Origin of the sequence: Microbulbifer harenosus, from assembly GCF_005771435.1 — a bacterium.
In the GTDB taxonomy this organism is placed as follows: Bacteria; Pseudomonadota; Gammaproteobacteria; order Pseudomonadales; family Cellvibrionaceae; genus Microbulbifer; species Microbulbifer harenosus.
This window is the reverse complement of the sequence record NZ_VANI01000019.1, coordinates 1-57671: the sequence shown is the minus strand read 5'-3', so window position 1 is coordinate 57671 and position 57671 is coordinate 1. Positions and strand designations below refer to the sequence as shown.

The 57671-nt window shown below is 59.0% G+C and carries 46 protein-coding genes (1 of these 46 running past the window's edge); 32 read left to right on the top strand and 14 right to left on the bottom strand.

Annotated elements, in window-relative coordinates:
- On the bottom strand, positions 1-1958 hold the 5' portion of the coding sequence (gene uvrA, locus FDY93_RS16765; RefSeq protein ID WP_138236920.1) for an excinuclease ABC subunit UvrA. It extends 871 nt beyond the left edge of the window; the window shows 1958 of its 2829 coding nt (coding positions 1-1958); the start codon lies at positions 1956-1958; its stop codon lies off the left edge, out of view.
- Positions 1959-2109: 151 nt separating this feature from the next.
- Between uvrA and FDY93_RS16760 the strand changes: the two genes are divergently transcribed.
- From FDY93_RS16760 to FDY93_RS16745, 4 genes are all read left to right on the top strand, one after another.
- Positions 2110-3513, top strand: coding sequence for a mannose-1-phosphate guanylyltransferase/mannose-6-phosphate isomerase (locus FDY93_RS16760; RefSeq protein WP_171019024.1), 1404 nt, complete (start codon positions 2110-2112; stop codon positions 3511-3513).
- A 126-nt stretch (positions 3514-3639) separates the two neighbouring features.
- Entirely contained in the window at positions 3640-4812 is a 1173-nt protein-coding gene (locus FDY93_RS16755; protein ID WP_138236919.1) for an MFS transporter, read from the top strand.
- 215 nt (positions 4813-5027) lie between these two features.
- Entirely contained in the window at positions 5028-5600 is a 573-nt protein-coding gene (ssb, locus tag FDY93_RS16750; protein ID WP_138236918.1) for a single-stranded DNA-binding protein, read from the top strand.
- 17 nt (positions 5601-5617) lie between these two features.
- Positions 5618-6478 carry a sugar nucleotide-binding protein gene (locus FDY93_RS16745; RefSeq protein ID WP_138236917.1) on the top strand — a complete coding sequence of 287 codons (861 nt, stop codon included), beginning with the start codon at positions 5618-5620 and terminating at the stop codon, positions 6476-6478.
- A gap of 88 nt (positions 6479-6566) precedes the next feature.
- Here FDY93_RS16745 and fabB read toward each other — a convergent pair whose 3' ends face one another.
- Both fabB and fabA read right to left on the bottom strand, forming a co-directional pair.
- Positions 6567-7790 carry a beta-ketoacyl-ACP synthase I gene (gene fabB, locus FDY93_RS16740; protein ID WP_138236916.1) on the bottom strand — a complete coding sequence of 408 codons (1224 nt, stop codon included), beginning with the start codon at positions 7788-7790 and terminating at the stop codon, positions 6567-6569.
- Between the two features lie 61 nt (positions 7791-7851).
- Positions 7852-8376: a 3-hydroxyacyl-[acyl-carrier-protein] dehydratase FabA gene (fabA, locus tag FDY93_RS16735; protein WP_138236915.1), complete on the bottom strand. Its 525-nt coding sequence runs from the start codon at positions 8374-8376 to the stop codon at positions 7852-7854.
- A 269-nt stretch (positions 8377-8645) separates the two neighbouring features.
- On the opposite strand from fabA, the gene galU reads away from it, so the two are divergent.
- Both galU and FDY93_RS16725 read left to right on the top strand, forming a co-directional pair.
- Positions 8646-9482 (top strand): UTP--glucose-1-phosphate uridylyltransferase GalU, encoded by an 837-nt coding sequence (galU, locus tag FDY93_RS16730; protein ID WP_138236914.1) that lies wholly within the window; start codon positions 8646-8648, stop codon positions 9480-9482.
- Between the two features lies 1 nt (position 9483).
- Complete coding sequence (locus tag FDY93_RS16725; RefSeq protein WP_138236913.1) at positions 9484-10833, top strand: phosphohexomutase domain-containing protein; 1350 nt, start codon at positions 9484-9486, stop codon at positions 10831-10833.
- Between the two features lie 445 nt (positions 10834-11278).
- Here FDY93_RS16725 and ispB read toward each other — a convergent pair whose 3' ends face one another.
- On the bottom strand, positions 11279-12241 hold the full coding sequence (gene ispB / locus FDY93_RS16720; protein WP_138236912.1) for an octaprenyl diphosphate synthase: 963 nt from the start codon (positions 12239-12241) through the stop codon (positions 11279-11281).
- A 312-nt stretch (positions 12242-12553) separates the two neighbouring features.
- On the opposite strand from ispB, the gene rplU reads away from it, so the two are divergent.
- From rplU to proB, 4 genes are all read left to right on the top strand, one after another.
- A complete protein-coding gene (gene rplU, locus FDY93_RS16715) occupies positions 12554-12865 on the top strand; it encodes a 50S ribosomal protein L21 (RefSeq protein ID WP_138236911.1) in 312 nt (103 codons plus the stop codon).
- Positions 12866-12883: 18 nt separating this feature from the next.
- The gene (gene rpmA, locus FDY93_RS16710) at positions 12884-13141 is read left to right on the top strand and encodes a 50S ribosomal protein L27 (protein WP_010132157.1); all 258 of its coding nucleotides are present in this window, start codon (positions 12884-12886) and stop codon (positions 13139-13141) included.
- 119 nt (positions 13142-13260) lie between these two features.
- Positions 13261-14466 carry an Obg family GTPase CgtA gene (gene cgtA, locus FDY93_RS16705; RefSeq protein WP_138236910.1) on the top strand — a complete coding sequence of 402 codons (1206 nt, stop codon included), beginning with the start codon at positions 13261-13263 and terminating at the stop codon, positions 14464-14466.
- A gap of 73 nt (positions 14467-14539) precedes the next feature.
- Entirely contained in the window at positions 14540-15673 is a 1134-nt protein-coding gene (proB, locus tag FDY93_RS16700; protein ID WP_138236909.1) for a glutamate 5-kinase, read from the top strand.
- 117 nt (positions 15674-15790) lie between these two features.
- On the opposite strand, the gene rpsT is transcribed toward proB, so the two are convergent.
- The 5 genes from rpsT to FDY93_RS19515 all read right to left on the bottom strand — a co-directional run bounded on the left by rpsT (position 15791) and on the right by FDY93_RS19515 (position 20360).
- The gene (gene rpsT / locus FDY93_RS16695; RefSeq protein WP_138236908.1) at positions 15791-16057 is read right to left on the bottom strand and encodes a 30S ribosomal protein S20; all 267 of its coding nucleotides are present in this window, start codon (positions 16055-16057) and stop codon (positions 15791-15793) included.
- Between the two features lie 245 nt (positions 16058-16302).
- The gene (locus tag FDY93_RS16690; protein WP_138236907.1) at positions 16303-18369 is read right to left on the bottom strand and encodes an ATP-binding protein; all 2067 of its coding nucleotides are present in this window, start codon (positions 18367-18369) and stop codon (positions 16303-16305) included.
- Between the two features lie 32 nt (positions 18370-18401).
- Positions 18402-19124 (bottom strand): proteobacterial dedicated sortase system response regulator, encoded by a 723-nt coding sequence (gene pdsR / locus FDY93_RS16685; protein ID WP_246068624.1) that lies wholly within the window; start codon positions 19122-19124, stop codon positions 18402-18404.
- Positions 19125-19306: 182 nt separating this feature from the next.
- A complete protein-coding gene (locus tag FDY93_RS16680; RefSeq protein WP_138236906.1) occupies positions 19307-20017 on the bottom strand; it encodes an OmpA family protein in 711 nt (236 codons plus the stop codon).
- A 202-nt stretch (positions 20018-20219) separates the two neighbouring features.
- Positions 20220-20360, bottom strand: a complete 141-nt coding sequence (locus FDY93_RS19515; protein ID WP_166219951.1) for a hypothetical protein — start codon at positions 20358-20360, stop codon at positions 20220-20222.
- 307 nt (positions 20361-20667) lie between these two features.
- On the opposite strand from FDY93_RS19515, the gene murJ reads away from it, so the two are divergent.
- The 6 genes from murJ to ispH all read left to right on the top strand — a co-directional run bounded on the left by murJ (position 20668) and on the right by ispH (position 28501).
- A complete protein-coding gene (gene murJ, locus FDY93_RS16675) occupies positions 20668-22254 on the top strand; it encodes a murein biosynthesis integral membrane protein MurJ (RefSeq protein ID WP_138236951.1) in 1587 nt (528 codons plus the stop codon).
- A gap of 97 nt (positions 22255-22351) precedes the next feature.
- A complete protein-coding gene (ribF, locus tag FDY93_RS16670; RefSeq protein WP_138236905.1) occupies positions 22352-23329 on the top strand; it encodes a bifunctional riboflavin kinase/FAD synthetase in 978 nt (325 codons plus the stop codon).
- 431 nt (positions 23330-23760) lie between these two features.
- Positions 23761-26565, top strand: coding sequence for an isoleucine--tRNA ligase (ileS, locus tag FDY93_RS16665; protein ID WP_138236904.1), 2805 nt, complete (start codon positions 23761-23763; stop codon positions 26563-26565).
- The gene (gene lspA, locus FDY93_RS16660) at positions 26558-27076 is read left to right on the top strand and encodes a signal peptidase II (protein ID WP_138236903.1); all 519 of its coding nucleotides are present in this window, start codon (positions 26558-26560) and stop codon (positions 27074-27076) included. Before ileS ends, lspA begins: the two co-directional genes overlap by 8 nt.
- Positions 27077-27107: 31 nt before the next feature.
- Positions 27108-27548, top strand: coding sequence for an FKBP-type peptidyl-prolyl cis-trans isomerase (locus FDY93_RS16655; RefSeq protein ID WP_138236902.1), 441 nt, complete (start codon positions 27108-27110; stop codon positions 27546-27548).
- A 17-nt stretch (positions 27549-27565) separates the two neighbouring features.
- Positions 27566-28501, top strand: coding sequence for a 4-hydroxy-3-methylbut-2-enyl diphosphate reductase (ispH, locus tag FDY93_RS16650; RefSeq protein WP_138236901.1), 936 nt, complete (start codon positions 27566-27568; stop codon positions 28499-28501).
- Here the strand turns inward: ispH and FDY93_RS16645 are convergent, their stop codons facing one another.
- Entirely contained in the window at positions 28502-29020 is a 519-nt protein-coding gene (locus tag FDY93_RS16645; protein ID WP_171019023.1) for a GspH/FimT family pseudopilin, read from the bottom strand.
- Between the two features lie 331 nt (positions 29021-29351).
- Here FDY93_RS16645 and FDY93_RS16640 point away from each other — a divergent pair, with 331 nt between their 5' ends.
- The 6 genes from FDY93_RS16640 to FDY93_RS16615 all read left to right on the top strand — a co-directional run bounded on the left by FDY93_RS16640 (position 29352) and on the right by FDY93_RS16615 (position 36600).
- Positions 29352-29903: a GspH/FimT family pseudopilin gene (locus FDY93_RS16640; protein WP_138236899.1), complete on the top strand. Its 552-nt coding sequence runs from the start codon at positions 29352-29354 to the stop codon at positions 29901-29903.
- Between the two features lie 16 nt (positions 29904-29919).
- Positions 29920-30345: a type IV pilus modification protein PilV gene (gene pilV, locus FDY93_RS16635; protein WP_138236898.1), complete on the top strand. Its 426-nt coding sequence runs from the start codon at positions 29920-29922 to the stop codon at positions 30343-30345.
- Between the two features lie 10 nt (positions 30346-30355).
- Positions 30356-31426, top strand: coding sequence for a PilW family protein (locus FDY93_RS16630; RefSeq protein WP_138236897.1), 1071 nt, complete (start codon positions 30356-30358; stop codon positions 31424-31426).
- Between the two features lie 69 nt (positions 31427-31495).
- On the top strand, positions 31496-31990 hold the full coding sequence (locus tag FDY93_RS16625) for a pilus assembly PilX family protein (protein WP_171019022.1): 495 nt from the start codon (positions 31496-31498) through the stop codon (positions 31988-31990).
- Positions 31990-36159 carry a pilus assembly protein gene (locus tag FDY93_RS16620; RefSeq protein WP_138236895.1) on the top strand — a complete coding sequence of 1390 codons (4170 nt, stop codon included), beginning with the start codon at positions 31990-31992 and terminating at the stop codon, positions 36157-36159. Before FDY93_RS16625 ends, FDY93_RS16620 begins: the two co-directional genes overlap by 1 nt.
- 24 nt (positions 36160-36183) lie before the next feature.
- Positions 36184-36600 carry a type IV pilin protein gene (locus tag FDY93_RS16615; RefSeq protein WP_138236894.1) on the top strand — a complete coding sequence of 139 codons (417 nt, stop codon included), beginning with the start codon at positions 36184-36186 and terminating at the stop codon, positions 36598-36600.
- A gap of 49 nt (positions 36601-36649) precedes the next feature.
- Here FDY93_RS16615 and FDY93_RS16610 read toward each other — a convergent pair whose 3' ends face one another.
- Together FDY93_RS16610 and FDY93_RS16605 are read right to left on the bottom strand one after the other, a co-directional pair.
- Positions 36650-38074, bottom strand: coding sequence for a sigma-54-dependent transcriptional regulator (locus FDY93_RS16610; protein WP_138236893.1), 1425 nt, complete (start codon positions 38072-38074; stop codon positions 36650-36652).
- A gap of 29 nt (positions 38075-38103) precedes the next feature.
- A complete protein-coding gene (locus FDY93_RS16605) occupies positions 38104-39762 on the bottom strand; it encodes a sensor histidine kinase (protein WP_246068623.1) in 1659 nt (552 codons plus the stop codon).
- A 102-nt stretch (positions 39763-39864) separates the two neighbouring features.
- Between FDY93_RS16605 and FDY93_RS16600 the strand changes: the two genes are divergently transcribed.
- A complete protein-coding gene (locus FDY93_RS16600) occupies positions 39865-41493 on the top strand; it encodes an NAD+ synthase (protein ID WP_138236892.1) in 1629 nt (542 codons plus the stop codon).
- Between the two features lie 154 nt (positions 41494-41647).
- Here the strand turns inward: FDY93_RS16600 and FDY93_RS16595 are convergent, their stop codons facing one another.
- The gene (locus tag FDY93_RS16595) at positions 41648-42592 is read right to left on the bottom strand and encodes an outer membrane protein assembly factor BamD (RefSeq protein WP_138236891.1); all 945 of its coding nucleotides are present in this window, start codon (positions 42590-42592) and stop codon (positions 41648-41650) included.
- Between the two features lie 125 nt (positions 42593-42717).
- Here FDY93_RS16595 and rluD point away from each other — a divergent pair, with 125 nt between their 5' ends.
- From rluD to FDY93_RS16570, 5 genes are all read left to right on the top strand, one after another.
- Positions 42718-43671: a 23S rRNA pseudouridine(1911/1915/1917) synthase RluD gene (gene rluD, locus FDY93_RS16590; protein WP_138236890.1), complete on the top strand. Its 954-nt coding sequence runs from the start codon at positions 42718-42720 to the stop codon at positions 43669-43671.
- A gap of 49 nt (positions 43672-43720) precedes the next feature.
- Entirely contained in the window at positions 43721-44482 is a 762-nt protein-coding gene (gene pgeF / locus FDY93_RS16585; RefSeq protein ID WP_138236889.1) for a peptidoglycan editing factor PgeF, read from the top strand.
- 502 nt (positions 44483-44984) lie between these two features.
- A complete protein-coding gene (gene clpB / locus FDY93_RS16580; protein ID WP_138236888.1) occupies positions 44985-47591 on the top strand; it encodes an ATP-dependent chaperone ClpB in 2607 nt (868 codons plus the stop codon).
- A 65-nt stretch (positions 47592-47656) separates the two neighbouring features.
- Positions 47657-48841, top strand: coding sequence for an efflux RND transporter periplasmic adaptor subunit (locus FDY93_RS16575; RefSeq protein WP_138236887.1), 1185 nt, complete (start codon positions 47657-47659; stop codon positions 48839-48841).
- Positions 48842-48870: 29 nt separating this feature from the next.
- Entirely contained in the window at positions 48871-51960 is a 3090-nt protein-coding gene (locus FDY93_RS16570; protein ID WP_138236886.1) for an efflux RND transporter permease subunit, read from the top strand.
- A gap of 8 nt (positions 51961-51968) precedes the next feature.
- Here FDY93_RS16570 and FDY93_RS16565 read toward each other — a convergent pair whose 3' ends face one another.
- Entirely contained in the window at positions 51969-52454 is a 486-nt protein-coding gene (locus FDY93_RS16565) for a DUF4124 domain-containing protein (RefSeq protein WP_138236885.1), read from the bottom strand.
- A gap of 562 nt (positions 52455-53016) precedes the next feature.
- Here FDY93_RS16565 and FDY93_RS16560 point away from each other — a divergent pair.
- The 4 genes from FDY93_RS16560 (at position 53017) to pssA (ending at position 57372) form a co-directional block, all read left to right on the top strand.
- Complete coding sequence (locus tag FDY93_RS16560; protein ID WP_138236884.1) at positions 53017-54753, top strand: acetolactate synthase 3 large subunit; 1737 nt, start codon at positions 53017-53019, stop codon at positions 54751-54753.
- Between the two features lie 15 nt (positions 54754-54768).
- On the top strand, positions 54769-55260 hold the full coding sequence (gene ilvN / locus FDY93_RS16555) for an acetolactate synthase small subunit (protein WP_138236883.1): 492 nt from the start codon (positions 54769-54771) through the stop codon (positions 55258-55260).
- An 84-nt stretch (positions 55261-55344) separates the two neighbouring features.
- Complete coding sequence (gene ilvC / locus FDY93_RS16550; protein WP_138236882.1) at positions 55345-56370, top strand: ketol-acid reductoisomerase; 1026 nt, start codon at positions 55345-55347, stop codon at positions 56368-56370.
- A 120-nt stretch (positions 56371-56490) separates the two neighbouring features.
- Complete coding sequence (gene pssA, locus FDY93_RS16545; RefSeq protein WP_138236881.1) at positions 56491-57372, top strand: CDP-diacylglycerol--serine O-phosphatidyltransferase; 882 nt, start codon at positions 56491-56493, stop codon at positions 57370-57372.
- Positions 57373-57671: the final 299 nt, after the last annotated feature.

Sequence of the window (57671 nt, the reverse complement as noted above, 5' to 3'; positions counted from 1 at the left end):
AGGGTGGTGTTGATCAGGGTGGACTTACCGGAGCCGGATACACCGGTGACACAGGTGAATAGACCAACGGGAATTTCCAGGTCGACACTTTTCAGGTTGTTGCCGCTGGCACCCTCGATACGCAGGAGCTTGTCGCTGGCTTTGACGCGCTTCGCAGGTATGGCGATCTGTTTCTTGCCTGACAGGTATTGCCCGGTAAGTGAGCGCTCGCAACTGGCTACCTGTTCGTGGGTGCCCGCAGCAACCACTTCACCGCCGTGCACACCGGCGCCGGGCCCGATGTCGATCAGGAAGTCCGCCGCGCGGATCGCGTCCTCATCGTGTTCCACCACAATGACCGTGTTGCCGATATCCCGCAGGTGGGTGAGGGTATTCAGCAATCGCTCATTGTCGCGCTGGTGCAGGCCGATGGAGGGTTCGTCGAGAATGTACATAACACCGACGAGACCGGCGCCTATCTGGCTCGCCAGGCGGATGCGCTGGGCCTCGCCGCCGGACAGGGTTTCGGCGCTACGGTTCAGGGTGAGGTAGTTGAGGCCCACATCCACCAGAAAGCGGAAGCGGTCGCGCAGCTCCTTTAAGATCTTGTCGGCGATCTCTTTCTGGGCGCCTTTGAACTTCAGCTGGTTGGCGAAGTAGTCGAAGGCATCGCCCACCGGCAGTTCCGTGATCTGCGCCAGAGTGCGGTTGTCTACGAACACGTTGCGCGCTTCGCGCCGCAAACGTGTGCCCTCACACTCCGGGCACTTTTGAGTGCTCAGGTATTTTGCCAACTCCTCGCGCACGCTCTGGGATTCGGTGTCGCGGTAGCGGCGCTGGAAATTGGGGATGATGCCCTCGAAGGTGTGGCGGCGGATGGTGACGTCGCCGCGCTCGTTGACGTAGCTGAAGTCGATGGGCGTATCGCCGCTGCCGTGCAGGACCGCTTCCCGGTCTTTCTTGCGCAGCTTCAGCCACGGCTTGTCGACATCGAAACCGTAGTGCTCCGCCAGCGAGGTGAGCATGTGATAGTAGTAAATGTTGCGCCGGTCCCAGCCGCGGATGGCGCCCTCGGAGATGCTGCTCTCCGGATCCAGGATCACCTTGTCCTCGTCGAAGAACTGTTTTACACCGAGGCCGTCGCAACCGGGGCAGGCGCCTGCCGGGTTGTTGAAGGAGAACAGGCGCGGCTCCAGCTCGTCCAGTGAGTAATCACACACCGGGCAGGCGTGACGGGCAGAGAACAGGTGGTCGTCGCGGTCGCCGTCCATGAAACTGATAGAGGCGATACCGTCGGTCAGGTTGAGTGCGGTCTCGAAGGACTCCGCCAAGCGCAACTGCAGGTCGTCGCGCACCTTGAAGCGGTCCACGACCACTTCCACCGAGTGTTTCTTGCGCTTGTCCAGTTTCGGCGTGTCGTCGAGGTCGCACACGGTGCCGTTGATGCGTGCGCGCACAAAGCCGTCCCTGCGCAATTGCTCGAACACATGCAGGTGTTCTCCCTTGCGGTCGCGCACCACCGGCGCCAGCAGCATGATTCTGGAGCCCTCGGGCAGCGCCAGCACCTGGTCCACCATCTGGCTGACGGTCTGTGCCTGCAGCGGTATGTGGTGCTCCGGGCAGCGCGGTTCGCCCACGCGGGCGAAGAGCAGGCGCAGGTAATCGTAGATCTCGGTAATGGTGCCCACGGTGGAGCGCGGGTTGTGGGAGGTGGATTTCTGCTCGATGGAGATGGCCGGCGACAGCCCCTCCACCGTATCCACATCCGGCTTTTCCATCATCGACAGAAACTGGCGCGCATAGGTGGAGAGAGACTCTACGTAGCGACGCTGGCCTTCAGCATAGAGGGTGTCGAACGCGAGTGAGGACTTACCAGAGCCAGAGAGGCCGGTAATCACGATCAGCTTGTCGCGGGGAATATCCAGGTCGATATTCTTCAGGTTGTGGGTGCGCGCACCTCTGACGTAAATCGTGTCCACTCGGCGTCCTGTATTTGCTTTGCTGCTATGAGGGCGCCCGGGGGTAAGAACCGGGCGGAAGGAAACGGTCAAGTATAATCCGGCGGGCGATTGTGCCAAAATGCCTGCCGCGCTCTTTTCCATTGAATAACCCTGTGTGGATACGGAAATCATGATCCCCGTCATTCTCTGCGGCGGTACCGGTTCGCGTCTGTGGCCGCTTTCCCGGGATGCCTACCCCAAGCAATTTCTCGCTCTCGCCGGCAGTCAGACCATGCTCCAGGCCACGGCCTTGCGACTCGACGGACTGCCAGAAGTGGAAGCGCCGATCCTGGTGTGCAACGAATCCCACCGCTTTGCCGCGGCCGAGCAATTGCAGGAAGTGGGGCGCGCGGCCCAGTCGATTTTGCTGGAGCCCTGTGCCCGCAATACCGCCCCGGCCATCGCGCTGGCGGCACTTCGCGCGGTGGAGCAGGGGCAGGACCCGCTGTTGCTGGTGCTGCCGGCAGATCACGTGGTGGCGGATACCGCGGCTTTTCAGCAGTCGGTAAGTGCGGCGAAGAAGCTGGCGGAAGATGGCCTGCTGGTCACCTTCGGCATCGTGCCCACCTGCGCCGAGACCGGCTACGGCTACATCCGCAGCGGCGACGCGCTGGCCGGCGGCTGGAAGGTGGCGGAGTTTGTGGAGAAGCCCGATCTCGCCACCGCCGAAAAATACCTCGCCAACGGCGACTACAACTGGAACAGCGGTATGTTCCTGTTTCGCGCCTCGCGCTATATCGAGGAGCTGGCCCAGCAAAATCCCGCAATACTTGACGCCTGCCGCGCCGCACTGGCCGGCGCCGCGCGCGACCTGGATTTTACCCGCGTTGATGCAGATGCCTTCCGCCGCTGTCCGTCCGATTCCGTGGACTACGCGGTAATGGAGAAAACCGAATCCGCCGCCGTAGTACCGATGCAGGCGGGCTGGAGCGATGTGGGTTCCTGGTCCGCGCTGTGGGAGCTGGCTGAGCGGGATGCGAACGACAACCTGCTGCGCGGCGACGTACTGGCAGAGGATTCCCGTGGTTGCCTGGTGCACGGTGCCGATCGCCTTGTGGGCATCCTCGGCGTGCAGGACCTGGTGGTGGTAGACACCGATGACGCCCTGATGGTGGCGCACAAGAGCCGCGTGCAGGACGTGAAAAAACTGGTGCAGCGGCTCAAGCAGAACGAGCGCAGTGAAGCGGAAAATCACCGCAAGGTGTTCCGCCCCTGGGGTTACTACGATTCCATCGACGCCGGTCCGCGCTTTCAGGTGAAGCGCATCGTGGTCAAACCCGGTTGCCAGTTGTCCCTGCAGATGCACCATCACCGCGCCGAGCACTGGATTGTGGTGCGCGGCACGGCCAGGGTGACCCGCGGGGACGATCAACTGCTGCTGACCGAGAACGAATCCACCTTCATTCCCCTCGGCGTGGTCCACCGCCTGGAAAATCCCGGCAGTATCCCCCTGGAGTTGATTGAGGTGCAGTCCGGCAGCTACCTCGGCGAGGACGATATCGTCCGTCTCGAAGACAAATACGGGAGAGAGTGAGGGCGCAAACGGCGGGATTGCGTCGATAAATCTGCGCTATCCGCTCGTTAGGCAGCGGGGAGTCCTATCTCCGCTGCTGTGGCTGCTACAATGCGCCCCGTTTTTTGCCGTGTCCGGAACCTCTGCATGAATTCCACTGAACGCCGCGCACTCGCCGGCCTCGCCTCCCTCTATGTCTTCCGCATGCTGGGCCTGTTTATGGTGCTGCCGGTGCTGTCTCTGTACGGCGCCGACTACCGCGGCAGTACTCCCGCGCTGCTGGGGCTGGCGCTGGGCGCCTACGGCCTGAGCCAGGCGCTGCTGCAGATCCCCCTGGGAATGCTGAGCGACCGCTGGGGGCGCAAGCCGGTGATTTTTCTCGGGCTGGCGGTATTTGCCATGGGGAGTGTGGTGGCGGCACTGACGGACTCGGTATACGGGCTGATTGCCGGACGCATACTGCAGGGCGCTGGCGCTATCGCCGCGGCCACTATGGCACTGGCGGCGGACCTGACCCGGGACGAAAACCGCGGCAAGGCGATGGCGGTGATTGGCGCCTCCATCGGCGTGGCGTTTGTGCTTGCAGTGGTGCTGGGGCCGCTGGTGGCGGGCCTCGGTGGTCTTTCGGCCATATTCTGGCTCACCGCGCTACTGGCGCTGGTGGGCATGCTGCTGGTGTGGCGGCTGGTGCCTAATCCGCAACAACTGGCCCCGCGCGGCCCGCGCCAGGGGGATTTCTCCCGGCTGTTGCGACAGGGGGATGTGTGGCGGCTGGTGAGTGGAGTGTTTTTCCTGCACCTGCTGCTGACCATGATGTTCGTGCCGCTTCCGCACCTGCTGGTGGATCAGTTGCACCTGGCCAGCGACCAGCACTGGAAACTTTATGGCCCGCTGATGCTGGGCGCCTTTGTACTGATGCTGCCGCTGATGCGCGCGGCAGAAAAACGCCAACAGGTTCCCGGTGCCATGCGCCTGGCCCTGCTTGGGTTGGTGTTCGGCGGGGTGGCGCTGATGCCGGAGGTGCGGGGTAACTGGATAGTGTTGTGCCTTGGGGTATTCTTCCTCGCTTTTAATCTACTGGAGGCATTGCTGCCTGCGCAGCTGACCCGGGTGGCGCCGGCGGAGTGCCGCGGTGCCGCCACCGGTCTCTATGCGACCCTGCAGTTTCTCGGTGCCTTTGCCGGTGGCAGCCTCGGCGGGGTAGTGTACGGCCAGGGCGGTGCCGGGGCTGTGGCCACCCTCGCGCTGGGAGTTCTGCTGCTGTGGTCCATCGCCTGGTGGCAGATGCGCGGCACCCGCGTACCCCTTGCAGGCCGCTGAGAAGGATCTTTTTCCGCTGGCGCCGGCTCGCCCGGGTAGCGGTGACGGCCCCCGCCCGAGTGTTGTATGCTGCTGGATAAAAATACACTGTTGGCGAGGCCGGCAGCTGGCGGATCATGGACCGCGGCGCCGGTTTCCCGAATCTGAATTTTTGAACTCTGAACCTTTGAACAATGAAATGGGCCCGCCAGAGGGCACACTGAGAGGAGAGGCTTATGGCCAGGGGCGTTAATAAAGTGATTCTGATTGGCAATCTGGGCGGCGACCCGGAAACCCGCTATCTGCCCAGCGGCGGCGCCGTTACCAATGTCACCCTGGCGACGTCTGAAACCTGGAAAGACAAGCAGACCGGCCAGCAGCAGGAGCGCACCGAGTGGCACCGTGTGGTGTTCTTCAATCGTCTGGCAGAGATTGCCGGCGAGTACCTGCGCAAAGGCAGCAAGGTCTACCTTGAGGGTTCTCTGCGCACGCGCAAGTGGCAGGACAAGCAGACCGGTCAGGACCGCTACACCACCGAAATCGTCGCCAGCGAAATGCAGATGCTCGACGGCCGCGGTGAGCAGAGCGGCGGCTATCAGCAGCAGGGCGGCCAGGGCGGTGGCTACCAGCAGCAGGGCGGCGATTATAACCAGGGCGGTTACCAGGACGAATACGCTCAGGGCCGCTCCGCACCTTCTCCCATGGCGCCGTCCAATCCTTCTTCAAACCAGCCGCAAAATCGCCCCGCCGGCAACCAGGCACCCATGGGTGGCTTTGATAACAGCTTCGACGACGACATTCCCTTCTAACGCGGGCCGTCTCCTCCATGCATCACACGGGTTATCAGCCTGACACCGCCGTGCTTATCGGTGCCGGCAATGCCATCGACGGACCCCTGCAGAAGGGGTTGCAGAGGGTAGGTTTCCGGGTGCAGTTGTTGGGGCTTGAGCAGATCGCGGCGGCACCTCTCGGTATTCGCGAGGGTAGCCTTGTGATCAACGCCGCCAGCTGTGCTGGCAGCGCGCGCATGCACGAGGCCCGCGCGGTGTGTGAGGCCCTGCGGAACCAGCCCTGTGCGGCGTTGCTGCACCTGTCCTCCTACGGGGTATTCGGGCGCGCCCGCAGCCGGAAAATCGACGAGGAAACCGCGCCAGAGCCCAGCTCGGAAATCGGGCGGCACTGGCTGGACTGTGAGCGGATTCTTACCGGAAGCAGCCCGGCCGAATACGGTGTCAGCATCCTGCGTCTCGGCTGGCAGGTGGACCGCAGCGAGCGTGCGTTGCTGGCGCGGGTCATCCGCGGCCTGCTGAATCACAAGCCGGTTACGCTTGACGACGTGAGCCGCGGCAATCCAGTCACGGTGGCGGACCTGGTGCGGGTGGCTGTTGCCATGGCCCAGCAGTTGGCGAGCGGCGCGCCGAAGTCCGGCATTTACCACTACGGCGCGGCGGACAACTGCAGTGCCATGGAATTTGGCCGTGAAGTGGTCGACCGGGTGCGCTCCCTGTATGGCGAGGATTACGCCGCGGATTTGCGGCCGGTTGAGCCCGCGCCGGAGGACCGTTCCTCGGTGCTGAGCTGTGAGCGGCTGCGCGACGTGTTTGGTATCCAGCAGCGCAGCTGGCGTCAGGGGCTGACCCGTCAGGTGGAGCTGTGGCTGGAGCGGCTGCAGAAAGCGGAAAGCTGACTGCGACGTTGATCAGGGTGCTGGATCAACAACAAAAAGGGCGAGCCGCTGCGCGGCTCGCCCTTTTTGTTTGGCGGAAAGCCCGAGGTCAGATCTTGTCGAAGATCAGACTGGCGTTGGTGCCGCCGAAGCCGAAGCTGTTGGACAGCGCCCGGCGGATCTGGGTCTCGCGCAGCTCGGTAACCAGGTCGAGGCCCGCCGCCGCTTCGTCCAGCGTCTCCACATTGGCGGAGGCGGCGATAAAGCCGTTCTGCATCATCAGCAGGGAGTAAATGGCTTCCTGCACACCGGCGGCACCCAGGGAGTGACCGGTGAGGGACTTGGTGGAGGCGAATGCCGGCACCTTATCGCCAAACACTTCTTTCATCGCGCGCAGCTCGGCTACGTCGCCCACCGGGGTGGAGGTGCCGTGGGTGTTGATGTAATCCACGCCGCCTTCCAGGCCCTTGCCGTCCATGCCGGCCAGCGCCTGCTGCATGCAGCGCGCCGCACCCTCGCCGCTAGGGGCGACCATGTCGTAGCCGTCGGAGGTGGCGCCATAGCCCACCAGCTCGGCGATGATGTTGGCGCCGCGGGCTTTTGCGTGTTCATATTCTTCCAACACCACACAACCGCCACCGCCGGCGATCACGAAGCCGTCGCGGTTGGCGTCGTAGGGGCGGGAGGCCTTGGTGGGGGTGTCGTTGTATTTGGACGACAGCGCGCCCATGGCGTCGAACAGATGGGTCAGGCTCCAGGCCAGTTCCTCACCGCCGCCGGCAAACACGATGTCCTGCTTGCCCATCTGGATCAACTCTGCGCCGTTGCCAATACAGTGCGCGGAGGTGGCACAGGCAGAGGAGATGGAGTAGTTCACGCCTTTGATCTTGAAGGGAGTGGCGAGACACGCGGATACCGTGCTGCCCATGACCTGTGGCACACGGAAGGCGCCGACTTTACGTACACCTCGGGTCTTGGTGATCTCGGCGGACTCGATGATGGCCGCGGTGGACGTACCACCGGAACCCATCACCAGGCCGGTGCGGGGATTCGAAATGTCGGACTCTTCCAGGCCCGCCATGCCAATGGCCTCGGCCATGGCGATGTACGCATAGGCGGCGGAGTCGCCCATGAAACGCAGGTGCTTGCGGTCGATGTATTCCTTGAAATCGATGTCGACCACACCGGCGACCTGGCTGCGCAGACCCAGCTCGGCGTATTCGTCCATAAAGCGGATGCCGCTGCGGCCGGCCTTCAGGGAGGCCAGCACTTCCTGCGTATTGTTACCGATGCAGGAAGTGATGCCCATTCCGGTAATGACTACCCGGCGCATAGTGATCTCCAATAAAACTTGTTGTGTGAATTGTTATTGTTTTGTGTGACAGACCGACAGATCAAAAGTTGTCTGTGCGGGTAAACAGGCCGACACGCAGATCCGTGGCAGTGTAGATTTCGCGCCCGTCGACAGACACGGAGCCATTGCCGATGCCCATCACCAGCTTGCGTTCCACCAGCCGGCTCATCTGAATATGGTAAGTAACCTTCTTATTGGTCGGTAGGATCTGGCCGGTGAATTTCACTTCGCCGCAGCCGAGGGCGCGGCCGCGACCGGGGTTGCCTTTCCACGCGAGAAAATACCCCAGAAGCTGCCACATGGCATCCAGGCCGAGGCAGCCGGGCATGACCGGGTCACCGGGGAAATGGCAGTCAAAGAACCACAGGTCGGGGGTGATATCCAGCTCGGCAATCAGCTCGCCTTTGCCAAATTCACCGCCGTCTTTGGAGACATGGGTGATGCGGTCGAGCATCAGCATATTGGGGGCGGGCAGCTGGGCGTTGCCCGGGCCGAACATTTCTCCGCGGCTGCAGGCCAGGAGCTCTTCGCGGGTGTAGCTGCTTTTTTGAACGAAATTACTCATTGGGTCCCCGATTTTGGGCATTCTTTACACGAGCCGGCATTCTAAGGGCTAAGGATAGCTTGTCCAGTCGGTCATAACCCTTTTTGTGACCGGAACTGTCTCAAATAGCCCTTGACCCGCGGCTTGTGGCGGGAAACTCCGGACATCTTGCCAGTTTGCCCCGGGTCATGGGCGGTCTGATTCTTGCCTGATCATTATCATGGTTTTGTGATAACTTGCGGCCACTCGGCGCAGGAGAGCGCTGGTGGAAGAATTTCAGCGAGGGTGTGATGCTCAAAAAATGTCTTTTTCCCGTGGCCGGTTACGGAACCCGCTTCCTGCCGGCGACCAAGGCCATGCCCAAGGAGATGTTGCCGCTGGTCAACAAACCTCTGGTGCAATACGGCGTGGAAGAGGCCATTGAGGCGGGCCTGACTGAAATCGGCTTTGTCACCGGGCGCGGCAAGCGCGCCATTGAAGACCATTTCGATACCAACTTCGAGCTTGAGCATCAGATCGCCGGCACGGGCAAAGAGCGCTACCTCGACAGCGTGCGCAAGGTAATCGACCGCGCCAGCTTTTCTTACACTCGCCAGGGCGAGATGCGCGGTCTCGGCGACGCCATTTTGCAGGGGCAGCGCCTCATCGGCGACGAAGCCTTCGCCGTGGTGCTGGCAGACGACCTTTGCCTCAATGATGGTCCCGGTGTACTCGAGCAGATGGTGCTACTGTACAAGCAATTCCGCTGCAGCATTGTCGCGGTAGAGGAAGTGCCAGCGGACCAGATTCACAAGTTCGGTGTTATTGCCGGCAACGAAATCAAACCGGACCTCTATCAAGTCACCGACATGGTGGAAAAACCGGCGGCGGAAGACGCGCCGAGCAATATGGCCATCATCGGCCGCTACATTCTCACGCCAGATATTTTTGAATTGATCCGCGAGACCCCGCCGGGGAAAAACGGTGAGGTGCAGATCACCGATGCGCTGCTGACGCAGGCGCAGCGCGGTTGTGTTCTCGCGTATAAATTCAAGGGACGCCGCTTCGATTGCGGCTCCGTCGACGGCTTTATCGAAGCCACCAATCACGTCTACAAAACAATGTATTTACCGGGGGGAAAGGGCTGAAATGTCTGAATTGACCTGTTTTAAAGCGTACGATCTGCGCGGCCGCGTGCCGGACGAGCTGAACACCGATGTGGCCTACCGTGTAGGTCGCGCCTTCGCCCAGTTTCTGGGGGCGCGCCGCGTGGTGGTGGGGCACGATATCCGCCTCACCAGTGGCGAGCTGACCGACGCCCTGGCCAACGGCCTGCGCGACGCCGGGGCCGATGTTTATCACATCGGCGAATGCGGTACCGAGGAAATCTATTTCTCCACCTTCCATGGCGACTTCGATGGCGGAATCTGCGTTACCGCGAGTCACAACCCCATGGACTACAACGGCATGAAATTCGTGCGTGCAGGCTCCCGCCCGATCAGTGGTGACACTGGCCTGCTGGACATTAAAAAGCTCGCGGAAGACAACAATTTCCCCGCAGTGGAAAAGCGTGGTGAGTTGCACACCTTTGCGCACCGCGACGATTTCGTAAAACATCTGTTGGGTTACGTCGACGTTTCCACACTGAAACCGCTGAAACTGGTGGTTAACGCGGGCAACGGTGGCGCCGGTGCGGTGGTGGATGCCCTGGCTCCGCACCTGCCGTTTGAATTCGTGCGCGTGCACCACGAGCCCGATGGCACCTTCCCCAATGGCATTCCCAACCCGATCCTGCCGGAAAACCGCGAGTCCACCGCTACTGCCGTACGCGAGAGTGGTGCGGATTTCGGTATTGCCTGGGACGGTGACTTCGATCGCTGTTTCTTCTTCGATGAGCGCGGTGAATTCATCGAGGGCTATTACGTCGTCGGCCTGTTGGCGGAAGCCTTCCTGGCCAAGCACCCGGGTGCCAAGGTGGTACACGACCCGCGCCTGACCTGGAATACCGAGGATATCGTGAAAGCGGCGGGCGGCGAGCCGGTGCAGAGCAAAACCGGCCACGCCTTTATCAAGGAGCGTATGCGCAAGGAAGACGCCATTTACGGCGGCGAGATGAGTGCGCACCATTACTTCCGTGATTTCGCCTACTGCGACAGCGGTATGATTCCGTGGCTACTGGTGGCGGAGCTGGTGAGCCGCAGTGGCAAACCTTTGTCGCAGCTGGTGGGCGAGCGCATGAAAGCCTTCCCGTGCAGTGGTGAGATCAATTCCAAGGTCGCCGACCCGAAAGCCCTGTTGCAGGCGGCGGAAGAGAAGTACGCGGCCGGTGCCAACAGCGTCGAGCATGTGGATGGTCTGAGCGTTGCCTTTGACGATTGGCGTTTCAACCTGCGCATGTCCAACACTGAGCCGGTTGTGCGTTTGAATGTCGAGTCCCGTGGGGATGAGGCGTTGATGAAGGCCAAGACCGAAGAGTTGCTGGTTCTGATTCGCGGATAGTTTTTTACTTCGTTGTGGGCACTGTTGCACTTCGTAGTGGAGTTCAATGGCGGCCCTGCTACCGGGTACTGCCTTGCGAGACACGCCGTGAACCCATCCATGGGGGCTCTTCTAAAACATCCCTGTTTTAGAAGGTCTCGCAAGGCAGTACCCGGTAGCAGGGCCTTAGCTTTGAATTTTCGACTTCGTTTTTGGCAATAGAGTCGAAGTTCAAAAGTGCGATGCGAAGGCGGGGTGCCGGGTGCGGGTTTTCAGGAGCGTCGCAAACAGGATGTTTGCGCCGCAGCGCCCAGGGATGGGTTCACAGCGGTCCGGAAAACCCGCACCCGGTGCCGCGCCGCCAGCGGACCTGATTTAGAACCACGCTTCAAAAGTCTATCAGCCGCCTCCACGCCAGCTTCAGAGCCGCAAACAAAAAGCCCCGAAGATACTCCGGGGCTTTTTGTTAAGTGGTCCGCTGAATCGAAAATTCCGCTAACTGTCGAAGCGCAGTCTTGTGCTCCCCGTCCGGCAAAAACTCCAGTTTCTCCAGGGCGAGTTCGACTTCTTTTCTGGCGCGATCAAAGGTGTAATCCAGCGCACCACAAGACTCGATAGTCGCAACAATCTCAGGAAGTTTATCCGCGGATTTCTGTTCAATTGCCTCCCGCACTAAAGCTGCCTGTTCTTCAGTGCCATTCGCCATCGCGTAAATCAGCGGCAGGGTCGGCTTGCCTTCGGCCAGGTCGTCGCCCACATTCTTACCGAGCTCTTCCGAATTACCGCGGTAATCCAGTGCATCGTCCACCAGCTGGAAGGCAGAGCCCAGATGGCGACCGTAGAGCTTCAGGGATTCGCGCTCATCCGCGCTGCAGCCGGCCAGAACCGCTGCGGTTTCACAGGCCGCTTCGAACAGCGCGCCGGTCTTCTTATGGATAACGTTCAGGTAATTGGCTTCGGTGACCGCAGGATCGCCCGCATTCACCAGCTGCTGCACCTCGCCCTCGGCAATGGTGTTGGTGGTGTCAGACAGGATCGCCATGATGTCCATGTCCTTCAGTGCCACCATCATCTGGAAGGCGCGGGAGTAAAGGAAGTCGCCCACCAGCACCGCCGGCGCATTGCCCCACTGGGCGTTGGCGGTGATGCGGCCGCGGCGCATGTCCGAGGTGTCCACCACATCGTCATGCAGCAGCGTCGCCGTGTGGATGAACTCAATAATCGCCGCCAGCGGGATATGATCCTCGCCCCGGTAGCCCGCCGCACGGGCGCACAGCAGCACCAGCAGCGGGCGCAGGCGCTTGCCGCCGGCCTCAACCAGATAGTGGCCAATGTTTTCCACCAGGGGAACGTCTGAGTGCAGTTGATCAATGATGGTCTGATTGACCGCCGCAAAATCGTCGGCGGCTACCTGGTGGAAAGGCAACATGCGGGTTCCTTATACATCGCTTTGGTATTCTGTCGGCGGCAAGACTAGCGGTTTTGGACGCGGGCGGAAAGGCGCGGGCAGGCTGTTGCCCGAAAAGCGCGCTATTGTGCCGTGCGGCCTAATTGATTAGAATCTGCGCCCCGCTCGCACCGGGTTCGCCTGTCATGTTAGTTCATGGGGTGACCTCTGGGCCGGGAAGACGTTTTAAACACACGGCGCAAGCTCCCAAAATGCTGGCTGAGTGGTCACCGATTGTTGGTGATTAGACCCTGTCGCTGCTTCGTGTCGTCCATTTTGTTGGAGCATAGAAATATGTACGCAGTTATTGAAAGCGGTGGCAAACAACACCGTGTTGTAGAAGGCGAAGTTCTGCGCCTGGAAAAAATTGAAGCTGCTACCGGTGAATCTGTCGATTTTGACAAGGTTCTGATGGTAGTAAACGGCGACGCCATCAACATCGGTGCGCCTGTAGTGGAAGGTGCCAAGGTGACTGCAGAAGTGCTGAGCCACGGCCGCGGCGACAAGGTGAAAATCATCAAGTTCCGTCGTCGTAAGCACTCCATGAAGCGTCAAGGTCACCGTCAGTGGTACACCGAAGTTAAGATCACTGGCATCAAGGCATAAGCAGAGGAGTAACGACTCATGGCACACAAGAAAGCTGGCGGTAGTACGCGCAACGGTCGCGATTCCGAAAGTAAACGCCTGGGCGTGAAGCGCTTTGGCGGTCAAGCTGTCTCCGCAGGCAGCATCATCGTGCGTCAGCGCGGTACCAAGTTCCACGCTGGTGTGAATGTTGGTATGGGCAAAGATCACACCCTGTTCGCTACCGCCGATGGCGTGGTGAAGTTTGAGGTGAAAGGTGCGAATAACCGGAAGTTTGTTTCTATCGAAACTGCCTAAGCGGTCACAGCGCCCGATAAAAAGCCCCGCAATTGCGGGGCTTTTTTGTATCTTGCCCACTTTTTTGTATTGATCCCGGGCAAATTACACTGAAGACCGGGTAACCGGTAAGTAGAGTCATGAAATTTGTAGATGAGGCACCGATCAAGGTGCAGGCCGGCAACGGCGGTAAAGGGTGTTGCAGCTTCTGGCGTGAGAAATTCATTGCCAAGGGCGGCCCCGATGGCGGCGACGGCGGCGACGGCGGCTCCGTCTATCTGGAGGCCGACGAATCTTTGAATACCCTGGTGGACTACCGCTTCCAGCCCAACCATCAGGCGGAGAACGGTGAGCCTGGACGCGGCCGCAACTGCACCGGCGCCAAGGGTGAAGATCTGATACTGAAGGTGCCCGTGGGTACTACCGCCATCGACGTGGATACCGGCGAGACACTGGGCGACCTGTTGGAGCCGGGGCAGCGGCTGCTGGTGGCCCAGGGTGGCTTCCACGGCATTGGCAACACCCGTTTCAAGTCCAGTACCAACCGCGCGCCCCGTCAGACCACGCCGGGCTACCCGGGCGAGTTCCGCAATCTGAAGCTGGAACTCAAGGTGCTGGCGGATGTGGGCATGCTCGGTCTGCCGAATGCGGGCAAGTCCACCTTTATTCGCGCCGTGTCTGCGGCGAAACCGAAGGTGGCGAATTATCCGTTTACCACCCTGGTGCCGAACCTGGGGGTGGTGAAGGTGCAGAAATACCGCAGCTTCGTGATTGCCGATATCCCCGGTCTGATCGAGGGTGCCTCCGAGGGTGCGGGGCTGGGTATCCGCTTTCTCAAGCATCTGACCCGCTGTCGCGTGCTGCTGCACCTGGTGGATCTGGCGCCGTTCGACGGCTCCGACCCCGTGCAGAATGCGCTCGCCATCGAGCGCGAGCTGGAATCCTTCAGTCCGACACTGGCCGGGCGCGAGCGCTGGCTGGTGCTGAACAAGACCGATCTGGTGCCGGCTGCCGAGCTGGATGAACGCTGCCAGGCCATCGTCAGCGCCCTTGGCTGGCAGGGGCCGGTATTCCGTGTCGCCGCGATTCGCGGTGAGGGCACCGATGTGCTCTCTGGGCAGCTGATGGATTACCTCGAGGATGTGAAGCAGCGGGAAGAGCTGGATGGTGATCTGTTCGAGGCTGAACAGGAAGCCCAGCGGCAGATGCAGCGCGAGGCGCGTGAGCGCATCGAGGAGGTGCGTCTGGCGCAGCGTGCGAAGCGTATGGGGCTGGAAGAATCTGACGAGGATGATGAAGATTGGGACGACGATGACTACGACGTAGATATAGAATATCGTCGCTAAGTTTTCTGCCCTTCCAGAGGATTGTCCCGACTCAGGGATGGCCTGCAGGGGCGTGTCCTGATATGAGGAATAAATGGACTCCACTTCGTCGCGTCAGCAACTCTCCGCCAGCAAGCGCTGGGTAATCAAAATTGGCAGCGCCCTGCTCACCGACAATGGTCGCGGCGTCAATCGCGCCGCGATCCACAACTGGGCGGGGCAGATCAGTGCCCTGCGCCGTCAGGGTATTGAGGTGCTGCTGGTATCCTCCGGTGCCGTGGCGGCGGGCATGGACCGCCTGGGTTGGCGCAAACGCCCCGAATCCATCCACCAGCTGCAGGCCGCCGCCGCTGTAGGGCAGAGCCATCTGGTGCAGGTGTATGAGCACGCGTTTGGACAGTACGACTGCCGCACGGCGCAGATCCTGCTGGATCATGACGATCTCTCCAACCGCACCCGTTATCTCAATGCCCGCAGCACCCTGCGCACCCTGTTGTCGCTGGGTGCGGTGCCGATCATCAATGAGAATGACACGGTAGTGACCGATGAGATCCGCTTCGGCGACAACGACACTCTGGGGGCCCTGGTGGCCAATCTGGTGGAGGCGGATGTGCTGCTGATTCTCACCGACGCAGAGGGTTTGTTTACCGAGGACCCGCGCGACAACCCGGCGGCAGAACTGGTGCGCGAAGCGGTGGCCACAGACCCGCGTCTGGTGGCAATGGCGGGCGGCTCTCGCAGCGGCCTCGGCCGTGGCGGCATGGCTACCAAGGTGCGCGCGGCTCAGCTGGCGGCGCGCTCCGGTGCGCGCACGGTAATCGTTGGCGGTGGTGCGGAGGCGGTGATCGAGCGTGTGGCGGCGGGAGAGGCGCTGGGCACATTGTTGATGCCCGAGGCGGACCCGCTGACGGCGCGCAAGCGCTGGCTGGCTGGGCAGCTGCAGGTGCGCGGCAAGCTCTATTTGGATGCCGGCGCGGAGCGCGCATTGCGCAACCAGGGCAAGAGTTTACTGCCGGTGGGCGTGGTGGGTGTTGACGGGCGCTTTCATCGCGGCGAGCTGGTGAGCTGTGTCAATGCCGGCGGCGAGGAGATCGCGCGCGGGCTGGTGAATTACGGCAGTGGTGAGGCGTCCAGGATCTGCGGTCAGTCGTCAGAGCGGATTGTGGAGTTGCTCGGCTATCGCGACGACGATGAGTTGATCCATCGCGACAATCTGATCCTGCTGTGACTGGGTTGGTCGTGGAGCCCTGAGTGGCGGGCCCTTCTCGGAAGGGTCGTTACGCTAAATTGAGGCAATAAAAAACCCCGCTATCGCGGGGTTTTTTGTGCTCAGTCAGAAATTGGCTCAGGCGGCCAGCTTCTTGATCTGGGCGTTCAGGCGGCTCTTATGGCGAGCTGCCTTGTTCTTGTGAATGATGCCTTTGTCGGCCATGCGGTCGATGACCGGCACAGCAGCCGCGTAAGCGGTTTTGGCTTTATCAGCGTCACCTGCATCGATGGCTGCAACTACCTTTTTGATGTAGGTGCGCACCATGGAGCGCAGACTGGCGTTGTGATTGCGGCGCTTGTCATTCTGGCGCGCGCGTTTCTTCGCTTGAGGTGAGTTGGCCACCGGTTGCTCCTGTCTGGATCTTGATAACTCGAACAATCGGGCCGGGGGCCCGTTTGGGACGCGACATTATCCCCAGCGTTGTTTGTTTGTCAACCGCCGGCGCGGTGAGTTTGTGACTGCGGGGGCTGCGCGCTGCTTAATCCCGGCAACACAGTTATGCCGGACTTGATCCGGCATCCAGCTTCGTAGCACTGGATTCCGGGTCAGGCCCGGAATGGCGGTTGTCCAGGGTAGTTCCTGCCGTCTCAACGGGGCAGGGCTAGTGTAAACACGACGCCACTACCATCTTCGCGATTGGCGGCACTGAGCTCGCCGTGATGAAAGTCGGCGATCAGTCGCGCGATATGCAGGCCAAGCCCCAGGTGTCCGGCCTTGCCGCCGTCGTCGCGCACCGAAACGAGGGAGTCGAACAGCTTCTGGCCAAAACCGCTGGGCAGCAGCGGTCCGCTGTTGCTGACGCTCAGCACGTATTCCCTGCGCTCGGGTGTCAGTGCCATATGGATTGTGCTGCCCTCCGGGGCGAAGCTCACCGCGTTGTCCACCAACTTGTCCAGTAGTTGCGCGAGCAGCTCTGGAGCGCCGTTGCAGGGTTGTGGCGTGTCGGGGCACTGCAGTTCGAAGTGGTGTTCGGGGTGGGCGTCGGCGTAGCTCTGGTTGAGTGCCTGTACCAGGTCCGCGAGATCGAAATCTTCGCGGTCGGCCTGGCGGATGCTCGCTTCCAGGTGATTGGCGGCGGACAGGGCATTGAGGATCGACGACAGGCGGGCGCCGCCGTCGGCGGCGCGCTCGGCATAGCGGCGGCTGTCGCTGTCGAGGTCGCCGGCGGCAAGGTTGTCGAGGGACGAGCGCACCACCGCCAGTGGGGTGCGCAACTCGTGTGAGAGCTTGCTCGCGAGGCTGCGCAGGTACTGGTGATAGTGGTCCAGCTCGGCGAGCAGACTGGCAAAGGCGCGGTTGAGGGCGCCGAGTTCATCATTGATAAGAGGGCGCGGGAAATCCCCCCGCAGGCGACCGCTGGCATCCACGGCATTGCTGGCGGCGCGGTGGAGCTGGCGAATGCGCCAGGACAGCCAGCTGGCGTAGCCTAACAGCAGCAGCAGAACCAGGCCGGCAGCGGCGGCGGTGGTGAGCCACAGGCGGCGGGCGGCGGATTCGGTGAGGGACCGCAGGGCACTGGCGGACTGGGCGGTGATCACCCGCCCCAGCAATGGGCGCTCGATAATATCGTCAGCGCGGGTTACCACCGGCACGCTGACGGCGCCAATACGCTCATCGCCAGGGGTACTGTCGGGATCGCTGTCCGGGGCGCCGAACCACTGGCTGGCAGTTTCCCGGTTTTGGGTCAGGTTGTCCGGAAACCGGTCCCGGGGCAGCGGCGATAGCGCAGCGGTGGCTAGTATCTGCCGGTAGAGCCAATCCCGCAGCCAGGGTTGCGCCTCGCCCGCGGGCGGTTGGTCGTCCCCGGTGGCGTGCCAGTCAATACCGGTGCGGGCAAGCACGAAGCCCTCCTGATCCACCACGGTGAGCTGCAGCTCCGGGCGCGCGAAGTGTTCCAGTTCCCGCTGCAGTTGCGGCAGTGGTTCCACCAGTACTCCGGGGCGGCCGTCGTTCGGCAGGGTGCCGGCGACGCGCGCGGGGGTGCCTCCGTCGCTGTGTGTGCGGTCCAGCACGCGGACCGCCAGTTCGCCGTCGCTCAGGGCGGCGGGCAGTGTCAGCTCCAGCTGATAGCCGCGCGGGGAGGCGGTCCAGCGGCCGCGGATACGCAGTTCGCGCTCGTACCGGCCGCGGCGGGGGTTGTACCACATGGCGTGCACCGGTCCCTGGCTCGCCACGGGCAGGGTGTATTGTTGGCGCGCGGTATAGATTTCCACCGTGTCACCGCTGGATATGCCGCTGCTGCGCGGGTCGTGATAGCTGGGGCTGCGGTCGCGGGCGGTGAGCAGCATATAGATCTGGCTGCCACGCCGGCCGAGGGTGATTTGCGCGAAGGGGTCGCCTGCCTGATCGAGCAGCTGTCGTGGCCGCAGGCGCAGCGCGCGCCACTCCTCGCCGTAGCCATCCAGCACCGGCGTTTGCGCAAGAGGGTTCAGGTAGAGCTGGGCACCGGGTGGGCGGCCGTTGCGGCGGGGATCCGGTGCTATGAGTTCGGGGGCACTGGCGAGGCGTGCCGCGATGGCGTTGCCGGTGGCTTCCAGTGTCTGCATCTGCCCCTGGGTGAGGGCCTGGTCCACCTGGCGCAGGTATTGGCAGCCGGCCCAGGGAAGGGCCAGGGTGCAGAGGCTCAGCAGGACCAGTTGGCGACGCAGGTTCATGACAGTCGGGTCGGGGTTCGGGCTGGCGGCGGTTACACCTGCCAGCGGTAGCCCATGCCATAGGCCGTGCCGATGGCATCAAAACTTCCGTCGATGGCCTGGAATTTGCGGCGGATGCGCTTCACATGGGAGGTGATGGTGTTGTCGTCCAGCACCACCCGCGCGGCTTCCATCAACTGGGTGCGGGATTTCACATGCCCGGGGCGCTTGGCCAGGGCGTGCACAATCCAGAACTCGGTCACGGTGAGGTCCACGGCCGTTCCCTGCCAGTGGCAGTGCAGGCGCGATACATCCAGCGCCAGGTCGCCCTGGGTGAGTGTTTCGTTGTCATCGCTTTTGGACTGCATGATGCTCACCCGGCGCAGAAGGGCGCTGATACGGGCCTGCATGTGCGGCAGGGAGATGTCCTTGGTGAGATAGTCGTCCGCGCCCAGGCGCAGGCCGGAGATAATGTCCAGTTCCGAGTCCCGCGCGGTCAGGAACAGAATGGGCAGGGTGGGCGCCATGGCGCGCAGCTCCCGGCACAGATCGAATCCGCCCTCGATTTCCGCCCCGAGGCCAACATCGATAACCGCAAGATCCGGCAGCCGCTGTTGAAATGCGGCCAGTGCTTCCGGGCGGGTATGGTAGAGCTGTACCTGATAACCGGTGCGGCGCAGGGCATCGCGGTAGTTCTCGGCGATGGCAATTTCGTCTTCGACAATGGCGATGGTCGGGCTGTTCATACGGGCTTTGGCACTGATATCTGCTGGCATGTGGCGGAAAATCATGCCCGAACATTGGGGCCGCTGGCAAAAAATGATGCGCACAAAAAAGCGTGCCACGTTTTAGCGGCACACAAGGTCAGGTTTTACAGGGCTTTGGAAGTCGGGTTGCGCGGGACTGTTGTGAACTATCGGCCACCGTTTTTGCGGAACGGGGGCCGATGGGTTGATGTTCAGAAGTTGCCGGCTGTGGACTCCGGCAGGCCGAAGTGAATATCGACCCGGCGCTCGAGCGCGTAGGCGTCCAGATCGCCCTTGCCAGCTTTGGAGCGACTGGCGCCGAGAGCGCGGCGTTCGATACGTTCAGGTGCTACACCGTAGGCTTCCAGGGCGCGCTGCACACTGAGGGCGCGCTGGTCGGAGAGTACATTGTTGTAGCCGTCACTGCCGCGGGGGTCGGAATGACCTTCGAGCAATACCTGCAGTTGCGGGTGACGGGTGAGGAAATCGGCCATCGCGGCAACCTGGCGCTCCTGTGCTTCCTGCAGCTGGTCGTCGCCGGTGGTGAACAGCATCTGGAACTCAAGGCTTTCCAGTGCCAGCGTGCGGGCGTCGTTGGCCGACAATTGCGCCATGTCCAGTTGTTGTGCGAGGTTACCCAGTTCTGCGCGGCTTTCGGTCAGTTGTGTTGCGAGCATGTCGGCCTCTTCTGCTTGCTTGATCTGTTCGCCCAGCCAGGCACCACCGAGGGCACCGGCAATGAAACCGACCGGGCCACCTACGGCGGCGCCCGCAACTGCGGCGCCGGTAAATACAGTGGCCTGTTTGGCCGGGGTCAGGGCTGAGCCCTGAAATTTTGTCTCGGTGTTTTTGGCGGCCTCGGGCGCGGCGAAGCTGTTCAGGGCCAGACTGCTCAGGGTTACTGCCAACAACATCTTTTTCATGATCGTGTTCCTTGCGATTTGAGTTTATATGACTGCTCTTCGGTGCCGATCGGGTTGGTGTTTCCGTCTCGGTTGATAGTCATTTAAACCCCGCAAGGAGGCACTGGCGTGGCGCCAGTGGGGCAAATTGCTCAGCAATTATGGCGAATTGTGGCGAGGCGCCCTGTGATTCAGTTCAGCCTCCGCAAAGATTGCGCTGCAATCACTCCACGCGCCGCCGAAAGCGGCTGCCGCGGGACTGGTCGATCCGCACCCGCACCCGTTGAGGTCGTGGGCCCATGGCGACAATGGCGTACAACAGGATCGCCAGGAGCAGTGCAATCATCAATGCGTTAATGGTCATTCCTTTTCTCCTCTGTTGCCGCCAATCCCTGCGGTTCGCCAACGGCTTACACTGAGTATAGTTTCGTATTGCGCCAACCGTAGCGCGGCTGCGCTGCAGAGGGTTTGCGAGCGGATCGGGTGGCCGCGGCGGTGCTTTGCGGTAGACTTGCCGCCCATTATTTCCTTCTGCATTTAAACTTCTGGCCGGAATCCGGCATTGACCTTCAGGAATCAGGGACGTGGCAGCACCTTCGCCCGAACAGGAACCGCCCAAACCGAGCCCGGATGACCCGGCACTGCAATCGCACGGGGCACAAGGTGCCGGGTTGCAGGAAAAAAAAGATAGCCCTCAGCGGGGGTTGCTGCGCGGAACCTCTGTGGTCGGCGGCGCCACACTGTTGTCGCGGATCATGGGATTGGCGCGGGATGTGGTATTTGCGCGACTCACCGGTGCCGGTGAAGCCGCCGATGCTTTCTTTGTGGCCTTCAAAATCCCCAATTTCTTCCGCCGTCTGTTCGCCGAGGGCGCATTCGCCCAAGCGTTTGTACCGGTGCTGGCGGAATACCGCCAAAACGGCGGCCTGGCCGCGGCAAAAGAACTCAATGACCGGGTGGCCGGGGCGCTTGGGGGCACACTGTTGCTGGTCACGCTTTTTGGGGTGTTGGGCGCGCCGCTGGTAACAGGCATCTTCGCCTTTGGCTGGTGGTGGGGCGGCAATGAGCCGGCCAAGTTCGCGATGGCCACGGACATGTTGCGTATCACCTTCCCCTATCTGATGCTGATCTCGCTCACCGGCTTCGCCGGGGCCATTCTCAACAGCTTTGACCGTTTCGCCATCCCGGCCCTGACCCCGATCTTGCTCAATCTGGTGCTGATTGCCGCCGCCACTGTGGCCGCCGGCTGGTTCGATCCCTCGGTCATGGCGCTCGCCTGGGGGGTACTGGTGGCCGGCGTGGCGCAGCTGCTGTTCCAGATCCCGTTTCTGATGCGCGAGGGGTTGCTGCCGCGCCCAAAATGGGACTGGCAATATCCTGGCGTGCGCAAGATCCTGCGGCTGATGGCACCGGCGATCTTCGGTGTGTCGGTCACCCAGATCAGCCTGGTTCTGGACACGGTGCTGGCTTCCTTCCTGCCCACCGGATCGGTGACCTGGCTGTATTTTTCCGACCGCCTGACCGAGTTGCCGCTGGGGGTGTTCGGCGTTGCGGTGGCCACGGTGATCCTGCCGAACCTGTCGCGCCAGCACGCCGGCGGCGACCCGCGGCGCTTTCGTCACACCATCGACTGGGCGCTGCGCTGCGTCACTCTGATCGCGCTGCCGGCAGCTGTGGCGCTGTTTGTGCTCGCAGAGCCGCTACTTACTTCACTGTTTCAGTACGGCAACATGACCGCTCGGGATATGCAGATGGCGGCCTGGTCGCTGCGCGCCTACACCTTCGGGCTGCTCGCTTTCATGCTGATCAAAGTGCTGGCGCCCGGCTACTTCGCCCGCCAGGACACCACCACCCCGGTGCGCTTTGGTCTTATCGCTATTGCCTCCAAGATGATACTGAGCCTGTTGTTTGTGGTGCCGCTGCACCTGTATTTTCAGCTCGGCCATATGGGGCTTGCCATGGCCACCGCCGGCCAGGCGGCGATCAACGCCTGGCTGTTGTACCGCGGGCTGCGCCAGGGCGGGGTCTACGCACCGGAAGCCGGCTGGCGCTCGTTTCTGGCGCGGCTGCTGCTGGCTAATCTGGCCATGGCAGCGGTATTGCTTGGCGTATTGCACTACTGGCCCGACTGGAACGACTGGCCCTGGTGGCAGCGTGCCTGGCGCATCGGCGCGCTGGTAGTGGCCGGCGGCGCCACCTACCTGGGGGTGTTACTGGCCAGCGGCCTGCGCCCGCGCCATTTCCGGGCCACCTCATGAGTGACCGAAATCCCCAGAGAGCGGCCAAATCCGTTATACTGCGCCGCTTGATTTTGCAAGGCCGATCAAGAGTGACTAGTAGGGTGAGTGAAGCACTGTGACCGAGCAACGGGAGCTGATTCGCGGGTTGCACAACCTGCGGCCGCGCCACCACGGATGCGTGGCGACCATCGGTTCATTCGATGGCGTGCACCTGGGGCACCAGGCCATCATTACCCAACTGCGGGCGCGGGCCGCCGAGCGCAAACTGCCCTCGGTAGCGATCATCTTCGAGCCCCAGCCCCATGAATTCTTCTCCGGCGAAAAGGCGCCGGCGCGGCTGATGCGCTTCAAGGAAAAGGTGCTTGCGCTGTTTGCCGCGGGGGTGGATCGCGTGCTGTGCCTGCAGTTCAACGAGCGGTTGCGCCACCTGAGCGCGAAAGCGTTTATCCAACAGGTGCTGGTGGATGGCCTCGGCGTGTGCCACCTTGTGGTGGGCGATGATTTCCGCTTCGGCTGCGACCGCAGTGGTGACTACGCGCTGTTGCAAACGGTGGGTGCGGAAGCGGGTTTTACCGTGGAAGACACCGCGACCCTGGAAATTGCCGGTGAGCGCGTAAGCAGCACCCGCATCCGCGAGGCCCTGCAGAATGCGGACTTTGCCCTGGCAGAACAGCTGCTGGGCAAGCCCTACCGGATTACCGGCCTGGTCGCCCGCGGCCGCGCCCTCGGGCGTCAGCTGGGTGCGCCCACGGCGAATGTGCGCCTGCATCGCTATCGCTCGCCGCTGGTGGGCGTGTACACGGTAACCGCAAAGCGCACCAACGGCAGCCCGATGAGTGGCAGCTGTATGGAAGTGGCCGGCGTGGCCAATGTGGGCTTTCGCCCGACGGTGGAAGGCGAGGGTGCAAAACCGCTGCTGGAAGTGCACCTGTTCGATTTCAGCGGCGACCTGTACGGCCGCGAAATTGCCGTCGCCTTCCACCACAAATTACGCGATGAAGAAAAGTTTGAGTCCCTGGAAATCCTCAAACAGAAAATTGCCGAAGACATTGCCAACGCGAAAGCGTGGTTTGCCAGCGGCAAACAAAAGTAAAGAAATTACCCCTTCGCATCAGAATACTCCAACACTCAGATGCGAAGGCAGAGCACCGGGGACAGGTTTTCAGGAGCGTCGCAAACAGGATGTTTGCGCCGCAGCGCCCAGGGATGGGTTCACCGCGGTCCTGAAAACCTGTCCCCGGTGCTCTGCCGCCACCGAACTGGCCGAGCTGGGACCCCGGGGTCCGATATTAGAGCTCTGTTCTACGTCCGGTGGCGCGGAAGCAATGGGTATCAGGTTTCAAAAACGCTGTGAATACGTCCCTGTACGCTCCGTCGGCGACGTCCATGTCGCCGACGGTTTTGAAACCTGATCCCCATCACTTCCGCTTCGATTTTTAGTTCTGAACTTCGTAAGCCAGTTATCGCTGAAGTTCAGTTGAACGAAAGAATTTGTTTTAGCGCTACAACCGAAGTAGATAACCAATGACCGACTACAAAGCGACCCTGAACCTGCCCGAAACCGACTTTCCCATGCGCGGCAATCTGCCGAGCCGGGAACCGGAAATTCTGAAGCAATGGCAAGAAGGCAAGCTCTACGAAAAAATTCGCGAGGCCCGCGCCGGTCGCGAACAGTTTATCCTGCACGATGGCCCCCCCTACGCCAACGGTGATATTCATATCGGTCACTCGGTCAACAAAATTCTCAAAGACATCATCGTCAAATCGAAAACCCTGAGCGGACTGGATGCCCCCTACGTGCCCGGCTGGGACTGCCACGGCCTGCCCATCGAACACAAGGTGGAGCAGAAAGTCGGCAAGGCCGGCACCAAGGTCGACCACAAAACCTTCCGCCAGAAATGCCGCGAATACGCCGCAAAACAGGTCGAAGGTCAGAAGAAAGACTTTATCCGCCTCGGCGTGTTCGGCGACTGGGAAAATCCCTACCGCACCATGGACTTCGAATTTGAAGCCGACATCATTCGCGCTCTCGCCGGTGTGGTGAAAAACGGCCACCTGTCCCGCGGCTTCAAACCCGTGTACTGGAGTGTGGTGGGCGGCTCTGCGCTGGCGGAAGCGGAAGTGGAGTACCAGGACAAAACGTCCTACTCCATCTACGTCAATTACCCGGTCACCGAAGAAACCGCGCTCGCCATCGCCGACGCCGCTGGCGGCCACGCCGGCGAAGGCCCGCTGTCCGTAGTGATCTGGACCACCACCCCCTGGACCCTGCCGTCTTCCCAGGCCGTGTCTGTCAACGGCGAGCTGGAATACGTGGTGGTACAGGCCGGCGGCAAGCGCCTGCTGCTGGCAGAAGCGTTGAAAGACGCGGTACTGGCACAGGCTGGTCTCGAGGGCAGTGTGGTTGGCCGCATCCGCGGCGCCGCGCTGGAACACCTGAAAATCAAGCATCCCTTCTACGATAAGGAACTGCCGATCATTCTCGGCGACCACGTCACCACCGACGCCGGTACCGGCTGCGTGCACACCGCGCCCGATCACGGTCCGGACGACTTCAACGTGGGCAAGCGCTACGGTATCGACACCCTGAATTATGTCGACGACAACGGCGTCTACCGCGACAGCACACCGCTGGTCGCGGGCGAACACGTGTACAAGGTTGACGACAAGATTGTCGAACTGCTGAAAGAAAACGATGCACTGTTGTATCAGGGCAAACTGGTCCACAGCTATCCGCACTGCTGGCGCACCAAGACCCCGCTGATCTACCGCGCCACGCCGCAGTGGTTTATCAGCATGCAGCAGAACGACCTGCTGGATCACGCGCAGAAAGCGGCTGATGAAGTGCAGTGGATCCCCGGCTGGGGCAAGGCGCGCATCGATTCCATGCTGAACGCGAGCCCAGACTGGTGTATCTCCCGTCAACGCACCTGGGGTGTGCCCATCGCGCTGTTCGTGCACAAAGAGACCCACGAAATTCACCCCGACACCCCGGCGCTGATGGAAAAAGTCGCGCAGCAGGTGGAAAAGGCGGGCATGGACGTGTGGTTCGAGCTGGATGCAAAAGAACTGCTGGGTGACGACGCGGACAACTACCAGAAAGTTACCGATACCCTGGATGTGTGGTTCGATTCCGGCGTGACCCATCACGCGGTGCTGAAGCGTCGTGAAGCCCTGCGCTTCCCGGCGGACCTGTACCTGGAAGGTTCCGACCAGCACCGTGGCTGGTTCCAGTCCTCCCTGAAAACCTCCATCGCCATCAACGACTGCGCGCCGTACAAGCAGGTGCTCACCCACGGTTTCACCGTGGACGCCCAGGGTCGCAAGATGTCCAAGTCCATCGGCAACGTGGTGGCGCCGCAGGATGTGATCAACAAAATGGGTGCGGACGTGCTGCGCCTGTGGGTAGCGGCCACCGACTTCAGTGGCGAGATGGGCGTTTCCGACGAGATCCTGAAGCGTACCGCGGACTCCTATCGCCGCCTGCGCAATACCGCGCGTTTCTTCCTGTCCAACCTGGCCGGTTTTGATCCCGCGAAAGATCTGTTGCCGACGGATGATCTGCTGGCGCTGGACCGCTGGGCCATCGAGCAGGCGGCGAAGCTGCAGGGTGAAATCGTAGCGGCGTACGACCGCTACCAGTTCCACCAGATCTATCAAAAACTGCACAACTTCTGTGTGGTGGAGATGGGCGGTTTCTATCTCGACATCATCAAGGACCGCCAGTACACCACCCAGGCCGATAGCGTCGCCCGTCGCTCCGCGCAGACCGCGCTGTACCACATCGTGCAGGCCTTCGTGCGCTGGGTGGCGCCGATCCTCAGCTTTACCGCGGAAGAGCTGTGGCAGTTTATCCCCGGCAACCGCGAAGACAGCGTGATGCTGGCAGAGTGGCACCAGTTCCCGGAGTTGCCGCAGGACAATGCGATGGACGCAGAATTCTGGGATGCTATCGCCGATGTGAAGACTGCGGTGAACAAAGTGCTTGAAGAGCAGCGCGCGGCGGGCAAGATCGGTGGTTCCCTGCAGGCGTCCGTGACGCTGTTTGCCGACGAGGCCCTGCAACAGAAACTGGATGCGCTCAAAGACGAGCTGCGCTTTGTGCTGATCTGCTCCTCCACTTCCGTACAGGCGCTTACCGATGCTGCCGGTGCCGAGAAAACCGAACTCGCCGGCCTGCGGGTGGCGGTGCATAAGGTGGACGCACCCAAATGTGGCCGCTGTTGGCACTACCGCGAAGATGTGGGCAGCAACAGCGAGCATCCGGAACTCTGTGGCCGCTGTGTTGAGAACGTGAGTGGTTCCGGTGAGGAACGCCACTATGCCTAAACTGCTGTCTTCGCCACTGCGCTGGTATCTGCTGGCACTGCTGGTGATTGTGGTGGATATCGCCACCAAGGTGTGGGCGGTTGAGCGCTTTATGTATGGCCCTGCGCTGCAGATCATCCCGGGTTTCCTGCAGTTCACCTATGCGGAAAACTACGGGGCCGCTTTCAGCTTTCTCGCCGATGCCGGCGGCTGGCAGCGCTGGTTCTTCGGCGCTATCGCGGTGGTTTTCAGCACCGTGGTTGTACTGTGGATCAAACGGTTGCCCGCCGCCAGGCGCTGGGAGCCCACTGCGCTGGCGCTGATTCTCGGCGGCGCGCTGGGCAACCTATGGGACCGCATGCTGCTCGGATATGTGCGCGATTTTATTTCTGTGTATTACGGCAGCTGGCATTTCCCTGTATTCAACGTGGCCGATATGGCCATCTCTGTCGGCGCTGCCATGCTGGTGATCGAGCTGCTGTTTTTTAAAGACAAAGGCGAAGCATCCAGCAAAAACAGCGCGGAAGTGTAAGGTTCCAGAGCAGTAGCATTTAGAGACATCTATGAGCAATAACGTTATCGGTGAGCACAGCCGTGTCACCCTGCACTTCAGTCTCAAGCTGGATGACGGTTCCGAAGTGGATTCCAACTTCGAAGGTGACCCAGCCACTTTTATTGTCGGCGACGGCAACCTGCTGCCGGGTTTTGAACAGGCCCTGTTCGGGCTTAAAACCGGTGATGAAGCGGAAATCGAGATCCCACCGGAAGGCGCGTTCGGGCAGCGCAACCCCGCGAATATCCAAAAGGTACGCCGGGACATGTTCTCCCCGGATATGCAGCTGGAGGAAGGGCTGGTGGTGTCTTTCGACAACGGCAGTGGCGAGCTCCCGGGCATCATCCGCGACATCGGTGAAGACGAAGTGGAAGTGGATTTCAACCACCCGCTCGCCGGGCAGACCGTGTTCTTCCACGTAAAAATTCTCGAAGTGGCCTCCATTAACTAGGTCAAGGACAGAACAGCATGCAGATTCGCCTCGCCAATCCCCGCGGCTTTTGTGCCGGCGTCGACCGCGCCATCGACATCGTCAACCGCGCCCTCGACGTATTCGGTGCCCCAATCTATGTGCGTCACGAAGTGGTGCACAACAAATTTGTGGTCGACACCCTGCGCGAGCGCGGTGCGGTATTTGTAGACGAGCTGGATGAAGTCCCGGACGATGTGATCGTCATTTTCAGCGCCCACGGCGTGTCCAAGGCCGTGCAGGATGAGGCTGCCAACCGCGGCCTCAAGGTCTTCGATGCCACCTGCCCGCTGGTCACCAAGGTGCACATGGAAGTCAGTAAATTCAGCAGCGACGGCGCCGAGTGTATACTCATCGGCCACGAAGGCCACCCGGAAGTGGAAGGCACCATGGGGCAGTACGACACCAGCAATGGCGGTGCCATTTATCTGGTGGAAGACGAGCAGGATGTGGCGAAGCTCCAGGTCAAAGATCCGGACAACCTCACCTTCGTCACCCAGACCACTCTTTCCGTGGACGACACCTCCCGCGTGATCGACGCCCTGCGCACCAAATTCCCCAACATCCGCGGTCCGCGCAAAGACGACATCTGTTACGCCACCCAGAACCGTCAGGACGCCGTGCGCCAATTGGCGCTGGAGTGCGATCTGGTGCTGGTGGTAGGCAGCCCCAACAGCTCTAACTCCAACCGCCTGCGGGAGCTGGCGGAGCGCTGTGGTACCAATGCATATCTGATCGACGGCCCCGATTGCGTTGATCCCACATGGCTGACTGACAAAAAAATCATCGGTATCACGGCTGGAGCCTCCGCGCCGGAAGTACTGGTGGAGCGGGTGATTCAGAAACTGCGTGAGCTCGGCGCAGAAACGCCTAATGAGATTGCGGGTATTCCGGAAAATATCAGTTTCAGTTTGCCAAAAGAGTTGCGCGGTTGATCAGTTTCCGCAGCCTGCTTCGGAAATCTTCTCGATCCTTGCCCTGCCGCTGGGGGAAAGCACCAATTGGTATCCTTCCCCAGCGTTCATAGGGCAAATGGTAAATCTTCCCGCCTGAAAGGCGCCGCCAGTGGCCGTGCCGGCGTAGCGGCTATGTCCCGTCCCTATAAAAGAAATGTAATTGGACAGGGGGCCGTTTGCGCTGATGGTTACCCCTTCGAGCGCCTCTCCTGTAGTAATCTGTTCTTCGTTCGCATCTCTTTGCCCGTCGAAATCCTGATCGTAGAAAATTTCCCAGCCTGATTGCCATTCGCCCAGCTTGCGCAATGTGGCACGGCGGTTGCTGCTGACCGCTTTGGTGCGGGTCAGATGAATGGCCTGCAACAGGTCGTCGGCGGCGGTGCGGGTACGACTGGCTTCGAGATGGTGCTGAAAACCGGGCACGCCAATGGCGAGCAAAATCGCGAGAATGGTGAGGGTGATCAATAGCTCAATTAATGTGAGACCGCTGGCTTTCATGTATCTTCCCTGAATATGAATGTTATTTGAGCGGATGCCTTCCTGGCGACCGTTTACTCCCCTCCCAAAGCCGCCTGTCGTCTGTTGCTCCAGTGACCTGCGACGTCGTGATACGGTGCTCAAAAAATTACCATCGTGATAACTACGCATCCAGTAGGTGCGCTGTTCTCCAGCGAGATAAAGTAAAATCGGCGCCAGTATTTACAGCCTTTCCGTACCAAGTATTCGATATCGGTGGTGCGAACATCGGGCAGTCTGCGCAGAGTGTGCGATTCGAACAAAAAATATTCACCATTGCTGAAACGGTTTTCTGTGGGGGAGTGATGCAAGCATGAGAATCAAACAGGGGGGGCTCACCCTCATAGAGCTGATGATAACGCTGGCAGTACTGGCGGTAATCGTCGGTATCGCCGTTCCGAGCTTCAACACCATGATTCAGAACAACCGATCACTCGCCCTTGGTGATGAGCTTGCCAGCGCGCTCAATTTTGCGCGCAGCGAGGCGATCAAGCGGGGGGCGCGCGTGACTTTATGCGGCACCACAAATGGCACTACATGTAATGGCAACTGGACCAACAGCTGGATCGTAGTGGTTGATACGGCCGCAACCGATGATGCCGCCTCTCCCGTTGTTGCCAATGCGGCCGCGGTACTTCGTGTCTGGGAGGCGCCAGAAAGCAATGCCGCCATTACCGTCACTCAGGGCGGTACCAATCCCACTTTTGTACGATTTACCCGCCGGGGTACGCTCGGTCGCTCAAGCAATGGTGACGTTGCCATGAATGTCAGTTTCAACGGCTGCAGTAGCAACTCGGCTCGGCAGATTTCCGTAGGTATCGCGGGAATGTTGAATATGTCCCGCAGCAGCACCGGCTGCTCCTGATCAGAGAGGATAGAAAATGCGTAAACAACAGGGCGCGGGCCTGATTGAAGTGTTGGTAACGGTTCTGATTCTCGGCACCTCTCTGCTGGCATTGGCGGCTCTGCAAAGCAAATCCCTTCAATACAATCACAGCGCCTATCTGCGATCGCAGGCGAATATCCTCGCTTATGACATCCTCGACCGGATTCGGATCAACCGGACCAATGTTGCCAGCTATTCGCTGGCGGTCAGTGCCGACAAGCCCACCGGCACGACTGTGGCCCAGAAAGACATGATCGAGTGGCTCACCAACATCGAGACCATGCTGCCAGGCGCCGATGGTGGCGTGGAGTGTGTCGCCGCAACGGATTTCTGCACCGTGACCATTCAGTGGGCGGAGCAGAACAGTTCTGGTGAGGCCTCCGAGGACCAGAGCCAGTTTGTGTACACCACCCGGCTGTGAGAAATAGTTAATGAAAAACAGAACAATGCACAGTCAGCAGGGTATTTCCCTGGTAGAACTGATGATCTCCATCACCATTGGCCTGATTCTGATGACGGGTGTGGTGCAGTTGTTTCTCTCCAGTCGCACCACGTTTTCCACCCAGCAGGCACTGGCGCGGGTGCAGGAGAGCGGGCGCCTGGCAACGGAGTTCCTCGCCCAGGATATCCGCATGGCGGGCTACATGGGCTGTATGAGTCGCAATATCAACTTTACCAATACCCTAAATAACGCCAGCGACCTCGCTTACAACTTCGAGGTCGGTATCGAGGGGCTTGATAATGTGACGGCAGCTACTACCGGCTATCCCTCGGATATTGTCGCCGGAACCGATGTTCTGGTTGTTCGCAGTGCCAACGGTAATGGTGTAGACGTCACCCAAAATAACAACAGTGCACAACTTTTTGCGGAAGACACTGGAGTTGAGGCGAGCTGCGATGATGGGGAGGACAGTTTCAGTGGCCTGTGTGAAAACGACATCCTGGTGGTTTCCGACTGCACCAAGGCTCGTGTGTTTCAGGCGACCAACTTGCAGACTACTGGTGGCAGCGTTGAAGTGAACGTGGTGCACTCCGGCGATAACACCGCAGAGCCCGGTAATGCCATCACATCCTGGGGCGGAAGCAGTAATCCGGAGGAAAACTTTGGCCCGGATTCTGAAATCATAAAGATGAACACCACTGTGTATTACATTCGCAGCAGCGATGTATCCGGGCAACCGGGCCTATGGCAACAAGTAAATGGTGGTACCTCGCAGGAACTCCTCGAGGGCATTGAAGATATGCAGTTGTTGTACGGGCGAGACACCAATGCTGATGGCGTACCGGATGATTACCAGACCGCCGCAGCAGTGACCGCAGCGAATGCCTGGGATGACGTCTCCAGTGTACGGGTGCAGTTACTGGTTCAAAGCACCGAAGACAATCTATTACAGGAAGATCAGCCCTATACCTTTAACGGAGTCACCAATAATACTCCCGGTGACCGTCGCTTGCGCCAGGTGTTTATCAATACCGTCGGCATTCGCAGCCGTCTTCCATAAATCAAATGCATTCGATAACGCTCTATGAATAAGCAGATATTTTCAAACTCAGTGCAGCGCCAGCGCGGGATGACATTGATCGTTGGCCTGATCATGGTCTTGCTGATGACACTGGTGGGTATGGCGGCCATTCGCGGCAGCGGCATGCAGGAATTGATGGCCGGTAATATGCGCGATCGCAATTTGGCATTCCAGTCAGCGGAAGCGGCATTGAGAGAGGGGGAAGAAGTGCTCACTGGTGCCACCATCCCGGCCTTCAATGGCACTCCGGCGGGATATGTGCAGGCGATAACTGGCTCAACCAGTACCGGCTTCTGGGATAGGTACGCGTGGGATACCGGTTCGGTACGCACGGCGATGGGAATCCAGCTGGTATCGAGTCAGCCGCAATACGTGATTGAAGAGGTTGTCAGCACCACCACCGCCAACGCGGCGGATGGCAGCGCGGTTGATTTTGCCAGTACGCTGAAAACCGAGGATACCGTGTTTTATCGTGTGACCAGTCGTGCTGAGGGAGGTACCGCCGATGCGGTGGTCATACTGCAGTCAACCTACAAGCGATAATGACGACTGGGCTGAAGAAAATGTTACTTAAAAGAATCAAATCGAAGTTTCTTACCGGTGCCTCGGCGGCCATTGCAAGCGTTCTGTTTAGCCATGCAGTGTATTCCCAGGAATTGGTGTTGGCGCAATCACCGTTGTTTTTGGCACAGCCGGTAAAGCCGCTGGTAATGCTGAATATGTCCAATGATCATCAGCTTTACTTTAAGGCCTATGACGACTATACCGATCTCGATGAGGATGGGGTGGCGGATACTACCTATAAAAATACATATGATTACTATGGTTACTTTGACAGCAAAAAATGTTACAGCTATGAATCCAGCCGCTTTGTGCCAAAGGCACTTGCGATAAACCATTTCTGCGATGAAGTAGATGGCGAATGGAGCGGCAACTTTCTGAACTGGGCCACTATGACCCGTATGGATGCCGTGCGTAAAATTCTCTACGGTGGTTACCGTTCTACCGATGAGGATGAAAGCGGAATTACCGTGCTTGAACGCGCTTTCCTGCCGCAGGACGCGCATGCTTTTGCCAAATATTACAACGGCACCGACATTGCTAAACTGACCGCGCACGCCTTTTCCAGCGGAACGACAAACACCGCGGGCATTACCTTGTGCAATACAACTGATAGTGCAACGTATAACGACGAAACTACAGTATTGTCGCAGAACAACACCCGTGCACCCAAAATCATGGTGGTCCAGGGGAACTACTCCCTGTGGGCAAGTAATGAGCGTTGGCAATGTCGCTGGGGCAATGGCAGTAATGGAAATAGCGCTACAAGTAGCGGCATCAATGCGCACTCCAATGCACCGAGTTCTGGCACTACATATGTAGCCCGAGTAGAGGTGTGTAAGGCTGGACTACTGGAAGAAAACTGTCGCTCTTATCCCGACGGTAACTCTAAGCCGGCGGGTTTGCTGCAGAAGTATGGAGAAAAAGGTGAAATCCTGTTTGGTCTGATGACCGGTTCTTACGGAAAGAACAAATCCGGTGGTGTACTAAGGAAGAATATTGGCGACCTCAGTGGTGAAATTTTTGCTGACACCGATGGCCGGTTCACCGGTGCTGCGGGAATAGTTAGTACCTTGGATAAGTTGCGTATCTACGGGTATCAGTATAGCGGTCCAAGTGACGATGGTGTCTACAATCATGCCAGAGGTGATAACTGTAACTGGGGAAGGAGTACTTTTACCGATGGTAACTGTTCCAACTGGGGTAACCCCCAGTCTGAAATCTACCTTGAATCATTGCGTTATCTGGCTGGTAAATCAAAGACAGCAGCGTTTGATTCCAGTGACTCGAGCTATATCTCGGGGCTGAGTTCTCCCGACTGGGTCAGTCCCATTGGCAGTAGTAACTATTGCGCTGCATTGAACATTATTCAATTCAACGCGTCGAGCAGTTCGTACGATGATGATTTTTCCGGTGCTTCCGATCTGAACGCAATTGGCAGTGTCGATACATGGACCAATAAAATTGGGGCTGCGGAAGCTATTCACGGCAAGGATTTCTTTGTCGGAGAGAATGGCTCCGTTGTAAACCAGCTGTGTACTCCCAAAACTGTTGCAAACTTGTCGGATGTCGCGGGCACTTGCCCTGATGCACCGCGTCTTGGCGGAACCTATGATATCGCGGGCCTCGCATACTATGCGCGCAGCTCAAAGATTCGCACCGACTACAATGTCGGCAACGTTACCACGTATGGTGTTGCGCTTGCCCCGGCTGTTCCCAAGGTGACTATTCCCGTGTCTGCGGATAATAAGGTGACTCTGTTGCCAGCGTGCCGCAATAAGGATGTGGGTGGTAATTGTGCCATCGTGGATTTCAAAGTGGTAAGCCAGTCCAAAGATGGTACTTCCGGCAAGCTCTACGTGAACTGGGAGGACAGTGAGCAGGGAGGTGACTTTGACCAGGATATGTGGGGCGTCATCGACTACTCACTCAGTGGTATCGAGCTGACAGTAACCACAAATGTAATTGCCGAGTCGACTGTTGATGAAATGGGTTTTGGTTATGTAATCGCCGGTACAACCAATGACGGATTCCATGTGCATTCGGGTATAGAAGGATTTACTGATGGAGGTTGTAACAATTGTCAGGTATGGGATGGCGCTACCTCCAAGACATTTGTGGTGGGCTCCTCCTCGGCTAGTACCTTGGAGCAGCCACTTTACTATGCGGCCAAGTGGGGCGGCTTTAGTGACGATGAAAACGGCAATCCACCCACCGACGCAGAAATAGCTGCCGCTACACCGAAAACCTACTTCTATGCGATTGATCCGGCTGAATTAGAAAAAAGTCTCGGTAAGGCGCTGGAGCAGGTTGCGGCGAGTGCTGGTTCCGCATCGTCCGTCGCTACCAACTCCACCCGCTTGGGTACCGATACGGTTATCTATCAGGCACTGTTCAATAGCGCCGATTGGAGTGGTGAAATCAAGGCGCTCAGCCTGAATAGCGATGGTTCCGTCGGTTCCGTCAAATGGAAATCTGATAACTCGAAATTTGAAGCCGCCCTCACACGTGACGTGTTCACGCACGATGGTTCTACAGGGAAGGTGTTCAATTGGGATCAGCTGAGTACAGCTCAGCAGAACACGCTGATTGGCGACGATACGGTAGTGGAGGGTGTAAAACGTCTGGCCTGGGTGCGGGGCGAAGCCGTTGCCGGTTTGAGAGATCGCGAGCATCTGTTGGGTGATATCGTCAACTCTAGCCCGGTATATGCCGGTACCAAGAAGTACAATTTTCATTTGCTGTCGGACGCGCTTGGTGGGTTGACCTACGAAACCTACTACAACACGTACAAGAAGACTCGTAGCGAAGTGCTCTACGTAGGTGCCAACGACGGTATGTTGCACGCGTTCGATGCGGCCAATGGAACAGAACTTTTTTCCTATGTGCCGGCAGGTGTCTACGACAAGCTGAAGAATCTGAGTGCGCCGGATTATGGCACTAGCAACAATTCTCACGCCTATAGTGTGGACGGCAAGCTGTTCGTGGGTGATGCCTATATCAACGGCAGCTGGAAAAATATCCTTGTCGGCACCCTCGGGGCTGGAGGCAAAGGGTTCTTTGTCCTGGATGTCACAAACCCTACCAGCTTTGATGAAAGTAATGTGCTGCTGGATATGACGGATCCTGATCTCTTTGGTACAACTTTCAACAACCTTGGCAATATCATCAGCGAGCCGGTGGTCGCGCCGACCAAGAACGGCTGGAAGATCTTCCTGGGGAACGGTTATAACTCTACTGCTGGCACGGCAAATCTGTTTGTGGTTGATCTCAACAATGCGGCTTCCAACACGAAAGTTATCGCGGCTGGCACGGCTGGTGCCAATGGCCTCGCCGGCCCGGCTTTGCTTTCCAATGGCGATGGCGAGGTTGTTACTGCCTATGCCGGTGATCTGCTCGGCAATATGTGGAAATTTGATCTTGGCGATACTCAGACCTCCAAGTGGGGCATCGCCTATCAGGACGGCAAGGGCGCTGGTGCGCTTGATGCGCCACTGTTCCGCGCACTGGATGCGGATGGCAATTCCCAGAAAATCACCGCTACTCCGACTCTGGGCCTGAACGCCAAGATGGATAATGCGGTGATGGTTTATTTCGGTACAGGTAGTTACCTGACAAGTAGCGATAATGGGGCCGGCAGGGTGATCAACAGTGTTTATGCCATCGCCGACCAGGGCGCTCCGGTTACCGGGCGCGATCAACTGTTCCAGAAAACCATTTCCACTCAGGCCAATGGCCTGCGGGATGTAAGCAATAATACCGACACCAGTTGGTGGACAACGAAAAAAGGATGGTATTTGGACCTTACCTTCGGAGGTGTGGTCAGCGGCGAACGGATTACCAGCAAACCGCTGTTGATCTACGACCGGCTGTTGTTCCCGACCCTGATAACGTCCTCAGACCCCTGTTCTTTCGGTGGCAGCGGCTGGATGATGGAGCTGGTGGCTGTTGGTGATCGCTACCAGGGGCATTCCATTTTTGGAGAAGATGGGAAAGAGGTGGATTACGCGGTGATCAGTTACTCCGAAGTGATTCGCGCTGGCGAAAAGGCCTACCTGCCGACCAGTAATATCAAAGGTGAACTGGATGTCACCGAGGGTGAATTTCCGGAAGATGCAATCGGTCGGATGTCGTGGCGACAGTTGCGCTAATAGATTTAGCAAGAGATTGAATATATGACTAATCAGAAAGGGTTTACCCTGATAGAAATGATGATCGTGGTAGCGATCATCGGCATCATTGCTGGTATTGCTTACCCGTCTTATATGGAATCGGTGAGGAAAAGCAACCGGGCTGATGCCAAAGCTTCTCTGAATGATGTGGCACAGCGACTGCAACGTTGCTTCACCACTTACAACGCGTACAACAATGCGAACTGTGCGGTGGCGGAGTCATTGAAAGACGGTGCTACTCTGAATTCTGGAGAGCGCTTTTATGCGATTTCCGCGGTAATAGGTGCAACGACATACACATTGACCGCCGCGCCGGTCAGCGGAAAGTCTCAGGCGGCGGATAGCAAGTGTGCCAGCCTGACGCTGACGAACACGGGAGTACGCAACGCTACCGGCACCCTGGGTGCAGACTGTTGGTAATTTGGAACTTATATACCCAGCCAAAGCGAATGACCCGGCACTCGCCGGGTCATTCGCTTTCCAGCCCCAGTTTTTTCAAGCGGTAACGTAAAGAGCGAAAGCTGATCCCCAACTTTTCTGCCGCTGCTGTCCTGTTCCAGCCGGTCTCATTCAGCGCACTTTCGATAGCCTCCCGCTCTATGGACTGAAGAAAGTCATCCAACGTTTCAAATTCGGAGGTGGCAAACTGACCCGGGTAGCCGGTTTGATGTCCATACGCCGGGAGTTGTAACACGACGTCAGAAATAGGTTTTGCGTTCCCGGGAAGGACACTGTCGCCAATCTGGTCACCCGGAATCGGGGACGCGGCGGGAATGATGAGGTCCGAGGCATAGAGCGTGCTGCTTTCACCAAGCGTGACAGCGCGCTCCAGAATGTTTTCCAGCTCGCGGAGATTGCCCGGGAATGGATAGGCCTGCAAAGCCTGAATAGCATCCTGTGATGCCTTCGGTGTGGCGCCTCTGGATTCGGCGCTGATGCGGCGCAGCAGGTTTCTGGTGAGTAGTGGGATATCTTCCTGACGCTGGCGCAGTGGCGGTATCGCCAGTTCAATGACATTGAGGCGATAGTAGAGGTCGCTGCGGAATGCGCCCCTGCGCGCTTCGTCGGCGAGACGTTTGCGCGACCCGGTGATGATCCGGATATCCAGTTTGATCTTTTCACCAGTAGCCGAATTCGAAAAACTCTCTTCCTGCAAGGTGTTCAGCAGTTTGGTCTGTAGCTCTTGCGGCAATGCGTTCACTTCATCGAGATACAGGGTGCCGCCATTTGCGGCATGCAATTGTCCCCTGTCGTATTCGTCGCCAAACAGATGCCGTTCCAGTTGCTCGGCGGCGATACTTTCGCAGTGCAGAGTAATAAAGGCCCGGTTGCTGCGCGGCCCCTGTTCATGGATACACCGCGCGGCGAGCTCCTTGCCCGAGCCGGGCTCACCCGTGATATGTACGGGTGCATCACTGCGGGCAATTTTTTCGATTTGCGCCCGCAGTGTCTGGATAGCCTCGGACTGCCCCTGGAACAGGGCGGGAAACTCCTGGCTTTCCAGAAAACGCCCTTCAGTCAGGCGCAGAGCCAGCTGTACAAGACTGCGCAGGCGCTCGAGGTTGACCGGCTTGCTGACGAAATCGAAGGCGCCGAGTTTGAGGGCGGTAATCGCGCTATCCATATTGCCATGGGCAGTTATGACGGCGACCGGTAGCGCACGGTCGGCAGGCAGGTCCTGGATCGTTTCGACAATCTGTAGGCCGTCGCCATCCGGCAGGCGCATGTCGGTGAGGCAAAAATGGTATTGTTTTTCTGCGAGGCGACGTCGCGCTTCTGCAACAGACATGGCGATATCCGCGCGTACATTCATGCGCTGCAGTGTCATGGAAATCAGATTGCAGATGTCAGGTTCGTCATCCACTACCAAGGCAATGGGTTGTCGGTCGGGCATGGCGATCGAGTTTATTGTTGTTGTGGCTATTAGAAAATTTGTTCTGCGTTGGCGAATTCTACTCTGAAGCAACTGCGGCTGTCTCGGCTGCGGCAGTAATAAAGACTCGCGCGGTTGGACTCACACAGCTCTCTGGCGATATACAGGCCAAGGCCCGCACCGGACGCTTCTGTTGTGAAGAAGGGTTCGAAAATCTGTTCTCTGTGTTCGTCAGGTACCCCAGGGCCGAGGTCGAGTACATCGAGCTGGGCACACTCGCGTTCAGTATTGACGCTTATCGCGAGCTCTGCGCTGGCGCGCCCGGTGCTGAGCTGGGAGTGCCGCAAGGCATTGTTACAGAGATTTGTGACAACCTGTGTAATCTGATGTGGATCAAAACGCGCATGTACTGATACGGCAGGCAGCGTAAGCACAATGTTACTTTGTGGATTGCCGATCTGATAATCCTGCAGAAATTCCTCGGCCCACTGCCGCAGCTCAAGCCGCTGCGGCTCCGTCGTGCGGCGGCGTGAAAGCTGCATGACATTTTCGACGATTTGATTAACGCGTTGGCTGTGTCGACAAATGATCTCGGTCAGTTGCCGGTCCTCGTCGGAGATGCCGGCGGATTCTGCCAGTAGCTCTGCCGCGTGATGAATTGCCGATAACGGGTTGCGAATTTCGTGGGCAATGGAGGCGGTGAGCCGTCCGAGAGAGGCGAGCTTCAATTGCTGGGCCTGCTGCGCCAGTTTGCGGTTGTCCTCCAGAAAAACCAGTGAACTGACACGGTTGTTATTCGACAGGGGGGCGAGGCCTACCCGCAGTTCGCTGTGGCCGGCGCCCTGAATAACGCTGCTGTTCTTGTCGACCTGGGCATTGAGTGTATCCAGCGCCTTTAGCAGTTCCGGGCTCAGCTCGTCCGCAGTTCCCCGTTTCATTCCCAGCAATTGCTGTGCCGCGCGGTTGATCAGCTCGGGGCGGCCTTTACCGTCCAGCACCAGAACGCCGGTGCGCATCTGCGCAACGATCTGCTGGGTGAGTCGCTGCAGATGTTGTGCCTGCCGGCGCTCCTGCTCGGCTTTCTGATTGGCGAGGCGGATATGGGTGGAGAGATACTGCAGGGCGGTGACACAGGTAAACAGCAGAATACCCAGGCTGCCCGCGGAGACGATATCCTGGGTGTCCGCACGCCCGGTCAGTATCCCGAACAGCTGTTGCGCAATAACCGCGATGCTGGCAATAGCGGCGAGGAACGCACCCATGCGCCGGTCCAGCAGCAGCGAGCCAACGGCACAGGTGGTGAGCATCAGGTAGCCGACACCGGAGTCGAGCCCGCCGCTGGCCTGGATCAATAGTAGAAAGGCGAGGATGTCGCTGCCGAGAATGCTGCCGATGCGCAGCGGCGTGGTCTGGAAGCTGATCGCGTACAGGAAAAGAAGCCAGACGACATTCAGAACGGCATAGGTAATGGCGGTGTTCAAGTAGAGCGCCGGGTGCAGTGTACCTACCGCGCCGCGGCTGATTCCGGAGGCAAAGAGTCCAAGCAGCACCAGCGCGATGACAACCCGATACCAGGCATAAATTTTTAGCAGGTCGCGCTGACGCATTCGCGGGCTGCTGATACCGGTGGCGGGTGAGTGCCGTGCGGTTTCATCGTTGTGTGCGACAGCGCCCTGTGACGCTGTGCCGGCCTGGAAAGTACTGCTCACTTTTTATTCTCGTTTGCGGGTGAGGGGAGCTGATTTCGGGCAGATGTTGTACCCCCGGGTAGCGTGGCTACAATAGCCGCCTCAGTCCAATGGGGTAAAAAGATGTCTACTTTGCAGCTAGTGCTGGCGCAAATCAATCTGCTGGTGGGGGATATCCCCGGCAATACCGACCAAATAGTCGAGGTCGCCCGCCGCGCCCATCGCGAGCACGGCGCCGATTTGGTGCTGTTTCCGGAGCTGACCCTGTGCGGTTATCCACCGGAGGATCTGTTGTTTCGCCCCAGTATGCAGAAACGCATAGATACTGCCTTGGCGAAACTCCAACAGGCAAGCCTGCCCTGCGCTGTGCTGGTGGGCTACCCACGGGTGATTGCGGGCACCGTGCTCAACATGGCCGGCCTGATCCAGGATGGCCGGCTGGTGGCGGAGTACGCAAAGCAGAAGCTGCCCAATTACCAGGTGTTTGACGAGCTGCGGTATTTCGTCCCGGGCGACAAACCCTGTGTCATCGACATCAAGGGTATCCCGACAGCCATCACTATCTGCGAAGACATCTGGCATCCTGAGCCGGTGGCCCAGGCTGAGCGCGCGGGTGCCCGATTGATGCTCAATATCAATGCTTCTCCTTTCCATCGCGGCAAGGCGGGGGAACGTCTGGCACTGCTGGCGCGCCAGGCGCAGGCGGGCAATATGCCGATTGTGTACGTCAATACGGTCGGTGGGCAGGACGAACTGGTGTTCGACGGCGGCTCATTTGCGGTAGACAAGAATGGCGAGCTGCGGGCACGCGCGCCGGAGTTTGTGGAGAGTCTGTTGCCGGTCACTGTCCAGGCGGACGGCGACGATGTCTCGCTGGTGCAGGGCAACGACGCGGCTCCGCTGGAGGCGCTGGCCTCGGTGTACCAGGCACTGGTACTCGGCGTGCGCGATTATGTAAACAAAAATGGCTTCAAGGGCGTCGTTCTGGGGTTGTCCGGCGGCATCGACTCCGCGCTTACCCTGGCGATTGCGGTGGATGCCCTCGGCCCTGATCGTGTGGAAGCGGTGATGATGCCGTTTCGCTATACGTCGGACCTGTCGAAGAACGATGCCGCGGACCAGGCCAAACGCATGGGAATCCACTACCGCATTATCAGTATTGAAGGCATCTTCGACGCGGCGATGAAAGCGCTGGAGAGCGAATTCGCTGGCAGCGCGCGCGACACCACCGAGGAAAACCTGCAGGCGCGCTCCCGGGGTATGTTGCTGATGGCCATTTCCAACAAAAAGGGCTTTATGGTGCTGACCACGGGTAACAAGAGCGAGCTGTCGGTGGGATATGCAACCCTCTACGGTGACATGGTGGGGGGGTACAACGCTCTCAAGGATGTGCCGAAAATTCTGGTATACGAGCTGTCCCGCTATCGCAATACCGTGTCGGAGGTGATCCCTGAGACGGTCATCACCCGCGAGCCCAGTGCGGAGCTGGCGCCGGGGCAGGTGGATTCCGACAGTCTGCCGCCCTATGAAATTCTCGATGAAATTCTGCGGCAGTACATCGACTGTGACCACAGTGCCGCGGACATTATCGCCATGGGCTTTGACCGGGAAACGGTGATGCGGGTGGTGCGCATGGTGGATCGCAACGAGTACAAGCGCCGCCAGGCAGCGGTGGGCGTGCGAATTTCCGAGCGCGGGTTTGGCCGCGACCGCCGTTATCCGATTACCAATGGGTGGAAGGCTGGTGAGTAAATGCGCTGGGCCTTTTGACGTATCATTGTAGGAGCCTGCCTGCAGGCGAAGCGCCTGAGTTCTGGACTGTTCGCCTGCAGGCAGGCTCCTACGCAAAAGAAAAGGCCCCGCTGCTTCCGCAGCGGGGCCTTTTTCATAGCGCTTTCGCGACCGCTTACAACTCCGGCGGCAGCGGCGCGTTCTCCGGCCGGTACTCGGCATTGTAAATCTCGCGACTGTCGAATCCGCGCGGGTCGGACTTCTCAAACAGGCCGAGGGTCATACGGTGGGCCAGGCTGCGGCCCTTGGCGCCGGCGTAGTATTTGTAGTTGAAGCTGCCGTCCTTGTTGAACGCGGGATGATCCGGGTAGTTGGTGCGCAACACTTCGAGCGAGGTGTTCTCCAGCTGCGACATATCGAGCAGGTGGTAGGACTGCACCATCACCGCCAGCGCGTCCGGTACCGCCGGGGTCTGTTGGAAGTTTTCCACCACAAAGCGACCGCGGTTGGCGGAAGCGAGGTAGGCGCCGCGCTTGAAATAGTAGTTGGCCACGTGGATCTCATAGCGCGCCAGCAGGTTGCGCAGGTGGATCATGCGCTTCTGCGCATCCGGGGCGTAGCGGCTTTCCGGGTAGCGCGCCATCAACTGGGCGAAATAGGCGAAAGACTCACGGGCGGAGCCCGGGTCGCGACGGGTCATGTCGGTGGGCAGAAAGCGCTCGAACAGGCCACTGCCTTCGGTGAAGGAGGCCAGCCCCTTCATGTAATAGGCGTAATCCACATTGCGATGTTGCGGATGCAGGCGTATAAAGCGGTCTGCTGCGGAAATGGCCGCATCGTTCTGGTAGTCGCGGTAGTAGGCGTAAATCAGTTCCAGCTGGGCCTGTTCCGCGTAGTTGCCGAAGGGAAAATTGTCTTCCAGCGCCCTCAGGTTCTTGATCGCCAGCTCCCACTGGCTGGACCGGAGCTGGCGCTGTGCCGCCTCGTAGAACGCCTGTTCGGTGCGGCTACCGGAGGGAAGACCCTCTTCTTCTTCGTCCGTGCTGGCGCAGGAGGCTACCAAAACCGCCAGCAATGCCAGCAACAGCACTTTCCATGACTGCCTATTCCAGGACTGCATTGCCCCTCGCTCTATCATTATTTGTCTCAACCTTATTAAACTAGCCGCCCAAAATTCACCGGGGGCCGAAGGGCAGCTATTTAACCACAGCGCCCCCGCCAGCCCAAAGTATTAGACCCACTCGGATGAGCAATCAAATACATCTCGATATCGAAGTGCCCGCGGAGTACGCCGGGCAGAGGTTTGACCAGGTCGCAGCGGATTTGATCCCTGAATATTCCCGCGCGCGCCTGCAGGCCTGGATAAAAGGCGGTCAACTCACCGCAGATGGTCGCACCGCTAAGCCCAAGGACAAGCTGTATGGCGGTGAGCAGCTGCGCCTGCGCGCGGAGCTGGAGCCCCAGGGCGAGTGGCTGGCGCAAGATATGGCGCTGGATATCGTCTATGAGGATGACGCTATCCTGGTCATCAACAAGCCTGCCGGACTGGTGGTCCATCCGGCCGCCGGTAACCCGGACGGTACCCTGCTGAACGGCCTGCTGGCCCACTGCCCCGGGCAGCAGAACATTCCCCGCGCCGGCATCGTGCACCGCCTGGATAAGGACACCAGCGGCCTGATGGTGGTGGCCAAGACTCTACAGGCCCAGGCCGACCTGGTGGACCAGCTCAAGGAGCGCACCGTGACTCGCCTGTATGACGCGATCGTGCACGGCAATCTTAGCGGTGGTGGCAAGGTGGATGCGCCCATGGGCCGACACCGTACCAACCGCCTGAAGATGGCCGTGCTTCCCAATGGCGGCAAAGAAGCAATCACACACTATCGCCTGCAGGAGCGTTTCCGCGTCCACAGCCTGCTGCGTTGCCAGCTGGAAACCGGCCGCACCCATCAGATCCGCGTGCACATGGCCCATATCCGCCATCCGCTGGTGGGCGACAGCCTGTACTGCACCCGCGGCAAATTGCCCACCGGTGCGGACCCGGAGCTCGTCACCGCGCTACAGAAGTTCCCCCGCCAGGCGTTGCACGCGGCGGAACTGGCACTGTTCCACCCGGAAACCGGCGAGCCCATGCACTGGGTGGTGCCGATGCCGGAGGATATGCTGCAACTGCTCGCACTGCTGCGCGCAGACAACCGCTGATCATGCCGATACTACTTTTTACTACTCCGCGTTTTGCGAAGGACATCCCATGGCTGCCGACCACTACTTGAAGCCCGATTGGCCCGCCCCGACCAATGTGCGTGCCTTTGTCACCCTGCGTCACAACGGCCACAGTGCCGGCGGTTACGCGGCGTTCAATCTGGCGGATCATGTGGGCGACGCGCCAGATGCCGTGAGGGCCAACCGCGCCCAGTTGAAGCAGGAGCTGAATCTGCCCAATGAGCCCCAGTGGCTGGAGCAGATCCACAGTGACAGGGCGGTGGCGGCCCACAACGATGGCATGGTGCGCACGGCGGATGCGAGTTACACCGCGGAAGCGGGCATTGTCTGCGCGGTGCTCACCGCCGATTGCCTCCCGCTGTTGGTGTGTAATCGCGACGGTTCCGAAGTGGCCGCGATCCACGCGGGTTGGCGCGGGCTGACCGGTGGAGTGATCCGCGAGACCATCCATGCCATGGCAAGTGCCCCGGAAGACCTGCTGGTATGGCTCGGCCCGGCCATCGGGCCTGAGGCATTTGAGTGCGGGGTGGAGGTGCTGGAGGCGGCGTTTGAGTCTTCCATGAGTGAGTCTCACGCGGAGGCTATTGCAAAATGCTTTGTGCCGCACTCTAAAAAGCCACTGCATTTTCTGGCGGATATCTATGCCCTCGGGCGTGCCGAGCTTGCGGAGTTGGGGGTGGCGCAGGTTTTTGGTGGTGACCGGTGTACCGTTACCGAGGCGTCGGAGTTCTTTTCTTATCGCCGTGACAAGGATACTGGGCGCATGGCGTCCTTAATTTGGTTCGAGTGAGCTTCAGGTTTCCTTCTTAAGCAGGTCCGGTGGCGGGTAAGCACTGGGTACCTGTTTTCGAAACCGCTTTGAATACGTCCCTGTACGCTGCGTCGGCAACATCCCTGTTGCCGACGCTTTCGAAAACAGATACCCAGCACTTCCCCTTCAATTTTCCCCTCGTCTCTCAGTAAGCTCTCCTGCACCCACCAAATACGAAGCATTGAGGTTTAATGCTAAGGCTCGGTGCTGGGTGTTGGGTTTCAGGACCGTCGCAAACAGGGACGTTTGCGACGGAGCGTACAGGGATGTATTCACAGCGGTCCTGAAACCCAACACCCAGCATCGGGCCGCCACGAAACCAGCTTCAGAACGAATTCATAGCTACGAAGCACGGAAGCTTGAAAACCCGCCACGAGCCCGCAAATTACTGATCAGCACTAGACTGTATTCGTCATTGCGTTACCGCGCGTCGTCTAACTTTCTTTCCGGCGCGCCAATGATCAGGAGAGGGAAAAACACAATGCGCATCGACCGAATGACCAACCCACTGCAGGCCGCCATTGCCGACGCACAATCCATTGCCGTCGGCCGCGACCACAACCAGATTTATCCCGAGCATTTACTGCAGGCGCTGCTGGATCAATCCAATGGCAGCACCACCGCATTTTTGAACCAGGCTGGCTTTAATATCAACGGCCTGCGCAACGACCTCGCCAAACGCCTCGACAACCTGCCCACCGTCAGTACACCTACTGGCGATGTCGGCATGTCGCAGGAACTGATGCGTCTGTTCAACCTGGCGGATAAAAAGGCCCAGAAAAATGGCGACAGCTATATCGCCAGCGAAACCGTATTGCTTGCGGCCTTCGATCCCGCCGCCGGCGAAGTGTCGAAAATTCTGAACGCCCACGGCGATCTCAAACACCTGCAGGATGCCATCACCAAAGTGCGCGGCAGTGAAAAGGTCAATGATCCCCAGGCGGAAGAAGCGCGCCAGGCCCTCGACAAATACACCATGGACCTGACCGCCCGCGCTGAGGCCGGCAAGCTCGACCCAGTGATCGGACGCGACGACGAAATCCGTCGCACCATCCAGGTCCTGCAGCGCCGCACCAAAAACAACCCGGTGCTCATCGGCGAACCCGGCGTTGGTAAAACCGCCATTGTCGAAGGACTTGCGCAGCGCATCGTCAACGGCGAAGTGCCGGAGGGACTGAAAGACAAACGCTTGCTGTCGCTGGACCTCGGTGCGCTGTTGGCCGGAGCCAAATTCCGCGGTGAATTTGAAGAGCGGTTGAAAGCCGTACTGAACGAACTGTCAAAACAGGAAGGTCGTGTCATCCTGTTTATCGACGAGCTGCACACCATGGTGGGCGCCGGCAAGGCCGAGGGCGCGATGGATGCGGGCAATATGCTGAAGCCCGCGCTCGCCCGCGGCGAACTGCACTGTGTCGGTGCCACCACACTGAACGAGTACCGCCAGTACATCGAAAAGGACGCGGCGCTGGAGCGGCGCTTTCAGAAAGTGCTGGTGGACGAGCCCACGGAAGAAGACACCATCGCCATCCTGCGCGGCCTCAAAGAGCGCTACGAAGTACACCACGGGGTGGACATCACCGACTCCGCGATTATCGCAGCCACCAAGCTGTCCCAGCGCTACATCACCGACCGCCAGCTGCCGGACAAGGCCATCGACCTGATCGACGAGGCGGCGAGTCGCATCCGTATGGAAATCGACTCCAAGCCGGAGGAAATGGACAAACTTGAGCGTCGCCTGATCCAGCTCAAGATTGAGCGCGAGGCGGTGAAAAAAGACAAGGACGACGAGGCTGCGAAGAAACGTCTGCACAAGCTCGAAGACGACATCGACAAAATAGAAAAAGAGTACGCGGATCTAGAGGAAATCTGGAAGGCGGAAAAAGCCAAGCTCGCCGGCAGTGCGGACATCAAGAACAAGCTGGAACAGGCCAAACTGGACATGGACGCCGCGCGCCGCGCCGGCGATCTCACGCGCATGTCGGAAATCCAGTACGGCGTGATCCCGCAGCTGGAAAAGCAGCTGAAAATCGCCTCGGACACTTCCGACACCAGCGAGAACCAGCTGCTGCGCAACCGTGTCACCGACGAGGAAGTGGCGGAAGTCGTTTCCCGCTGGACCGGTATTCCAGTGTCGAAAATGCTCGAGGGTGAGCGGGAAAAACTGCTCAGAATGGAAGAAGCACTGCACAAGCGCGTTATCGGCCAGGACGAAGCGGTGGAGGCGGTCTCGAACGCCGTGCGCCGCTCCCGCGCGGGGCTTTCCGATCCCAATCGCCCCAATGGCTCCTTCCTGTTTCTCGGGCCGACCGGCGTGGGCAAAACCGAATTGTGCAAGGCGCTGGCGGGATTCCTGTTCGATACCGAAGACGCCATGGTGCGCATGGATATGTCGGAGTTCATGGAGAAGCATTCCGTCGCCCGCCTGATCGGCGCGCCGCCCGGATACGTAGGTTACGAAGAGGGCGGCTATCTCACCGAAGCGGTGCGTCGCAAACCCTATTCGGTACTGCTGCTGGATGAAGTGGAAAAGGCGCATCCGGATGTATTCAATATTCTCTTGCAGGTACTGGAAGACGGTCGCCTCACCGACGGCCAGGGTCGCACCGTCGATTTTCGCAACACCGTGGTGGTGATGACGTCTAACCTCGGTTCAGACCTGATCCAGAAATACGCCAGCGCCCGCGACGACGATGAAGTCGACAGCGAAATTCACTACCGCCAGATGAAAGCCGCAGTGATGGATGTGGTCGGCGACCATTTCCGTCCGGAATTTATCAACCGTATCGACGAAGTCGTGGTCTTCCACCCCCTGGATCGCGCGGAAGTGCGCTCCATCGCCGAGATCCAGCTGCAGAACCTGCGCAAGCGTCTGGCGGATCGCGACCTGAAATTGGATGTTTCCGAAGAACTGCTGAACAAATTGGCGGATGTAGGCTTTGACCCTGTGTACGGCGCGCGCCCACTCAAGCGCGCCATCCAGATGTGGCTGGAAAACCCGCTGGCGCAGGACGTGCTCTCTGGAAAATTCGCACCCGGCGATACCATTCATGCGACGCTGGAGGGAGACAAGGCAGTTTTCAACAAGTAGATACCCGGTAGCGACACCGCCACGGGCTTTCCAACGACGTAGGAGCGCGCCAATGGACCTGATGTATGACACTGGCAAGGCAGCTGTTTAACCGGCGCATGGTGTGGATGCTGCTGGGCTGCCTTGTTGTGTTTGGCGGCATCTTCGGCTTCAAGTTTTTCGGCCTGTACATGATGAACCAGTTTATGGACAACATGTCGCTGCCGCCCGCCACCGTCACCACCGCCCGTGTCGAACAGCAGCGCTGGCAGACTCGCCTCAGCGCCGTGGGAAGCCTGCGCGCCGTCAACGGCGTTAACGTCACCACCCAGGCCCAGGGTGAAGTTAAAGCCATTTACTTTGAATCCGGTCAGCCGGTGGACAAGGGGGCCGTATTGGCTGAATTAACCGCCGACCCTGAAACCGCACAGATCGAAGTGCTGGAAGCCGAACGCCGGTTGGCGGAGCGCGATTACAAACGGATCTCGGAGCTGTACAAAAAAGGCGTGGCCACCCTGCGCGAACTGGATCAGGCTCAGGCTACTCTCGATCAGGTACTCGCCAATCTCAGCGTGCAACGCGCCACCATCAGCGAGCGCACCATCACCGCGCCATTTTCCGGTCAGCTCGGTATCCGCCAGATCGACCTCGGGCAGAATGTGGCGCCGGGGGATGCGGTGGTATCCCTGCAGCAACTGCACCCCATCTTTGTGGATTTTTCCCTGTCTGAACGGGACTTTTCCCGGGTGCGCGAGGGGCAGGGGATCGAGCTTACCGCCGCGGCCATTCCCGGGCAGATTTTTTCGGGGCGCATCACGGCCATCGACCCCGCTATAGACCCACGCAACCGCACCTTCCTGCTACAGGCCACATTGGAAAATGCCGAGCGCAAGCTGCGCCCCGGCATGTTTGCGGATGTGGCGGTAAAAGTGGAAAAGTTTCGCAATGTGCTGGTCGTGCCGCGCACCGCCATCAGCTTTGCACCCTATGGCAATGCCGTGTTTGTAATCCGCAAGGCAAAAAAACAGCCGGACGTTGCCCCTCAGAAAAGTCCAATGGGGGAGGCCGCGCCGCCTGAGTGGGTGGCGGTAAAGCGTTTTGTGAAAACCGGTGAGGAGCGCGGCGACCTGATCGAAATTACCGAAGGCGTGGAGGCCGGTGAGCAGGTGGCGACTACGGGATTGTTGAAACTGCGTAACGAAGGCGGGGTCATCATCAACAATGAAAACCCGCCGCCGGATCAGCTGAATCCCAAACCGGACAATAGCTGAGCCATGATTATCGCAGGCAGGGACGCCGTGTGAATTTTACCGATATCTTCATCCGCAAGCCGGTTCTGGCCTGTGTGGTCAGCCTGTTTATTTTCCTGCTGGGGTTGCGCTCGGTCTCTGAACTCAATGTGCGCCAGTATCCCGAGCTGGAAAATGCTGTGATCACCGTGAGCACGGTGTATGTGGGCGCGGATGCGGACCTGGTGCAGGGGTTTATTACCACACCGTTGGAGCAGGAAATTGCCAGCGCCGACGGCCTGGATTACATCGTCTCCACCTCCATCCAGGGGATCTCTGTCATCCAGGCATACGTTCGCCTCGATTACGATCCCAATGAGGTGCTCACCCAGGTGGTGGCTAAGGTCAACAAACTGCGCAATGAGCTGCCGCTGGAATCGGAGGATTCTGTTGTGGACCTGGCGGTAGGGGAGACCATTGCCGCCATGTACCTTTCCTTCTCGTCGGAAATACTCGACAACAACCAGATCACCGATTACATCACCCGTGTGGTACAGCCCAAGCTGTCTACTGTGCCCGGTGTGCAGCGCGCGGAGCTACTGGGCAACCGTACCTTCGCCATGCGTATCTGGCTGAAGCCCGCGGAGATGGCAGCGCAGGGCGTGACTGCCGGAGACGTAGCCAGTGCGCTGCGCCAGAACAATGTGTTGGCGGCGGTGGGTAGTACTAAGGGCATGCGAGTGGCGATGGACATACGGGCAGATACCGATATCGCCTCCGAGGAGGCGTTTCGCAAACTGGTGGTGCGCGCGGATGGCGATCAGCTGGTGCGTCTTGAGGATGTGGCGGAAGTGGAGTTGGGGTCGGAGTCCTATGATACCTCTGTGACATTCAACGGGCGCTCGGCAACCTTCGTCGCGGTGGAAGTGGCGCCGGATGCGAATGCACTGGATGTGATTGCCGATGTACGTGAAAAACTGCACCGCGAAATTTTCCCGCAGTTGCCGGAGGGTATGTTGGGAGAAATCCCCTACGACAGCACCGAATATATTCAGGACTCCATTAACGAGGTGGTGAAAACAATCGTTGAGGCGGTACTGATCGTGATTGTGGTCATCTACCTGTTTCTCGGTTCATTGCGTAGCGTAATCATTCCGGCGGTTGCCGTGCCTCTCTCTATGGTTGGGGCGCTTTTCCTGATGTTGCTGATGGGTTTTTCCATCAACCTGCTGACGTTGCTCGCTATGGTGCTCGCCATCGGCATAGTGGTGGACGACGCCATTATCGTGCTGGAAAACGTGCACCGGCATATCGAGGAGGGAATGACACCGCAGGATGCCGCATTGAAAGGTGCGCGCGAACTGGCTTGGCCTATTGTCGCCATGACCACCACACTAATTGCGGTGTATCTACCCATCGGTTTTCTCGGAGGCCTCACCGGTACCCTGTTTGTGGAGTTTGCCTTTTCTCTGGCGGGGGCTGTGCTGCTATCCGGCGTGGTGGCGCTCACCTTGTCGCCGATGATGGCGGCAAAGGTGTTGAGAGCGGAAGATGGTGAGCGCAGTAACCGTTTTGAAGCCTGGCTTGAAGCCCGGCTCAACCGTTTGGAGTCTGGTTATCGACGCAGGCTGCATCGCGCCCTGGACGAGAGGCTGGTCATTCTGGTGTTTGGCCTGATTGTTCTCGGCAGTTGCTATTTTCTGTTTGTCACCTCGCCCAGTGAACTGGAACCCAAAGAAGACCGAGGTTTTGTTCTGGGCATCGCCAGCGGTGATTCCTTCGCCACCCTGGATTACATGGAGCAGTACACCCGCGAGATAAACGCTGTACGCGACCGACACCCGGAAGTGGAAAATCTGTTCCTGCTGAACGGCGTCGGTGGGTCGGGTAACAGTCCCAACAGTGCAATTGCCGGCTTCGTGCTCTCGTCCTGGAACAAGCGTGATAAAGATACCCAGGAGATGCAGGAGCTGATCAATGGAGAGGTCTCGCAGATTGCGGGCCTGAAAATCGCGACGTTTGTGCCACCCAGTCTGCCCACCGCCGGCGGCACCCTGCCTGTGGAATTTGTCATTGGGACTACCGAGCCGATTTCCACTCTCGCGGGATTCGCCGACGACATCATGGAGCGGGCGCTGGCCAGTAAGCGCTTTATCTTTCTCGATGCAGATCTGAAGCTCGACAAGCCGAGACTGACGGTCGCGATAGACCGCGACAAAGCCGCCTCCATCGGTGTCACCATGGCGGACCTGGCGCGGGAGCTGGGGGGGATGATGTCTGGCGCGTACACCAATCGCTTTTCACTGGAGAATCGCAGTTACAAGGTGATTCCACAGGTTGTGCGTGCAGAGCGCCTTACTGGCGATCAGCTGAAGCAGTATTACATCCGCGCTGGTGATGGCACTCTGGTGCCGCTGTCCACACTGGTGCGATTGGAAGAAACGGTCGAACCCCAGCAGTTGAAACGCTTTCAGCAGCTGAACGCCGTGACCATCTCGGGGGTGCCGCGCCCGGGAGTGCCTCTCGGTGAGGCGCTGGGCATTCTCGAAAGTGCGGCGGAGGAGGTTCTGCCTCGGGAGTATTCAACGGATTATTCGGGCCAGTCACGGCAGTTCAAAAATGAGGGCTCGGACCTTCTGGTAACATTCTTCTTTGCGCTGATCGTGATTTACCTGGTGCTGGCGGCACAGTTTGAATCCTGGCGCGATCCCCTGATTATGTTGGTGACCGTACCCATGAGTGTGTGCGGGGCGATGATCTTTGTGAGCCTCGGGCTCACAACCCTCAATATCTACACGCAGGTCGGGCTTGTCACCCTGATCGGGGTTATTTCCAAACACGGTATTCTGATCGTGGAGTTTGCCAACAAGCTGCAGCTGCAGGGCAGGAGCAAGCGCGAAGCTATCGAAGAAGCGTCCAGCATCCGACTGCGCCCAATCCTGATGACAACGGCTTCGCTGGTGCTGGCGATGGTTCCATTGTTGATCGCGGCCGGTCCCGGCGGTGGGGCGCGTTTCGCCATGGGGTTGGTGGTGGCCTCGGGAATGACGATCGGCACCTTGTTCACTTTGTTTGTGGTGCCGGCGATGTATCTGTTACTGGGGCGGGACTACTTAGCGACGGCGGCGGGTTCAGATGAGAACCCGCCGGCAGCCAACTAATTCAAGCGTTAGCAGTTGTTCTGCAGTACATCTTTTGTTTGCTGGATTCGCTGCTGGCGCTCCTCTTCCGGGAGTACCCGGTAATTGCCGCTGGCATCCACTTCGCGTACGCGCGGGCGAGACTGGAGCTCCTGCAGCCGCTGCTGGGCACTGCGACAGCGTTGCGCGCGGGCTGCCTTTTCCGCATCGCTGGTATCGGCCTGCGCGGGCTGCTGCTCTTCTTGGGTTTGCGGTTGGGCTTCGGGTGTGTCTGTGGAGCTGGCGTCCGATGCTGTGGTCAGTTTGCGCTGGGCAGTCAGAGCGTTCTGTTCCTGTTGCCACTGCTTGAAACGATCGGATTTGGGCGCCTTGACCACTTCCACCTGTTCCTGCTTCGGCGGTTGTGAGCCAAAGTGCACAACCCCGTTCTCATCCACCCATTTGTAGATGCCGTCTGCCTGAGCCGATACCGCCAATCCCATACCGAGGATGAGGGGGGTGATGAAGTTGCGCATGTAAGGGACTGCCTTGTGTTGTTTTTGCATTTTGCCCGCAGTGGCTAACACTACCGTATTGCGGGCCGCTTGTAAGGCCCGATTGTAGCGGGCCACAGTTGAGAACCTGCGACAGGGTTAACAGTTTGTCCTCCGGATGTGCGGTGGCCGGGTGAACTATGCGATAGACCTTGCTCCACAATGGAGCAAAACAGCCTTCTTCTATTGACACCCGGGTCTCAAGCTGGACAATTTAGCGTTCACTCGGCGAAGTAGATGTCACCACAACACCCTGTGGTCCGCATACGCTCTCCGGTGGGTTAAGCGCCCACCACCTCCTGTCGAGGAGGCCCTCCCCATCTGGAGGCCTTGGAGCCCAAAACCAGTTTCATTACTGGCCGGGTTCCGCGCAAGTTTGGCATTGCCGTGAAGCTATCCTAAAAAACGGGCTAAATCTGCGTTTAAGGCTGATATTTATCACGCTTTTCCTTTAGAATCGCCATCTGGCTTTCGCGCCATGTGGTTTTCTGTGGCCTGTGGATGATGCAGGTCCTAAGAATTGGGAAATTTTGAGGGGGCTCAAGTGGAATTACTCTCCGGCGGCGATATGTTGGTTCGCGCGCTGCAGGATGAAGGGGTGGACCTGATATTCGGTTACCCCGGCGGTTCGGCACTGCACATTTACGATGCCATCTTCCGGCAGAAGGGCATCAAGCATGTGCTGGTGCGCCACGAACAGGGGGCTACGCACGCCGCGGACGGCTACGCCCGCGCCACCGGCAAGACGGGGGTGGTGCTGGTGACTTCGGGCCCCGGTGCCACCAATGCCATTACCGGTATTGCCACGGCCTACATGGATTCCATCCCGATGGTGGTGATCTCCGGTCAGGTGCCAACCGACAAAATTGGTGAAGATGCCTTCCAGGAAACCGACATGGTCGGCTGCTCGCGGCCGATCGTGAAACACAGCTTCCTGGTGAAAAACGCGGAAGAAATCCCCGAGGTTGTCAAAAAGGCGTTCTACATTGCTTCCACCGGTCGCCCCGGCCCGGTCGTGATTGATATCCCCAAAGATGTCACCAATCCAGTGGATCGCTTTCCGTACAAATATCCGGAAAAGCTGCGCATGCGCTCCTACACCCCGGCGGGTAAGGGGCACACCGGCCAGATTCGCAAGGCGGTTGCGCTGTTGCTCTCCGCCCGGCGCCCGGTTATTTATGCCGGCGGCGGCGTCGTGCAGGGGGATGGCGCGGATCTACTGACGGAACTCGCGCAGCATCTGAATTTCCCGGTAACGAATACCCTGATGGGGCTTGGTGCCTACCCGGGAACGGACAGGCGTTTCCTCGGTATGCTCGGCATGCACGGGACCTTCGAGGCCAATACCGCGATGCACCATGCGGATGTGATCCTTGCTGTGGGGGCGCGCTTCGACGATCGGGTTACCAACACCCCGAATAAGTTCTGCCCGGGGGCCAAGGTTATCCACATCGATGTGGATCCGGCGTCCATTTCCAAAACCATCACTGCCGACGTGCCCATCGTAGGCACGGTGCAGTCTGTTTTGAAAGAAATGCTGGAGATGCTCAAGGCTTCTCGGGAAATGCCGGATCAGTCCGCGATCGTCGACTGGTGGCGCCAGATCGACGACTGGCGTGAGCGCCACGGTCTGTACACGGCGCCTCGCTACCGCACCGACGGTGACATGATCATGCCGCAGGAGGTGATTCGGGCGGTGCATGAGATCACCAAAGGGGACGCGTATGTGACCTCCGACGTGGGTCAACACCAGATGTTTGCTGCCCAGTATTATCTGTTTGACAAACCCCGTCGCTGGATCAACTCCGGTGGTCTCGGCACCATGGGCTTTGGCCTGCCCGCGGCGCTGGGGGTGAAGATGGCATTTCCTGACTCCGAAGTCGTATGCGTGACCGGTGAGGGCAGTATCCAGATGTGTATCCAGGAGTTGTCCACAGCGACTCAGTACCACCTGCCGGTGAAAATTCTGTGCCTCAACAACCAGGCGCTCGGCATGGTGAAGCAGTGGCAGGAAATGCAGTACGAAGGCCGCCTTTCCAACAGCGTGTATGAGGAATCCCTGCCGGACTTCATCAAGCTGGCGGAGGCCTACGGCCATCTGGGCATGAAGATCGAGCATCGCGACGAGTTGCACGGCAAGCTTGCTGAGGCGTTCGCGATAAAGGATCGCACCGTGTTTATCGACGTTTACGTCGATCCGTCGGAGCATGTCTATCCCATGCAGGTGATGCCGAATGGCTCCATGCGGGATATGTGGCTCAGCAAGACGGAACGGACGTAAGGGGAGTTAGACAGAATGCGCAGAATTATTTCAGTTCTGATGGAGAACGAACCTGGTGCGTTGTCGCGGGTAGTGGGTCTGTTTTCCCAGCGAGGCTATAACATCGAGAGTCTCACTGTGGCGCCTACTGAAGATGCGACCTTGTCGCGCCTGACGCTGACCACCATCGGGGATGATCACAAGATCGAACAGATCACCAAGAATCTGAACAAGTTGATCGATGTGGTGAAGCTGGTGGATCTCACCGAGGGATCACATATCGAGCGCGAGTTGCTGCTTGTCAAGGTGCGTGCGACCGGCGCGCAGCGGGATGAAGTCAAACGCAGCGTAGATATTTTTCGCGGTCAGATCGTTGATGTCACCAGCAACATGTACACGGTACAGGTGGCCGGTACCAGTGAAAAACTGGATGCCTTCTTACAGGCGCTGGGCGAGCACACCATAATGGAGGTGGTCCGCACTGGTGTTTCAGGAATCGCCCGCGGTGAGAAAGTTCTCAGTATCTGAGCGTCGAGCCCGTCAATGAATTCATCAATGCTGAGCAATCAGCACGAAATGACCTTTTAATGTACTTTAAGCAGGAAGTAAGTTATGCAAGTTTATTACGATAAAGACTGTGACCTTTCTTTGATCAAAGCCAAAACCGTTGCCATTGTGGGCTACGGCTCCCAGGGGCACGCGCACGCGAACAACCTGAAAGACTCCGGTGTAAGCAATGTAGTTGTCGGTCTGCGCAAGGGCTCTGCATCCTGGGCCAAGGCTGAGAAGGCTGGTCTGCGTGTTGCTGAAGTTGCCGATGCGGTGAAAGATGCCGACGTGGTCATGATCCTGACCCCGGATGAGTATCAGGCTGCGGTGTACCGCGAGCAGGTAGCTCCGAACCTGAAAGCCGGCGCCGCTCTGGCATTTGCGCATGGTTTTAACATCCACTTCGAGCTGATCCAGCCGCCGAAAGATGTGGACGTGATCATGATCGCCCCGAAAGGTCCGGGTCACACTGTTCGTTCCACATATCTGGAAGGGGGCGGTGTTCCGACCCTGATCGCGATATACCAGAATGCTTCCGGTAGCGCGAAAGAGCTGGCGTTGTCTTACGCTTCCGCAAACGGTGGCGGTCGCTCCGGTATTATCGAGACCAATTTCCGCGAAGAAACCGAAACCGACCTGTTTGGTGAGCAGGCCGTGCTCTGTGGTGGTGTTTCCGCACTGGTTCAAGCGGGCTTTGAAACCCTGACCGAAGCGGGTTATGCGCCTGAAATGGCATACTTTGAATGTCTGCACGAGCTGAAGCTGATCGTCGACCTGATGTATCAGGGTGGTATTGCGGATATGCGCTACTCTATCTCCAATACCGCGGAGTACGGTGACTACGTGACCGGTCCGCGTATTGTTACCGAAGAGACCAAGGCGGAAATGAAGCGGGTTCTGAAAGACATTCAGACCGGTAAGTTCGCCAAAGACTTCATGCTGGAGTCTCTCGCTGGTCAGCCCCGCCTGAAAGCTGAGCGCCGTATCGGTAGTGAACACCAGATCGAAGAGGTTGGTGCCAAGCTGCGCGCGATGATGCCCTGGATCAAGGCCAACAAGATCATCGACAAGACCGAAGGCAACAGCTGATCGCTGCACTTTGTTGATAAGGGCGGCGGGACCAGGTGGTCCCGCCGCCTTTTTTTTTGCCGGCTCGCCACTGTACACTCGCAGACATATCAATCTCACTGGGTTTTGGAAGGAAGCTGTATGAGCGATAAACCGGAAGTTCCGGGGTCAGAAGGTCCGCGCGCCGAGGAGGAAATCCGCCTTCCCGTCGATGAGCACATCGAAGAGGAGGTTTCGGCCAGCGGCAAGAAAGTACGCGCAAAAGGCATTTACTTGCTGCCAAACCTGATCACCACAGGCGCGCTGTTCAGCGGCTTTTATGCCATCGTTGCGGGGATGGGGGGCAATTTTGAGGCGGCGGCCATTGCGATTTTTGCGGCAATGATCCTGGATGGCCTGGATGGTCGGGTGGCCCGCTTAACGGACACCCAGAGTGCATTTGGAGTCCAGTACGACTCCCTTTCGGATATGGTCTCCTTCGGGCTGGCGCCGGCACTGGTTGTATTCAGCTGGGGGCTCGGGCCTCTTGGCAAGCTGGGATGGGCGGCGGCCTTTCTCTACGCCGCTTGTGCCGCATTGCGCCTGGCTCGTTTCAATACGCAGGTGGACACCGTCGACAAAGGCGTATTTATCGGTCTTGCCAGCCCAACTGCCGCGGCGATTGTTGCCAGCATGGTGTGGGCGGGGCACGATGCGGACGTTGGTACGGGCCTCGCGATTGTGGCCGCGTTAGTTACCGTGGCAGCCGGTATGCTCATGGTATCTAACTTCCATTACACCAGCTTCAAAAAGCTGGACTTCAAGGGGCGGGTCCCCTTTGTAATGTTGCTGGTCATTATCCTTGTGTTCAGTCTGGTGACCATAGACCCCCCTAGGGTCCTATTGGTGATTGCTGTCATTTACACTTTCTCCGGACCGGTCATGTGGGCGTGGAAAGGAGTGCGCGAACGCCGTAAAGTCCGGCAGCTGGTAGAGGCTTCGTCGGGCGATGCATCATCTGGAGATGGTGACCCAAAAAGGTGACCCTGCATAGCTAGGTATCCACTCCTGAATCTGTTCGGTCAACCTGCTGGAAGTTGGCCGAACTTCCCTCCTATTCTTTTGGAAAATTCTCAGCGCCAGACTAGCCTTAACAAATCCACCTCATGAAACGGCAGGGCTACCCGCGTGGCCAAGGGATTGCGTTGCCGGCAGCAAGGTTGGAGCGGCGCTCCCGAAAACTTTTTTCGAAAAGTGCTTGCGCCGGCGGGGTCGGATTCGTATAGTTCGCGCCCTCGCCGCTGACGAGGCAACTCAAAGCGCGGCGGGATGGCAAAGTAAGC

Coding starts and splice junctions, on each gene's coding strand:
- FDY93_RS16760 (WP_171019024.1), top strand. CDS start 2,110: ATGATCCCCGTCATTCTCTGCGGCGGTACCGGTTCGCGTCTGTGGCCG.
- FDY93_RS16755 (WP_138236919.1), top strand. CDS start 3,640: ATGAATTCCACTGAACGCCGCGCACTCGCCGGCCTCGCCTCCCTCTAT.
- ssb (WP_138236918.1), top strand. CDS start 5,028: ATGGCCAGGGGCGTTAATAAAGTGATTCTGATTGGCAATCTGGGCGGC.
- FDY93_RS16745 (WP_138236917.1), top strand. CDS start 5,618: ATGCATCACACGGGTTATCAGCCTGACACCGCCGTGCTTATCGGTGCC.
- fabB (WP_138236916.1), bottom strand. CDS start 7,790: ATGCGCCGGGTAGTCATTACCGGAATGGGCATCACTTCCTGCATCGGT.
- fabA (WP_138236915.1), bottom strand. CDS start 8,376: ATGAGTAATTTCGTTCAAAAAAGCAGCTACACCCGCGAAGAGCTCCTG.
- galU (WP_138236914.1), top strand. CDS start 8,646: ATGCTCAAAAAATGTCTTTTTCCCGTGGCCGGTTACGGAACCCGCTTC.
- FDY93_RS16725 (WP_138236913.1), top strand. CDS start 9,484: ATGTCTGAATTGACCTGTTTTAAAGCGTACGATCTGCGCGGCCGCGTG.
- ispB (WP_138236912.1), bottom strand. CDS start 12,241: ATGTTGCCTTTCCACCAGGTAGCCGCCGACGATTTTGCGGCGGTCAAT.
- rplU (WP_138236911.1), top strand. CDS start 12,554: ATGTACGCAGTTATTGAAAGCGGTGGCAAACAACACCGTGTTGTAGAA.
- rpmA (WP_010132157.1), top strand. CDS start 12,884: ATGGCACACAAGAAAGCTGGCGGTAGTACGCGCAACGGTCGCGATTCC.
- cgtA (WP_138236910.1), top strand. CDS start 13,261: ATGAAATTTGTAGATGAGGCACCGATCAAGGTGCAGGCCGGCAACGGC.
- proB (WP_138236909.1), top strand. CDS start 14,540: ATGGACTCCACTTCGTCGCGTCAGCAACTCTCCGCCAGCAAGCGCTGG.
- FDY93_RS16690 (WP_138236907.1), bottom strand. CDS start 18,369: ATGAACCTGCGTCGCCAACTGGTCCTGCTGAGCCTCTGCACCCTGGCC.
- pdsR (WP_246068624.1), bottom strand. CDS start 19,124: ATGCCAGCAGATATCAGTGCCAAAGCCCGTATGAACAGCCCGACCATC.
- FDY93_RS16680 (WP_138236906.1), bottom strand. CDS start 20,017: ATGAAAAAGATGTTGTTGGCAGTAACCCTGAGCAGTCTGGCCCTGAAC.
- FDY93_RS19515 (WP_166219951.1), bottom strand. CDS start 20,360: ATGACCATTAACGCATTGATGATTGCACTGCTCCTGGCGATCCTGTTG.
- ileS (WP_138236904.1), top strand. CDS start 23,761: ATGACCGACTACAAAGCGACCCTGAACCTGCCCGAAACCGACTTTCCC.
- lspA (WP_138236903.1), top strand. CDS start 26,558: ATGCCTAAACTGCTGTCTTCGCCACTGCGCTGGTATCTGCTGGCACTG.
- FDY93_RS16655 (WP_138236902.1), top strand. CDS start 27,108: ATGAGCAATAACGTTATCGGTGAGCACAGCCGTGTCACCCTGCACTTC.
- ispH (WP_138236901.1), top strand. CDS start 27,566: ATGCAGATTCGCCTCGCCAATCCCCGCGGCTTTTGTGCCGGCGTCGAC.
- FDY93_RS16645 (WP_171019023.1), bottom strand. CDS start 29,020: ATGAAAGCCAGCGGTCTCACATTAATTGAGCTATTGATCACCCTCACC.
- FDY93_RS16640 (WP_138236899.1), top strand. CDS start 29,352: ATGAGAATCAAACAGGGGGGGCTCACCCTCATAGAGCTGATGATAACG.
- pilV (WP_138236898.1), top strand. CDS start 29,920: ATGCGTAAACAACAGGGCGCGGGCCTGATTGAAGTGTTGGTAACGGTT.
- FDY93_RS16630 (WP_138236897.1), top strand. CDS start 30,356: ATGAAAAACAGAACAATGCACAGTCAGCAGGGTATTTCCCTGGTAGAA.
- FDY93_RS16625 (WP_171019022.1), top strand. CDS start 31,496: ATGACATTGATCGTTGGCCTGATCATGGTCTTGCTGATGACACTGGTG.
- FDY93_RS16620 (WP_138236895.1), top strand. CDS start 31,990: ATGACGACTGGGCTGAAGAAAATGTTACTTAAAAGAATCAAATCGAAG.
- FDY93_RS16615 (WP_138236894.1), top strand. CDS start 36,184: ATGACTAATCAGAAAGGGTTTACCCTGATAGAAATGATGATCGTGGTA.
- FDY93_RS16610 (WP_138236893.1), bottom strand. CDS start 38,074: ATGCCCGACCGACAACCCATTGCCTTGGTAGTGGATGACGAACCTGAC.
- FDY93_RS16600 (WP_138236892.1), top strand. CDS start 39,865: ATGTCTACTTTGCAGCTAGTGCTGGCGCAAATCAATCTGCTGGTGGGG.
- FDY93_RS16595 (WP_138236891.1), bottom strand. CDS start 42,592: ATGCAGTCCTGGAATAGGCAGTCATGGAAAGTGCTGTTGCTGGCATTG.
- rluD (WP_138236890.1), top strand. CDS start 42,718: ATGAGCAATCAAATACATCTCGATATCGAAGTGCCCGCGGAGTACGCC.
- pgeF (WP_138236889.1), top strand. CDS start 43,721: ATGGCTGCCGACCACTACTTGAAGCCCGATTGGCCCGCCCCGACCAAT.
- clpB (WP_138236888.1), top strand. CDS start 44,985: ATGCGCATCGACCGAATGACCAACCCACTGCAGGCCGCCATTGCCGAC.
- FDY93_RS16575 (WP_138236887.1), top strand. CDS start 47,657: ATGACACTGGCAAGGCAGCTGTTTAACCGGCGCATGGTGTGGATGCTG.
- FDY93_RS16565 (WP_138236885.1), bottom strand. CDS start 52,454: ATGCGCAACTTCATCACCCCCCTCATCCTCGGTATGGGATTGGCGGTA.
- ilvN (WP_138236883.1), top strand. CDS start 54,769: ATGCGCAGAATTATTTCAGTTCTGATGGAGAACGAACCTGGTGCGTTG.
- ilvC (WP_138236882.1), top strand. CDS start 55,345: ATGCAAGTTTATTACGATAAAGACTGTGACCTTTCTTTGATCAAAGCC.
- pssA (WP_138236881.1), top strand. CDS start 56,491: ATGAGCGATAAACCGGAAGTTCCGGGGTCAGAAGGTCCGCGCGCCGAG.